Genomic DNA, 57,671 nt, shown 5'->3' on the forward strand with positions numbered 1-57,671 from the left:
GGGCAGATTTGACCCTGGAATGATGCATTATATGGCCCAGACTTGGACAAGCGATAATACAGATGCGTTATGCAGGACAAAAATTCAATATGGATATAGTTTGCTTTATCCTCCGATTATGATGGGAGCACATGTTTCTACCGTGCCTAACCATCAGGTGGGAAGGATCACTTCACTAGAAACAAGGGGAAGGGTTGCAATGAGTGGCAATCTTGGATACGAGTTAGATTTAACAGAAGCAGTGGAAGAGGAACTACGAGAAATAGAAAACCAAATATCTTTTTATAAACAACAGAGAAAGCTTTTTCAGTTCGGAAAATTTTATCGATTGAAAGCGCCAGGAGAATATTTCGAAAGTGCTTGGATGTTTAAAAATGAAAAAGAAGCGATGATTATTTATTTTAACGGGATAGCACGGCCTGCTGTGCCAGTTAACTATCTCCCTGTTTATTATCTGGAAAATCTTGCAATCTATAAGGATTTAGCAACCGGAAGACTATATTCAGGCAGTGAGCTTAACTATGCAGGAGTGACCATTCCACGCGTGAAGGAAGATTACAAAACATTGATTTATCACTTTGAGAAAGTAGAACCGCAAACTAATGAGACCTGAATAGAGAGGGGGATAAATAAGGATTAAAATATCAAATAACCACTAATTTTCTATTAATGATATTTCTATCTAGATTCCTAAGGAATTAGCGGGGCTGGTGAGATTCCAATGATGAGATTAATAAGAGGAATCTCACCACTCGTTCCTTGGAAAGCAAACGTATTCAAGCGAAAGCTAAAATACTTAACCTCATCAAACATCTAAAAACGCCAATATTAGTTCGTTTAATCCATATTGTTTAGTGCATGCAGTAATTGATTGACGAGAGGGGAAAGCTCTACGTTTTCATTGCGTCTACAAAGGAATATTGGCCGTTTAATTTCAACTCCTTTCACCTTAACCACACCTACTTCCTTACGAAGCACATGTTCCTTAACTGCAAGAGAAGGAGCTAACATGACTCCATAACCAGCAATAACTGAATGAATAGATTCGTTTAAGCCGTGAAATTGCAATCCAACAGGAGGGTGGTTCACACCATGAATTTTACACAAAGAATATAACATGTCTCTTGTTGAGCTTCCGTTTTCTCTTACTAAAAATGGCTCTTGAACCAACTGTGAAAATGAAATTTCTTTGCCAGCAAATTTATGCTTTCGCGGAACGATGAACCAAAAATCAACATCCATTATGTGTGTGAGATGCAATTCTGGTTGCTCCCACCGTTCTTTTACAACAAGAGCTAAATCTACTTTATAGCGGAGTAATTTCTCAATCGCTTCGTTTGAGTTACCACTATATAACTCTATATGGAGTAAAGGATTATCTATTTTCAATTTTGCTAATAGAGAAGGTAATAAAAAATTAGCCGGTAAATATGTGGATGCTATTTTGATATTATCTAGTATTCCAGCTTTCAGTTGGTTTATTTTCCCCTCAATATCTCTTTCTAAATCAAATAAACGTTCCCCTTGCTTATATAAAAATTCTCCTTCCTTTGTTAATTTAATTCCTCTTCCCGCAGACTCAATTAATGTCAATCCTGTTTCTTTTTCTAAATTTCGGATTTGCATAGTTACAGCAGGCTGACTAATAGAAAGAACTCTTGCTGCATCTGTAACACTTTTTGCAGAGGCAACAGTGATAAATATACGAAGAGCATGAAGGTTCACTAATCTTCACTCCTATAAATAATATTTATACATCCTTAAGAAATATATATTAGACTTATCTATTATAATTATATAACCTTTTTATTAGAAATGGTAAAAAGGAGCCTATAATCATGAACTTACCGATGATCAAAGAAGAAAGCAAACTACAACAGAAACAAATAACACGACAAAAAATCTTTTTCTGTATTATTCTAATCATGCTAGTATCAATCGGACTAGCAACAGCACTTTTAGGAAGAAGAGAGGGGAATTATCAACTATTCACATTAATGTTAATTGGTCTAGGAGCTTCCTTTATTGGAACATTAGCAGGAGGGGGTGGCTTAATTACCGTTCCTGGTATGATGTTAACAGGTATTCCCATTCAAACAAGTATTGCTACTAATAAGTTTTCCTCAGGAATTGCGGCACTTTCTAGTGTTTTCTATTTAATAAGAAACAAACAGCTAAGTGTCCACTTTCTATTAATTACTATCCTAATCGCTGTTTTAGGTGGAATAGGGGGAGCACTAGTAACTACAAATATACAGGAAGAAACGATGAATATCATTGCGTTTGCATTACTTTGTTTTGCCTTAATAGTAACAATAAAAAATAAACAATGGACTGCTACTATACAACAAGATAAAAAGCAAAAACAACAAAAAACAACAAAGAAAAGATTATACATCCCTTTCCTTATTGCAGCATATGATGGGGGATTTGGACCAGGATCCGCCACATTTAGTATTTTATTTTATTTAAAAAGTAATTTCACCTATATAAAAGCTGTGCAAATGACAAGAGTTATTATTCTTGGCAGCTGTACAGGAGGATTTATTATTTATTATCAGAACGGTTTTATTAATTGGTATTATGCCATTTGTATGGCAGTTGGTTCTATTATTGGATCACAGATTGGATTACTCGTATTGCCTAAAGTTTCTCAAAAAGCAGCAAAAACTCTTTTGGTGGTTATTATAAGTGCATTGATGCTGCAAATGATCGTTAAAATAATTTAGTTGTATTAGCATAATTGGTAATAGTTGAAAAGAAATAGTGGATTAAAAATTTCAGCAATTTTTTATAAAACTAAAGAATAGAATTGGAGGTTATAATGACTTTTTATTCTAGTTTACATAATATATATTATACACAGTAATTAAAAATTCAGCAAATCATATCTCATTACAAAGTATACTCTAGATAGTGAGACAAAATAAAAAAATTCCTTATCATTATCTATCACAATCTATTGTTAACTAACTGTATCGTATCTTTATGGACACTTGAATTTAATTGCTTAATAATTTTAAAATTATTATTAGTTTTTTATATGCTCAATATAATTTTTCATTGAAGAAAACTTCAAAAATTAAATTCAGCTTCCATCAAAAAACCAGAAAACACAAGGTTGAATGGTGTTTTCTGGTCTATAAAAAAATTAAATGGTTTCTTTCTCATTGTCAGCAATCAAATTCTGATAAAATGTGGCATTAGATGTATATATATATGGTGCCAACCATAGAAAACCGATTCCTAATGTGAATAAACATAAAATGCCCCATCCTATAAAGCTTAAATTTAATAAAAAGTACTTTCCTTTATAGCCTTTCATTCTTCGTCTGCTTTCCGTAATTGCTTCGAAAACTGAATACTCTGGATGATCTTTTAAAAGCATAAAAGTTTGTGAATATGCTAGTGCTTTAATAATACCAGGAATTAATAATAATAAGGACCATAAAAAAGTAAAAATACCAATCATAATAGACGTTCCAATTAGTTTAAGCATTGTTTTTACGTCTGTATATATGGTGAAAACTTGAGAAATCTCTGTGGTTTTTTCTCTTACAATGTCAAGATAAAACCATACAATCGATATAGATAAAGGAATTAATAGAAGGCTAATAATAGTATTTAGTATCGTCGCCTGCGGGGGTGCATAATCTTGATAAATCCAATTCATAAATCCGCCGCTCGCGTATATTTCAATCGACAGATTAACACCTGCACTTAAAATAAAATATAGGAATGTGAGTCCAACTGCCTTCCCCCATTCTCCTTTCAAATATTCTCTTGCTTCACGCTTAATTGCTGAAATTTTCAATATATATCCTCCTTTAATAGACTATCTTTCTAATTATAACTTTTTTTGTAATAGAAAGAATTAAGTGATAAATATGGTGAAATAAAATTTCTAAATTTCTTATTTCCCCCTATCTATACGAATATCCCATAGAAAAGTTTCTACTGTTTTCATATTTTAAAAAGAATTAAGTGCCTTGATGCTGCAGATTGAAATATACAGGCTAAATCATTCATAAAAAACCAAAGATGTCTATACAAAGACCCCTTTGGTTTTTTGGTCAGTTAATTCTTCCTATTTATCTATCAAAATAGGAAGAAATCTATTATCTCATTATTTTTTCAAATTCTTGCATCATTAATAGATCATTTGTAATTTCATCTGAATGATGTAAAGAGACTTTCGCCCCAAGGCTGTTAAAAGCCGCTACTGCCTCATCATATCCTCTTTCAATATGTTCAATTCCCGTAATTGTTGTCGTCCCTTCTGCAACTACTCCAGCTAACATTAGACAAATACCTGCACGGACATCTGAAGCATGAACTAATGCCCCGTGTAAAGCAGACTTTCCTTTAATATGGGCAATCCCATTTGATACTTCAATAGCTGCACCCATTTTGTTTAATTGGTATACATGATTAAATCGGTTCGGATAAACTGTTTCTCGAAGTATACTTTTCCCTTGTGCTTGTGTTAACAAAACGGTTAATGGCTGCTGCAAATCCGTTGGAAATCCAGGAAACATAGCAGTTCTTACCCTCGACGCTTTTAATCTACCATCTAGAAATGACGTAATATTATTTTCTTTTATTTCCAAACCGACACCGATTTCTTCCAGTTTCGTGAGACAAGATGTAAGATGTTCTGGGATAATATCGTTTACAGTGATCGTTCCACCTGTAATCCCGGATGAAATAAGAAAAGCTCCAGCAATTAGCCTGTCGGGAATTACGGTATAGCTGCATCCATTCAAGTTTTTAACACCTTTAATTTTGATTGTATCCGTACCAGCACCTATAATTCTCGCACCCATTTTATTTAAAAACAATGCAGTATCTGTTACTTCAGGATCTCTGGCAGCATTTAATAAAATCGTTTCTCCCTCAGCTAATACTGCTGCTATCATGCTATTAATAGTCGCACCAGATGTAATCGTATCAAAATAGATAGTTGCCCCTTTTAATTTTTGAGCCTCCACCACATAATAATCTTCATAAAATGTAAAAGTTGCCCCCATTTTCTCGAATGCCTTAATATGCTGATCAATGGGTCTGCTTACAAAATCATCCCCGCCTGGATAGCCAAGTGATACTTTTCCGAATTTAGCAAGTAATGCTCCAATGAAATAATAAGCTGTTCTAAACTTCCTTGACTTTTCAGGTTCAATTATCGGGTTATCTATTTTAGTAGGGTCAATATAAACATCCCCGCGGCTATCTCGCTCCATGATACATCCTATTTCTTCTCCGATTTGACGAAGTACTTTAAAATCAGCAATGTTTGGGATGTTCTTTAATGTTACAGGCTCACTAGCTAAGCATGCAGCAGCTAGAATTGCCAAAGAACTATTTTTCGAACCAGGTACTGATAAGGATCCTTCCAGTTTAGAAGGTCCTTCTATATTCATCCATCTCATTTTAATCTCCTATTCCAATCTATCTAATCAACGTAAATCAGCAAATTTTATTTTTAGTTGTTTCTTTTTCATTTCATCAATCGTTTTTTGTGGTGCACCAACATCTGTGAGAAGGATATCAATTCCTTCGATTGGTACGGATTGCATAAACATTTCATGACCAATTTTTTCATGCGGTGCTAAACAGACCACTTTTTGTGCAACGCTGGCAACTGTCTGAGCAAATGCAGCTGCTTCAGGAGTAGAGGTACTTATACCTTTAGCATTAATTCCTCCTCCAGTTAAAAAACAAATATCCAAGGAAAATTTGCGCATCATTTCCATTGCAATACAATCAATTATACTACTTGATGAAGATCCTCTTAATTTCCCTCCGATTAAATAAGAAGCTATATTTTCTTTCATTCTAACAAGATCGGCAATTTTCAATGAATTTGTAACGATTGTATAAGGGAAATCAGTTGGCAAATATTTTACCATTCCATAATGTATACCTGCTCCTCCAATAAAAACAGTATCATTTTCTTTAATATAAGAGGCTGCTAATTTGGAGATAGCATTTTCATGCGGGGCAGCCGTTCCATATCGAATAGCTGATGGCTGCGGCATTGTTCTTACTTTAGGTATTGCTTCAGAAAGAATGGCGCCACCATATGTTTTTTGCAGCACTCCTTGTTCTTCCATAATTGTTAAGTCTCTTCTAATGGAATCAAGAGACATCTCAAATTTACTTGCTAAATCTTTAGCAATAACTTTCCCATCTCTTGAAATTATCTCTAAAATTAATTTTCTTCTTTCCTCCGCTAGCATACTGTTCCCTTTCCCATCAAAATCTAAATTCATCTTATTCCGTTTCATTAACTTTTGTCAAATGTTTTTTTCATTTTTCTTCCGTTTTATTCCGTATTATGCCTTTTTCACCCTATCGAAACATATGTTCTATTATTAATCTTTTCCTAATTTCTTTATTTTTCGTTTCATAAAAAACTACAGTGTAAGCACAGCAGTTTTTATGAAAGCTCCACATCATATTCCATTCTTTTTGCTGTTTCTTTCGCTATTTTCACACCTGCTAAACGTTTGACAAGATGAAAGGACATATTAATGCCTGCCGAGATGCCACCTGATGTAATAATGCGCCCTTCATCGACAAACTTCACCTTCTTTACCACATTGACTTGTGGGTATTCCTCCTCAAGCCTAGTAAGGCTCGCCCAATGTGTTGTCGCGTTCAATCCATCAAGCAGCCCTGCTTCAGCAAGCAATAACGCTCCCGTACAGACAGAAGCCATCCATTGAACCTCTTCCATTTGTTCCTTAATCCAATTAATCACCGTTTTATTATGTACTTCTCGTTCTCTTGCACCTAGTCCCCCTGGGATGATTAAAAGATCGAACTTGGGCATCGTTTGGAAACTATAATCCGGATATACCTTTAATCCATTTCTCGCTCGAATCATTTGTCCCGTTTCCGAAATAGTCTGCACTATAAACGGTTTAGACCCATCCTCTCTTGTTGTAACAGAAAACACTTCAAACGGGCCAGCAAAATCTAATACCTCCACATCATTAAATAAAAATATCCCTATTTTCCATTGGTCGGTTTGCATTTTATCTCTCCTTCGTTAAAGCTATATTCTAGCTAGTTACTTATTATTATACTTAAGAATTTCATCATAGAGAGATAAATTATCTTAAACTTGATTAACTGACTGATTTTTGAAAAAATAAAAGGATAAAAAGGAGAGGCGGTTATTTAAAGTGAATGGACAAAAGAGGCTGCGAGATTATGGAATAATAATTGGAAAATTAGAAACAGGTAAAAGAAATGCCATTACAGATGTAGAAGGTGTCACAGTTGGCCATACTACATTAAATAATAAAGACACTCAGACTGGTGTTACCGCAATAATCCCCCACCAAGGCAATATATTTAAAGAAAAGGTAATCGCTGCAAGCCATGTAATTAATGGGTTTGGCAAAACAATGGGTTTAATGCAAATAACAGAATTAGGAACGATTGAAACACCTATTCTTTTAACCAATACATTAAGTATCGGTGTGACAGCTGATGCATTAATTGAATATATGCTAGAACATAACGAGGATATTGGTAGAACAACAGGTACTGTTAATCCCATTGTGTGTGAGTGTAACGATATGTTTCTTAATGATGTGAGAGCAAGAAAGATTACGAAAGACCATGTTTTCGGGGCAATCGCTAATGCTTCTGCGGAATTTGATGAAGGATCAGTTGGTGCTGGCCGCGGCATGCTATGCTATTCTTTAAAAGGTGGAATTGGAACCTCTTCCCGCATAATACATATGGAGCATGGTAGCTATACAATAGGAGTACTGGCACTGACCAACTTTGGTACTCTGAGTGATCTAGTGATAGCGGGGAATCCAATTGGACAACAGCTCAAAAAACAGCTTACACAGACAAATAAAGATAAGGACAAGGGCTCTGTTATCATCATCGTAGCTACTGATCTTCCCGTTTCGGAAAGACAATTAAATCGAATAATTAAGCGCGCAGTAACAGGATTATCACGAACAGGTTCGATTATCACAACTGGAAGTGGTGAAGTAGTCATTGGTTTTTCTACAGCAACAAAAATACCACACGAAAATCCTTATTCCAGCGTCCCCATCTCAGCCATTCATGAAGAGGATATCGATGTTGCATTTAGAGCTGTTGGAGAAGCTACAGAGGAAGCAGTGCTAAATTCCTTGATAACCGCAACCCATGTAATTGGTCGAGATGGGAATGAACGGCCAGCCCTTAAAGATTTATTAAGAGAATACAACATTCATTTACTTTAGAAAAAAACAGACGCCTGTATGATACAAAGCGTCTGTTTTCCTTATTTATATTTACCTTGCAAAATCGATTCCTCTAACGGACGGCGGCTAGACGGAATTTCTCTTGCTTGAAAATCTTCCGGCAACGCTTCTTTTTCCCCTTGATAACCAATGGCAATAGTTACTTGAATATCAAATTCTTCTGGGATGTTTAATACTTCACGAGCTTTTGCTTTATCAAATCCACCAATAGCATGTGTTTTTAAACCTTCTTTTATAGCCTGCAAGGATAAGAATCCCCATGCAGTTCCGCTGTCAAAGGCATTCATCCCATTTTGTTTATCCGAAATAAGCACTGCTAATACCGGTGCATTTTTACACCACTCTAAATTTCTTTCAAAAATAAAAGAATGGAATAATGATCGTTCCTCTGCTGTTCGAGCAACAATAAAACGCCATGGCTGCAAATTATTTGCAGAAGGCGCCCAGCGAGCCGCCTCAAATAGGCGCATTAAGACTTCTTCAGAAACTTCTTTATCTAAAAAAGAACGGGGTGACCAACGATTTAAAAAAATTGGATCAATCTCGTGGTCTGCTTGACGAAATGTATGTATTTCATTTTCCTTCATAAGTATCCACCCTCAAAAGTTATTTCATTTCTATTCCATTTTAATGATAAAAAATTGACAATTCAACTAATTGATTCTAAAGAATAGAAAGAATCAATCAAAATAAACAGGCTCCAACGGATTAGCCATATGTTTAAAGGCTAGTAATATTTGTGATTCAGTATTTCTTGGAATGGATAAAGGCGGAAGATCATCTTTTGCAAAGAAACCGACAGAGCTAGTTTCTACTCCTTCCTGCGCCTCTCCTCCTACAATCTCGCACTGAATGAACATTTTATATACATGGTATGGAGATGGAGGATGCGGGTGGCATTTCTTATCCATAACCGCAATTAATTTTACAGCTTTCACCTCAAAACCTGATTCTTCTTGTACTTCTTTTACTGCAACTTCAGCTGGAGTTAAGCCAATATCGCCCCAGCCTCCTGGCAAGGCCCAGGAGTTATCTGTCTTCTCTTTCACCATTAGTATTTTATTATCTTGAAAAACTACTGCCCTAATATCTACTTTTGGTGTAGCATACCCTGTTTCATTTGCAAAAAGATCACGAATACATGTTGTATCCACCTTGGTATATTCCGACATAATTTCTAAACTGATCTTCCTGATATCTTCAAATCTTTCCAAATCATAAGTATCCTTTGAATAGGTTAATCCGGCTTGGGCGATTGCTTGAAGTTGTTTTGCCCATTGTAACCATCTCGGTTCCATCTAATGACCTCCTTTTTTTAATAAACTGAAACACTTTACAAATTGCATAGACTTACCTTCCAATAACAAACCCAAATACACAAGTTAAAAAAAGTACCAGCACTAACGCAAGGCTTAGCATACCGCTTACAGCTTTTTTCCTTGCTGAATAATAAGCATCACTTTCCATATATTTTTTCATCAACGGATGGTAGTGGCACACTTTATTCCATAGGGTAGTAAGCCACCCATGCATGATAATAGAAAACCCTGCAAAAATAAGAATCTTAAGCCATAGCGGCGGTACTATAATCATGGCGCCTGTAGTACTATTAATTAACATCAAATACCCATATAAATAACTGGAATTACGTATAACAATCTTAATAAATAATTCGATAAAGCCATTAATTGGTGTGCGTTTTTGAAAGATCCGTTTAGAGTTTTTGAAAATACGCGGTTTCTTTCTTCTCATAATGACCGGTTTTTCTATTTCAGGAGCCGCTAAATAGATAGCCTGAACCATGCTAGTTTTACGCTCTTGCTCTAATTCAATATGGAGATCAATGGACGCAATCTTTCGTAAAGCTGTCAAACTAAAGAAGATCGACAACAAGAGAATAATTAGTGATAGTGCATATACTGGAATAGTCATTCCCATATCCACTATATGATAAATCCATTGACTAAACCAATTCAATACAAGAAACAAGAAAACCACCAGCAAGCTTTTTGCCCATATAGAACCTATTTTTCGGATATGGTACTTCCATAACATGAAGCAAGATTGTAAAGCAGTGAAATAGACAAATAAGACAAGAATTTCTGACCAATTTAACAAATAATAATGGAGTAAAAATGGTAGAAGGCATAAGAAGCCTGCTGCCAGCACCATTGTTTGAAAGAACAGAGAATAGAAATAGCTCAGTGCTTTTAACCTTCCATTCAAATGAAGCTGTTTGACTAAAAATACTTTATCAGCTTCCACAATAAGGGTTCGAATATTGCCAATCCATGCCAGAAAGTAAAGGCAGAAAAAAGGAACAATAAAAGGGATCTTATGTATCCAAACAGGTATCTCCAGCCACCAAGAACGATAGATAACACCGCAGAAAACACCTAGAGGGACTAAGATATATACAATTACCGTCCAATCAGCAATTGATCGAAGTACTTTCCATTGATAGTGCCAATTGCTAATTAAACGTGAAAAAAACAACTTTCTACTATTCATTACCATGATCCTCTGCTAACAAATGAAAACAATCATACAAAGAGCCATCAGGTAACTGACATTGCTCCCTTATCTCCTCTAATGTTCCTTTTGCCACTAGCTGACCATTATGGATCATAAGAAATCGATCACAAATCTTTTCTGCTGTATCTAATACATGGGTAGACATTAATATGCCAGCACCGCGTTTTTGCTCTATTTCCATCGATCCGAGAAAAAGCTTCATGGCATTGGGGTCAAGTCCCATAAACGGTTCATCAATAATATATAAGGATGGATTTGTAATCATCGCAAGTATAAGCATCGCTTTCTGCTGCATTCCCTTTGAATATTTAGTTGGGTTTTCATGCGCGTGTTCCGCTAACTTGTACATATTTAGTAACTCATTAGCCTTTTGCTTATATTCCTTTTCTTCTAGCCCCTCTACTGCTGCAACAAAATCTAGGTGTTCCCATAATGTTAATTCATCATAGAAAATCGGTCGTTCTGGTAAATAGGAATAAGTTATCCCATCTATGTAGGAAACCGTTCCTTCTAAATGTTCGATTAAACCTAATAAACTTTTGATTGTCGTACTTTTGCCAGCACCATTTGGCCCAATTAAACCAACTAATTCTCCTTTTTCAATAGTAAAATTAATTTCTCTAATAATTTCTTTCTTTTGCTCGTATCCAGCTGATTGAATCTCTACCTCTAAAAGAGACATTTACACACCCTCCCCATCTCATTCTTCTTTCATACGGACAAATCTGTAAGAAAGTTTCTAAATTAGAAAAAATTTTTGGAGATTAAAAAAATCGCACTACTGGTAGAGAAGCATCATGAAGAAGGAAACAAAAAAATAGATGCAGTCAGATAATAATTACCTTCCTGCATCTATGCCATCGATTAACTATCTTTTACACAGCATGACTATCCATTTTCACACGCAGTTTGCTTCCAACAAGCTTTACCAAATCAACCACTCGATTAGAATAGCCCCATTCATTATCATACCAAGCTAGTATTTTCACTTTATTTTGCCCGATGACCATTGTAGATAAAGCATCAATAGTTGCAGACTCGGTTGTTGTATTAAAATCAACAGATACTAAAGGTTCCTCTGTAATGCTTAGAATCCCTTTCAGTTTTCCGTTTGAAGCCTCTTCAAAAGCTTGATTAACAGCTTCACTCGTCACATTTTTTTCTAAATCGACGACTAAATCGACTAAAGAAACATTTTGTGTTGGCACTCTTAACGCCATTCCATGAAGTTTTCCTTCTAAATGTGGAAGGATCTGTTTTAAGGCCTTAGCTGCTCCAGTCGAAGTGGGAATAATATTTTGCCCACATGACCTTGCCCGCCGTAAATCATGATGGGGATTATCTATATTGTTTTGATCATTGGTATAGGAGTGAATCGTTGTCATTAATCCATTCTTTATCGTAAAATGTTCGTCTATAACCTTAGCAACCGGTCCTAAGCAATTGGTCGTACATGATGCATTCGAAATAACATGATGTTTATCAATATTTAATATACTATCATTCACACCCATGACGATGGTTGCATCAGCATTTACACCAGGAGCGGTAAGCACTACTTTATGCGCACCAGCTTTTAAATGCATTGCTGCTTTGTCTCTCGTGTTAAATTTCCCAGTAGCTTCTACTACGATATCGATTCCCAATTCACGCCACGGAAGTTTTTCTGGATTACGGTTATTCACTAATAGAATCTCTTGGTCATTTATAAGAATCGAATGTTCTTTAGCCACAACCTTACCTGGAAACTTCCCGTGAATTGTGTCATACTTTATTAAATGTGCTATCGTTTCAGAAGGATAACTGGCATTAATAGCAGTAATATGTATACTTTGATCATTAATAGCATTTCTAAGCACCATTCTTCCAATTCTCCCAAAGCCATTAATTGCAACTGATATTGTCATAGACTTCGCTCCTTTTTAAATATGTTATACTATTAAATTAATACTCTATAATAAGTATAACATATTTAAAATAAAATACATCTTATTTGATTAAAAATAAGATGTATTCTTATAGTGCCTTGAACTTTATCTCACTCCTTTTACAAAATCACTTGGCATCGTAGCTTCTTTGTTATTATGAACAATCCAAGATATTATCGTTGTACTGTCACGGACATTTTTCTTTTTTATTTCCTTTAATAAATAATAGACGCTCTCTTGATTGGAAAATGAATCAAAAGCTTGAAAAATGGATTCCATCCTATGATAATCCGTGTTGGGACATTCAATCAGTCCGTCAGTAGTGAGAAAGATATGTGTTTTTCCCTTTCTTAATTCTTTCACACCCTGATTATAGGAAGGTACTTCTTGATGAAAACTACTGTTTAGCCCAATCCATTCATAAAAGCTACGGTGATTTTGCTGGTATTCTCCTAATCTTGAAAGTTCTGGATGATTGAGTGCAAGTATACAGTCGCCAATTGATAACCACCATAAATAGTTTTCTTTTCGTACAACGATTAAGAACGCAGTTTCTCCTTGAATCATCATGCTTTGCTCCAGAAACTCCTTGCTTGCGAAATGGTTTAAGAAAAAGGAAGTAATTTCTTGGAATACTCTCTTTAACGGTAATTGTAGAATTGTTTTGATCTCCTCTTTCTTTGTCGCTATACTTTTTATTACTAATTCTGCACTTTGTGCTGAATCATGTGCATCCAAGAGGATGACAAGCTCCCATTCGCGTTCTATCCAAATGAAACAGCCGTCTTCATTTTTATATTGACCTGCAGAGGAGTTTCCTCCAAAGCGTCCAAGTACTAAATTATTTCTTAGATGGAGGATATTAATTTCATCTACATAATTCTTATCAGAACCTACCCATTTATATTCCATTACGCTTCCTCAAAAACTTCATTTGCTAAGTAATTTTTTATTCTTTTACATAAAGAGCTCATTTCCTCTTCGTTTGCAATCGGAGCCTCGGTCCAATCATATAACTCCGTTGGTCCCCAATATCTTTCAGGAGTATTGGGATATCTTGCAATTAGATGAAGGTGAAGATGAGGAACCGAATTTCCTGAGACGAGAGCGTAAATATGTTCCGCGTTTTCTGTTTCCTTTAATGCCTTGCTGACTCTTGAAATAATAAGTCCAAACGCCTTTGCTTCATCATTTGTCATCTCAGCAAGTGTAGGAATATGTCTTTTTAAATCGATCATAAGATGTCCTAGGTAACTGCCCTTGCCTTTTCTGTCAATATGACCATCATAAACATATTCATTTTCATAGATTGGTATTCCTGCTGTTTTAATAATCCCTTTATGTTTATCGCATATGAAACAATTGGTTTCCATTTCCCTTTCCCCCTAAAATAGTATAAAAAAATCCTATTGTCTCTTAAAAGAGACGATAGGATTTATCGTGGTACCACTCTTCTTCATTCGTTAGAATAACGAACCTTCTTAAGCTCAATGACGTGAGCCAACCGTCTAGATATACCTTTCTACCTAACCACTCCTAGGCGAGTTGGGAAGTGATATGCGCTATCTTTCACCAAACGACAGCTCTCTCTAGCATACTTACTTCTTAATACTCCTAATCATCGTGTTTATCTTATTTAACTAATTTAAACTTTCTGTTATTTTAGGAAAAACTTCAAAAAATGTCAATCGTTATTTTCTAAATAGGTCTGACAATTCATTTTCATTTTTTATCACAAAAATTTTGTTCTGATACTGTTTGTATGTATGAAAGAAAAAAGGTTTACCTACTTGCTCGAAATGCTTATTCCATTTAAACATTTTAAAGAAAATTGTTAAGTTTGGCTGATAATGGGCCATTTCTTGACCAAGCTTCTGTTTAACGTATCGTTTTACGATACGATAGGTGCGCTTAGAATAATTGGTGTCCAAAAAAACAATGACGTCTGCTTGTTGAAAGCTGCCACTTACCCATTCCTCACTATGAACACCTTCTACAATCCATCTATCTGTTTGGGTGATGGACAGTAAATGTGCTTTCCTCTCTTCTTCCGATCTTCTAATATCTCCACTATCTGATCGTTTCCAAACAACATTATCTAATTCATAATAGGGAATTTGTAATTTCATTGATAAATCTTTTGCTAATGTTGTTTTTCCACTAGCTACAGAACCAATGATATGTATCTTATTAGGAGTAGCTTTCACTATTTCCCCACCTCCTTTATACAAGATTTTCATGAGTGTCGGGGAAGCATCTATTCAATATTTAAAGATAAAGACATCTTTCCATTATCACGGAAAGAGGGATCTGCTACTTTTTCGACCATTATTTGACTATCTTTTACGTGAATTACAGAAACGCAGCAATTATCATGGTGTGGGTAATCAGCCATATTTAGCAGAGATTTAATGAAAAATCCAATCGTAACACCATGAGAGAAAACCAAAATATTGCCGCCTGTATCTTTATGCTTAGCAATAATATCGTCAACAGCCGCTCTTGTCCGCGCTAATAATTCAGTAAAGGATTCTCCATCTTGGACTTTGCTTTCCATATCTGTAAAGGAGAAGAGTCTTTCCACTATATCTCCATGCTGTGCGATAATGTCTGTCTGCAGCATTGCTTCTAACATTCCGAAATTCATTTCTTTTAATCTTGCATCTTTTGTTAATTGAATATTTCTATTACCAATAGCAAATTTTGCCGTATCTAACACTCTCTGACTATCACTGGCATAAGCAGCCTCAAAAGGTATATCTGATAAACCAGCACCAACCGATCTTGCTTGTAAAATCCCATTTTCTGTTAAAGGAGAATCACAAAACCCTTGCATTCTCTTTTCGATATTATATTGAGTCTCTCCATGTCTGATAAAATACAGTCTCAATTCCTTCTTCATTTGAAACTCCCTTCCTTTGCTTTATTTTTCACAGGATACTATCAAGAAAAGCGGAATCCTCATTCGCCTTTCATATTCTTCTTTTTGCAGAAAATTTTCTCGTTTTGGCATTCCTTCCCGTAAGTCGGTTATTTTAAAGCCTGCTTCTTTTAACAGTCGAAAATACTCCTCTATCGTGCGATGATATTTTACTACTTCCTCGTCTATCCATCGCTCAATTCTTTCTCCCATGGAAAAGTAATCATCGACAATCCAATTCGTTCTTTTTTTCGAGGAAACGGAACTTTCAAATGTAGAAAGACATAGAGGATGCTGCACACTAAAGATAAACTTACCATTATCATTTAACTGATCATATACACCCTGAAAAATTGGCTGTAAGTCTTTAATATAGTGAAATAATAAGCGTGAGACAACGATATCCACTTTGCTATTGGTAAATTTCCAATCCTCTAGTGTAGAATGGTAAACAGAAGCAGTTGTGCCATTTAAAAGATGGGAAGCTTCATCAAACATTCTCTTTGAACCTTCTATTCCTGTATAGCATGCTGCACCTTTTTCTAACAGTTCTATACCAAAACGAGCATCTCCACAACCTAAATCAAGGACAGATTTACCGTCTACTTCCCCTAATAGCTCATACAAAATAGGGCTTTCTATACTATTGTTGGGGCTTGTTTCTCGATTTCTTCTAGCCCGATAACTTTCAAAAAATTGTTCCTTATCGTATAAAGATGAACCTGTATATGCCATATCTCCACCTACTAAATTTCATGTAATTTTTTTACAAGCAAATCTACTAAAATAGCATAACCTTCTTCCCCAAAATGAAGACCATCATTATGTATACCTTTTAGTTTCTTCTGATAATCTTCTAAAGAGAGCATTTCAGTATAAAAATCAATAAAGTATGCTCCTGTTTCATTGGCAACTTCCTTAACTGCATTTGCATACCTTGCTAAAACCTCATTTGCCCTCGCAAACTGCAACGTTTCATCGACGGGAGCTGGCGTAATCAGAATAGCTTTGTCTGGATCAATTAATTGGACGATTCTCCTCCTATTTTTTCGATAGGTGGTAAGTCAATCATCTTATGAAAGGCTGCATCATTTGCACCAAATAAAATTGTTACTAAATCAGGCTGCTTCTGGATAACATCTGCTTCAATTCTATTTAATGCATCAACCGTGTTATTCCCATTTATTCCTGCATTGATTATTTCATAATGATCGATTGTATCTGCCAGCATGGCTGTCAAAACAGGTTCGTTTCTAGTTTCTCTCCCTGCGGTAATACTATCTCCAAAGCATATTAAAACAGGTATTTTTTCTCCCTCCTTCCTATAAGAATATTCAAACCACTTGCTTCTATCCTATTTTATACTAATTATAATGATTCGTCTTTTTCTTTTCATTGATTAGGGGAAATAAAAAATTACAAGTAGCAATTAGATTATTGCACAAATTACTTCTGCTGAAATTAACCTTTTCGCTCTGCTAATCTTTTTTCTACACGCTGAAATCCCCATTTCATAATCATTGGGACACAGAATAAGATAAACAACAATCGAAATAGCTGATACGTTGTGATAATCGGCAAGTTAGCATGAACAGATTGGCCAAGTACGGCCATTTCTGCCATTCCTCCTGGAGCTAACCCAATAAAAGCAGTCAATAATGAGATATCCTGATCTACACTTACTAAAATATAGCCAAGTACTAAAGAAAAAAGGACTAGTAAGGCAGAAGTTACTGTTACCACGCTTAAAAACTTTGCTTTGTTTTCGATATTACCAAATTTAATTTGTAAACCTAGATCAATACCTATCAATGTTTGCGCCACACATGCAAGAGTTGTCGGAATTGCAGGTACATCCATCCCAGCAATCGATATAGTTGCAACAAGAAGCATCGGACCAATCATAAACGGCGCTGGAAACTTCCACTTTTTTACTATGCTTGCAATTAAATAGCAAAAGAATAAGATCAAGAAAATGATCCAATGATAGCCCGGGCTTCCATTAGTGGATGTTACCGCTGCCACTCCTTGATTGCCATACAAAATCGGACTATATACGAGGAGTGGAACGAGAATCATGACAGATAAAATTCTACTTATTTGAATAACTGTAACGACAGTGAGATCAATTCCTTTTATTTCTGAACTAATCGCCACCATTTGAGATAGTCCCCCTGGGATACTGCCGGCAACAGTTGATTTTAAATTACTATGCGTTAATCTTGAGGTTATAAAGGCGAGAAGTATACTAAAGGCAAGCATAACAACCGTCATGAAAAGCATAGAGGGGAGATGGATCCCCATTTCAATAAGTGTCTGGCTGGTAAATTGTCTTCCAATGAGGTAGCCAATAACAAGGAGTCCGATATCTCGAAATGAGAAAGGTAATTTCGGAGAGATTTTGGCAAGCCGCACATAAAGGATCGTACTGAACATGGGGCCAAGCAGCCAAGACAGGGGAAGCTGGCATACTTGAAACACCCATCCTCCAAGTACAGCGCTTAAACATAAGAAAAGTAATAACATAATTTCGATCCCTTCATAAAGAAATAAGTACTTTCATTATACTACTTATTTCTCCTTAAAATGAAGAATCTCTTGTTTATTGGTGATTCGTTCCTTTATAACTAATTTCCTTCACTTTTACTTTTTCTAATACCCATTCTTCCTTTTTCCATATCCACCAAGTTTCTAAGTAACCAATCGTATCAACTGTCGCCAGTCCACTAATTCTTTGTTTCCCTTTCATCGCCGTTTGATTGTTAAATCGTGTTACTTTTAATTCAGAGAAAGGGGATAGAATTAATTCAGTTGGTTCATTTAATCTTCCTTTATGGTAAAGACCTAGTTTCTCATAATGGTTTCTCCGATCATACAAATCGAAAATATATGTTTTTTCTTTGTTTATTTTTATTTCAGCTTTATAGGCATCTTTAAACTGACTTTCAACCGATGCCAACTCTGGTTTTTCCAATTCTATTAAATGATTGCCTTGCAGTTGAAAGAAATAAAAGTTTTTTTCTGTCCCTCTTTCATTCGCAGAAACAGTAAGTAATATTTCTTTCTGATGATCATCATTTATATCGATTATATGTAATGTAGGATCAAATCCGCCTTCAACTGTTAGAGTGGCGCCCTTATCTTTTCCTTTCGTTACCTTCAGGGAAAATTCCTTAAAGAAATTACTATTTTCAGGCTGATCGGATGCATCTCCTTTTAATTGCACAATTTCTTCCTGCTCATCATTAGTTATATCAATTTTTTCTTCCAAAATTAATTTGTTTGTTTTATCTTCTTTTTCCATTGCATATACACCAGTAATAGCAGTTAAAGTCATCAAAAAGAAAGCACATAAAGCAACAAGCATTTCCCTTCTCATGCTAAAACCTCCCTCTGTCTTCTTACTTTTAGAGTGTCCTTTTTTGGTAAAATCATGTAAGAAAGGAAAAGAAAATTTAATAGAAGATTTTTGCATAAAGTAAAGCGCTATTATTAGAAGGTAAATGAGCTCTATCGTTCTTGATTTTCGTATTAAAAAAGCGGGGGTTGCTCGGATAAAGGCTGCTATTTTCAGTGGTATTATAAAAAGTAGTATTCATTTGTTTGATGAACGCTATTTTCACCGGCATTCTTCCCAAAAGTGGTTTTCTTTCATTCGATGAACGCTTTTTCCCCTTCGTTCTCTTCAATAGAGGTTTTCATCGCTTTTTCCTATATCCAAAACTTATTCATTTATAAAAAGAAGTTCCCGATTCGCAGGTTAACCTTGCGAATCAGAAACCTCTTATTCTAATATTATTTATACTTGCTCATCGCTAACTTTTTCTTCCCATAATTCAACAATTTTACCTGCTTCAGTTTCATCGATAATAAAGGATCCATTTGAATAGCGATCATTAAAACGAAGATCTGCTGTTTTCACCGATTCAATTTCGCCTTTTTCGGTTTGAATATAAATGGTATCTTGTGCCCCAGCTATTGTCATCCCAACAATTCGGTGTGGATTTGCTTTTAATTCTCGAAGCATAATCAAGCCTCGTTTTGCTCTTCCAGAAAACTCAAATTCAGTGAGTTTCATTTTTTTTATGGAACCGCGTTGCGTAATAATAACGACGCTTTCCTGCTGAGGATTTGTTATAACTTTACCAGCAACAACATAATCATTGTCTTTAAGATTAATACCTTTTACACCAGCTGCTCTTGCGCCAACGATATTGATTTCTTCTTCATGGAATCGTAAGGCATAGCCGATATGAGTTGCTATTAAAACTTCTTGTTTACCGTTTGTTAGGAAAACATCTACTACTTCGTCGTCTCCTTTTAGGTTAATAGCAACTAATGGTTTAGAGTAACGCTGTGCTTTATAGTTAATCAACTCTGTTTTCTTTGCCATACCATTTTTCGTAAAGAAAAGCAGATATTGAGTTTGTTCAAAATCTTTTATAGGCATCGCCTTAATAATCGATTCATCTCGGTCAATTGGTATAATATTGGAAATATGCTGACCGAGATCCTTCCAGCGTATATCTGGCAATTCGTGTACCGGTAAATAGAGATAATTGCCTTTGTCTGTAAACAATAACAAGACTTCAGTTGTGTTTACATCTATCTTAGCAAGTATTCTATCTGTATCTTTCATGCCAAAATCTTGGCCATTGCTCGCTGCATAAGAACGCTGGCTTGTGCGCTTAATATATCCATCTTTCGTTACAGTGACAATTACATCTTCACTCGCTATTAAGACTTCAAGATTGATTTTAATTTCTTCAATTTCATCTTGTATTAATGTACGTCTTTCACTAACAAAGCGTTTTTTTACGTCTTTTAGTTCTTTTTTAATAACCGAAAGCAATTTCTTTTCACTTGCTAGGATTGCCGTCCACTCTTCAATTTTTTTAGCCAACTCTGCCGCCTCTGCTTCTAATGCCGTTATATCTGTATTGGTTAAGCGGTATAACTGTAAAGACACAATTGCTTCTGCTTGAGGCTCAGTAAATTGAAAAGCAGCCATTAAGTTATTTTTCGCATCTCGTTTATCTTTTGATGCGCGGATCGTTGCTATAACCTCATCAAGAATAGATAATGCTTTAATTAATCCATCCACAATATGCTCTCGATCTTTAGCTTTTTGCAAGTCGAATTCAGTACGTCGTTTAATCGTTTCTTTTTGATGCTCGATATAAGCATCAAGTAAAGCGATAATTCCCATTAACTTTGGACGTTTATTATGAATGGCAACCATATTAAAGCTGTAGGTAATCTGTAGATCGGTATTTTTAAATAAGAAATTTAGAATTCCGTTTGCATCTACTTCTTTTTTTAACTCAATTACAATTCGCAATCCTGTACGATCCGTTTCATCTCTTACTTCTGCAATTCCTTCAACTTTACGATCCAAACGCAATTCATCAATCTTTTTCACAAGATTGCTTTTATTTAGCTCATAAGGAACCTCGGTAATGACAATTTGCTGCTTGCCGCCTCTTAATGTTTCAATTTCTGTTTTCCCGCGAACAATGATTTTCCCTTTACCAGTCTCATATGCCTTTTTAATGCCTTCTACTCCTTGGATAATACCACCAGTCGGAAAATCTGGACCTTTTATATGTTTCATAACGTCTTCCACTGTACAATTTGGTGAATCCATGCGCTCAATCACACCATCGATAACTTCTCCCAAATGATGTGGTGGTATATCTGTTGCATATCCTGCCGAGATACCTGTAGAACCATTCACTAACAAATTCGGAAATTTCGCTGGTAACACCGTTGGTTCATTGGATGTATCATCAAAGTTTGGAATGAAATCAACTGTTCTTTTTTCAATATCACGGAGTAACTCTGCAGAAATAGCCGATAATCTAGCCTCTGTATAACGCATAGCTGCCGGCGGATCCCCGTCAATACTACCGTTATTTCCGTGCATTTCAATTAGGACATTACGAACCTTCCATTCTTGACTCATTCTTACCATCGCATCATATACAGAAGAATCGCCGTGGGGATGGTAATTACCAATAACATTCCCGACTGTTTTTGCTGATTTACGGAAATGTTTATCATGTGTATTTCCTTCTTCATGCATCGCATAAAGAATACGACGCTGAACAGGCTTTAATCCATCTCTCGCATCCGGTAACGCCCGTTCTTGAATAATGTATTTACTATACCGTCCAAAACGATCACCGAGAACATCCTCTAAAGGTAAATCACGGTATTGCTCTAATGAACTCATGATGGACTCTCCTCCTCAGTGACCATAATATTTTCATTTTCGAGAATATTGCCTTCTTCTTCTAATCCAAATGCAACATTCGATTCAATCCATTTTCTACGTGGCTCAACCTTATCACCCATTAATGTTGTGACACGACGCTCTGCACGGGCCAGATCATCTATCTTAACTCGTATTAATGTTCTTGTTTCAGGATTCATCGTTGTTTCCCAAAGTTGATCGGCATTCATCTCGCCAAGACCTTTATACCTTTGCAAAATATAGCCTTTTCCCACTTTTTTAATGGTATCTTGCAAGTCATCATCACTCCATGAGTATTCAATGACTTCTTTTTTTCCAGAACCTTTACTAACCTTATACAATGGAGGTAAAGCGATATATACCTTACCTGCTTCTACTAGAGGTTTCATATAGCGATAGAAAAACGTTAATAGAAGAACTTGAATATGTGCACCGTCTGTATCAGCATCTGTCATGATGATGACTTTATCATAGTTTGAATCCTCTACTTTAAAGTCGGCTCCCACTCCAGCTCCAATCGCATGAATAATTGTGTTTATCTCTTCGTTTTTAAAGATATCTGCAAGCTTTGCTTTTTCTGTATTAATTACTTTTCCGCGCAATGGAAGAACAGCTTGAAAGCGGCGATCTCGCCCTTGTTTTGCGGAACCACCAGCAGAATCTCCTTCCACTAAATATAATTCATTTCTTTGTGGGTTTTTCGATTGGGCAGGAGTTAGCTTACCAGAAAGAACAGCCTCTCCACGTTTACGTTTTTTCCCGCTTCTTGCTTCTTCTCTTGCTTTTCGAGCAGCTTCTCTAGCTTGTGCCGCTTTAATCGATTTTTTAATTAAAAGGGAGCTGACTTCAGGATTTTCCTCAAAGAAATAAGCTAAGTGTTCAGAAACAACAGCATCCACAGCTGATCTTGCCTCACTTGTCCCTAATTTTCCTTTTGTCTGCCCTTCAAATTGTAATAAATCTTCCGGTACACGTACAGAAACGATAGCAGATAAACCTTCACGGATATCGGAACCATCCAAGTTTTTATCCTTTTCTTTCAGAAGATTAACTTTACGCGCATATTCGTTAAACATACGAGTCATGGCTGTTTTGGCCCCAGCTTCATGTGTCCCGCCATCCTTTGTGCGGACATTATTAACAAAGGACAAAACATTTTCTGAATAGCCATCGTTGAATTGAAAAGCATATTCCACTTCAATCCCGTTACTTTCGCCTTCAAGACTTACGACTGGATGCAAGGTATCTTTCTCTTCATTTAAATATTCAACAAATGCTTCTATTCCATTTTCATAATGGAAAACACCGTGCTCATTATTTCTTTCATCGATAATTTCAATTCTTAGCCCTTTTAATAAAAAGGCAGATTCTCTTAATCGTTCACAAAGCGTTTCATAATTATAAGTGGTTGTTGAAAATATCGCTGGATCTGGCTTAAAGTGAATCGTTGTTCCAGTTTGATTTGTTTTCCCGACTTTTTCTAGTGTGGTGACAGGTTTTCCGCCGTTTTCAAAACGTTGTTCATAAATAAAGCCATCGCGCTTGATCTTTACAACAACCCATTCTGATAATGCGTTCACAACAGAAGCACCTACACCATGTAAGCCGCCACTTGTTTTGTAACCGCCTTGTCCAAATTTTCCTCCAGCATGAAGAATGGTAAAGATAACTTCAGGAGTTGGCTTTCCAATCTTATGCATTCCAGTCGGCATTCCACGTCCTCTATCTTTGACACTAATGGAATTGTCGCGATGAATTTTTACAATAATTGCATCTCCATATCCAGCCAGTGCTTCATCGACTGCGTTATCTACAATTTCATATACAAGATGATGCAAACCTCTAGAATCTGTACTCCCGATATACATACCTGGACGTTTTCTGACAGCTTCTAAACCTTCTAACACCTGAATGGCATCATCATTATATTCGAATGCTTGCTGATTTTTTGCCACTGACATACCCCTTTCACTTCTACAAATCCGACATAGTATCTTTCTATGTATCATGTCGAACAATTGTTTATGTATTCGTCTAAAAAACGAATTATCCTCTAAGATTCAAAACATTTATCGGAAAATTGTTTATTAGGCAGTTAAGAATTTTTGTCACTTTCTTATATAAAGCTAATTTCTATCGTTAACAATAATTCTAAAACAGCCCTGCTTTTTATTAGACGAGTTTAAAAGAAGGCTTTTTCTACTAACCTTCTTTTTTCAAATTATCGAATTTTAATAAACAGTTGTTGATACCTGTCTGATTAAGAACATTTGTTCTCATTTCGTATTGTAGCACATATTCTCATTTTTCACGTTCAATTTCCATTTTATCTTTCGATTTTTTCCCGACAAAACCAATATTATACCAATAATGGCAAAAGCAAAAGATTTTTTTAAAGAGGATTTCCTCTTTTTATCTATATTATGTTAACACAGATTCTATGGAAAAACGAATAAGATTATAAATACTGTCTTCTTTTTTTTAAAATTGATAACGTTTTAACCACTCAAACAAACAGTCTTTATAGGATAAATGCTATTCTATTACAAACGACAAAGCAGAATGATTAGTGACAACCATTCTGCTTTGTCGTTTCCTATTTTGTCATCGCATGTTCTACTTTAATGCAGCGATCCATGATTACCGTATAGCCTTTTTCTGTTAGATCATGAAATGTTTCTTCATGTACAAGCCCCAATTGAGCCCAAAATACATCTGCATCTATTTTTTCAAAGTCAGCTGCAACCTCTGGTAAGAATTCCGATCTTCTAAATACATTAACAATATCAACATGTCCCTCGATATCTGTTAATTGCTTAACTGCTTTTACACCTAGCACTTCGTCCACCGTTGGATTTACGGGGATAATTTCATATCCTGCCTTTTGCATTGCCTCTGAAACCATATAGGATGTTCTGGAAGGATTATCGCTTAAGCCAACTACCGCAATTTTTTTCGCTTTTTTTAAAATTTTTCCAATTTCTTCTCGACTTGGATTTTCAATTGTCATTAAAATCGCTCCTTTTCCAATTCATTTCTAGTATATTTCCCCAAAGAGGGAAGAAAAAACGATGGAAAGCATAATAGAATACACTATAACAATAGCAAATTTTTCCACACTTCAAAAGAAAATTGCATTATTTACAAAGATTTATTCCTACCTAAAGTTTTTAGCAATATCTAAACATCTGCAGGGATCATTTTCAAATAATACCTTAAATCTCCCCACTTATCATTCTAATAAATGCTCGCAAGACTTATATCGGTTCCCAGAAAGCACGCTTTTCCATTGTTTTATATTGAACACTGAAGCAATATTATTCATTATAATTCCCTCTATCCCTTCCAAAATAGTTACTCTAAAAACAATGTGCTTCCATTTTTTAATTCATTATCGCTTCTTTTTAAAACAAAATTGGTATTTATTACTAGCCTTTTTCCTTTGTTTTTTTAGAAAAAAAAAGTAGAAACATCCAGCGAAAAAAATATTTTCAAAAGTTACTTATATACTGCTTATCCCTGCCGATATAGTAGTGTAAATATTATTTTAACTTAAAGGAGAAATCTGCTTGAAACTACTAAAAATCTAAATATTACCAAGAAACTTTTTATCATTATTTTAGTAAGTGCCCTTTCTCTGGGAACTATTGGATACACGGGATTGCACTACATTAAAGATATGGCAAAAGATTCACAAGAAATGTATGAGAAAAGTTTAATACCGATATCCAATCTTATGCAGATGAGAATTAACACAAGAGCTAGTAATGGCTACACTTTAGAGCTCTTACTTACTACTGATTCAGCCAAAAACAAACAATTAAATGATCAGTTAACAGCTACATCTCAAGAAACGGATCAGCTGTTGTCTGAATTTTTAAAAGAAAACTTAACAAGCGAGGAAAAAGAGCTTGTTACCGTATATAACGAAGAAATGCAAAAGTTAAATGATGCAAGAAAAGATGTTATCTCACTTGCCTTACAAAATAAAAATGAAGAAGCCTACCGTATTTTTACAACTGATGTTGAGGAATATAGAATCAAAGTAAATGACACTCTTACAGCGCTTCAAAACTTAAAAGCTTCTTCTGCAGAAGCTACTTATAAAGAAAACTTAGATAGTGTACAAAAAATTACTATTTTTGTCTTTATCATTAGTATTGTTGCTCTCATTCTCTTATTATTTATTAGTCTTATTATCAGTCGTATGATTGTAAGACCAGTAAAACAAATAAAAGATTTGTTATTTAAAGCAGAACAAGGAGACTTTACAGTAAAAGGAACCTATCAATCAAAAGATGAAATAGGTGAACTAACTACCTCTTTCAACCGAATGACGGAGAAACTCCGAAATGTATTTAGCACTGTTCAGGAATCCTCACAGCATGTAGCGTCTGCATCGGAAGAACTTAGTGCAAGTGCAGAACAAAATAGCAGTGCAAGTGAGCATATAAGCCTGACTATTCAAGAATTAGCAACTGGCTCTGAAACACAAGTAATGAAGGTAAAAGAAAGCAATCAAGTCATCACAACAATCTCGGAACATACAAATTCAATTGCTGCACATACGGAAAAAATGTCTGAAAACGTTAAGCATGCATCTGAAGTGTCGACAGAAGGCAACGAAGCTATTCAACAAGTAAATAAGCAAATGAATTCGATATACTTAAACGTTAATAGTCTTTCAGATGCAATAAGCATTTTAAATGAACGTTCAACCGAAATTGGCCAAATCACGGATGTTATTACCGGAATCTCAGCCCAAACAAACCTGTTAGCTTTAAATGCAGCTATCGAAGCTGCTAGAGCTGGTGAGCACGGAAAAGGATTTGCGGTTGTTGCCGACGAAGTAAGAAAACTTGCAGAAGAATCAACGGCCTCTACCGAAAATATTGCGAAGCTAATCCACATGATCCAAAAGGATACTGAGCAAACCATTGAAACAATGAAAAAAGCTTCCAACGAAGTTCAATCTGGATTAGATATTGTGCAGATTGCCGGAAACTCTTTTCAAAAAATTGAAATAGCTGTAAAGAATGTAGTTGGTCAAATCGAAGAAATATCGAAAGCCTTAGTGAAATTTACAGAAGGTACAGACATTATTAACCATACAATTTACGAAGTAAGTGATGTTGCGATTGAATCCGCAAATAGGACACAAAATATATCTGCAGCAACCCAACAACAGCTTGCTTCTATGGAGGAAATTTCCTCTTCTTCCTTATCTCTTGCAAAATTAGCTGAAGAGTTACAAACAATAGTTAATTTATTTAAGATATAAAATGCTATCAAAAACCACTTTCCTTTGTATGGGAAAGTGGTTTTTAAGCATTACTTATTGTTCTTTTTTCTCTAAAGATAAAGCAGACCATGCTGCTTCATTAGCAAAGGTACGCGACCAACTCGCAAGTCCAGCTAAGTTATACTTTTCGACTAATTCTGCTCTCTTCGTTAAAGATAATTCATCTTCCAGCCAAATTTTAAAGGTTGATTTCGTTTTTTTATCATAATATTCCCCATAATTTTGACCGCTCGCTTCATCATAGGTAGGAGTAACTTTATGTTCTTTTAACCACTCCTCCACACTTTCCATCGAAAGTGATTTAGAGGATAATTCTCCATTTTCTTTTTCTTCCCATAGTCGCGCATATAATGGTACTCCGAGGACAAGCTTATCATTTGGAACAATGTCAAGTAATGTTTCTAAATTTGCTTCAACCCATGGAAAACTTGCCACACTTCCAGGATTCGGGCTTGTTGCCCAATGCTCATCATATGCCATTACAACAAGATAATCGACAATCTCAGCTAAATGGTCTCGCTGTAAGAATGCTGAATAATTTCCGCCAGCTATAAACGTTATATCCATTGACACAGTCAGACCCGCATCATGTAAATAAGGTGTAGCTTCTCTCACAAATTGGGTGATATATTTGCCATCTTCTTCCCGAACATTTTCAATATCAATGTTAATTCCATCTAAATCGTACATTTCACTATAGACTAAGAGTTGTCTAATCACCGTTTGCCTTTTCTGATAGTCTTTGAATACTTCGTGTGTTTTATCAGGATCAAAATCATTAGAAAACAATCCCCACACTTGATAGTCTTGTTTATGCGCCCAATTAACATAAGCTTTTGAGCCTAAATTACTAACATTACCATCATTCCCCTTCAGTTTAAACCAAGTTGGGGATACAACATTTACACCGTGCATTTTTGAAATCTTTGAAGTATCTGGATTTCTTGAATAAACAGCTTCCCATGTTAATTGGATTGGTCCATTGACCTTCTTCAATTTAGGTTCTTTCTGTTCTAATTCAACTTCAACAACCTCTGATTTCCCTTTATCTACATATTGCTTTTTTACAAACCCAGCAATTCCATTCGCTTTTCTTACAAAATAAAAATCATCTACATCTTTTTCAATTGTTACATGCTCACCAGGTGCTAATTCCCCTGTGTAAGGAGATCGTAATGCAGCCTCTGAACGCAATCTGGTGAAATCCTTTCTAACTTTTTTCGTAGTAAATATTCCACTTGCTCTTTCTTGTCCATTTTCCTCTAAAAGCACCACATGGTCATCCTCTACTAAAGTGTATTGGATTGGATAAAAGCTTGCTAATGGATCTAAGGCCAAGTAAACTGTTCCATTCTCATCTCTTAATGGATGAAAGGAAAGTTTAGTGTTTTTATTATTTACATAATAGGAAACAGAATCGGACGGAAATTGGATCACTTTATCTTTAGTCGTTACAATAACGGAATTACTATTCTCATCAAAAGTGATACTTTCATCTATTTTTTCCTGCCAAATATTTAGCGGCAAATAAACCGTCCCCTTGTCTATAATGGCATTGCCGACTTGTTCTCCATTTAATAATACAGGATTTTCCCCTTTGAAATAATCCACCTTATCCTTATTGCCAAATGGGTAAAACATTAGCATAATGAAAGATATAGCGACTATTAATGCCGCTATGATAATACCGCCAATTAATTTTCTCTTTGTTGGCTTTTTTTGAAATGAATAATTTATTTCTGTCATTTTTACCTCCTTGAAGTAGTCCCTGCAAACGGATTCTATCAAAATCTAGACGATTTTCGAATGATAATAGTTTCATATTAACACAGAATTCGACAAAAAATAGAACCATCCAAACGGAAGGATGGCTCCCTTACTTAAGTTCTATAAAGTTATTACTAGTTCAGGAATACGGTATACATCCATTCTTTTTTCGATTCTCTACTCCTATGTCTTTTTCTATTCTAAATCTTTTAAATTTATCTTTTTAACAGAAAAAGAAAAGAAAACACTGATAATCACATAGTAAATACCTAAAATAGCAAAACAGTCTGTTGCAACTACGATTAGTTCTTTCTGCAGCATGATATATCTCCAACCGAAAGAACTAAGCAAAAATATTAATGGAAAAAATAAGAATAAAAGGATGAATATAAAATTTCTCTTATTATTCATTACCAATTCTCACCTCACTTCTGGAAGTACCTCTTAATATGCTTATCAATACCTTATTTATTGTACTCAAGGAAGGTTTTCCTATATCCATAAAATGACCGGAAGCCTTTGCTTTCATAATAAGTATTAGAAGTACTGCTAGCAAGCATTTCCACTCTGGTTAAGGGGTATTTACTATGTACATAGTATAAGAGTGCTTTCCCAAGACCAATCCCTCTATAGTTCGGATCAACGAGTAATTCGCAAATAAACAAAGTAATCGAACGATCGGTAATACCTCTAATATAGCCTATTAATTGATCATTAAGAGTAGCGACATAGGCAGCATTCGAATGATTCCAGGCAGACTTAGTATCTTCTTTATTCTCTACTAAGTTAGTCCAGTGTTCGAGTTTGTTTAATTCATGAATCGATTGGAAATCATCTTCTTTATATGGACGAATTTGAATAGCTAACCCATTTTTTAAATTAATCACTTTCACACACCTACTTTTCTAATTTTTAAATATTATAGTGGTCATTGGCGTATTGCAATCTTTCATTATTAAAAATCTGATTTTCCCTTTTGGAATATTGTACCATATGATAAGAAAAGACGCTCCTAAAGGAACGTCTCAGACCGTCGACAAACTCCTAATTCAGTAATTAGGAGTTTGTCTTAGTTTATAAATATGCATCTTTTAAATAAGAGTTGATTTCCGCTGCAGGGGTTCGCTTTCCGCGGGGCTCGCGCTGAGCCGCTTCGGCCTAAGGCCTGCAGGGTCTCAGACTGTCTCGCAGATCCCACAGGAGTCTCACCCCTTCCACTCCAATCAATGCATAATAATTCCATTTGCATTTCCTAAATTCCTTTTGTCAACAAGCTGAGACGCTCCTAAAGGAACGTCTTCTTTTGTACTCTTTAATTTTTAGAAACACCATTTACAGGTCGATCAAGTACAATACGCGGAGCAGAAACTACTAAAAGAACAAGAATAATCGAACATAAAATAGTTGCTCCTAAGTAGGAACCACCGTTTACAATCAAGGAATTGATAAATGGTGACATACCTTCTGGTGCAAATTTTGCCCATACAGTTACACCTGCAATGAAATGCCAAATATAGCGAGTAAACCCACCAACAACCACTGCCAAAATAATTAAGCCAGTCGCTAATCCTTTTTGTTCCGTTTTTAAAGCATTTTGAATTGAGGAAGCAAATAGTCCAGCAAAGCCAATACAAGCAAATGCAACTAAATATTCTAAAATTACTTGCCAGAATGTTAAAGCTTGTAAATCAAAAACTATTTGCAGTAGTCCCCATAAAAATCCTGCACTTGCACTAGCTTTAAAGCCCCAGCGAAATGCGACGATAAAAATAGGTACCATGGCAAAAGAAATCGAAGTATTAAATATTGGGATAGATGGCAATAAATCAAGGATAAGTGCAATTGCCGCCATGATTGCCACTTCTATCATGACAACTAATTTCATATTTTTCATAAAAAAATCTCCTTTTTCTGCAGACCAAAAGGAGAACTAACGCGCGAAATGAATAATATAGCAATACTATATAAACTCTTCCCACATTCCTACGTTAGAATTAACTAACAGGTTCGAAGGGTCAGATCGATTGATCACTCTCAGCATTACGCTCCCCTTGTGGTTTGCTTTTTATCAAATTACATTTATTATAACATAGATTCTCCTTATAAATAGACGTTTTCCTTAAATAAAATTCAGACGTTAATATTTATAGCATCAATAATGAGATTTTTAAACTGTTTGGGTTATGTTCATTTGTTTTTTAGAATTTGTTTCCTTTTTAACAACATAACCCATTAATAACAAGCCTAATATCCCAAATGAGAATAATCCTAAAGACATCGTTAAGGCAGAAATTTGGGTGCTTATAGTAATTGCTAAGCCAGCTACTATCATCTGTCCTTGACCAATCAATCCATTCAGAGCTAAATAAGAGCTACGGTAATTTTCATTCACTAAATCTGCAAGGATGCTTTGATTAATCGGAACATACATCAATTCGCCTATTGAAATAAACAGCATCATCATAATAAGCCATAATGGTGACGAGATATAGGTTAGGATACAATAACTAACCACAAATAAACACATTCCTATAAAATATTGCTTATTGTCCGATATTTTTTTCATCATCCATGTAACAATACCTACACAAAAAACTACCAGTATAGTATTTTCCGCATGAAGAATTCCCACCATATTGATACCATTTACAGGAAGGATTCCAAAAAGGTTAGTATCTTGCATTGTATCTCTTAAATGAATGGCAATATAATTTGTTAAGTGGCTCTCAAGAGAGAAGATAAGGAAGCAGGAAAGTAAATAAATCATAAAAGTCCGGTCTTTCCAGACATGAAGATAATTAGACCAAATAGTAAATTTAGATTTATTGTCGCTCCTTAAAAATTTATTTTTCATAAGAGATTCTTTAATAAATACATAGGTAACTAAGCTTGATCCAAGTGACACAATACCAACTAATAGGAAGAAATAGAAATGATAGTCAATAAAGAAAAATGCTCCTGTGATAGTACCAAGTGCGGTTGCTAAATTTGCTAGCCAATACATCGCTGTAAAAACAAATTTCCGTTGCTCTGCCAATACTAAATCATGAATCATTGCTGTAGATGCAGGGAAAAACATGCCATTAAAAAATAAATTAATCATAAATAAACCAGCGCTTATATATGGTAGATTAATCCATGGTGAATTAAAGACTGCAATAAAAAGATAGGTTATTCCTATGCCCGCTTCTGCTATTATCATCATTTTTCTTCTCCCGATTCTGTCTGCCAAGTAGCCGCCGATTAATGCGCCAACTATACCAGAGAGAATGACTATGATGACAATTACTCCTGTTAGCGTTGATCCGATTAGTGAGCTAAAATAAACAGATATATAAGGGATGATTGCACTTGATGTTAAAGAAGTAACAAACTGTAAATACATGCGGATACGAAGGGAAATATGTAATTGCTAAATGTTTTCATCGGCATATTCCCCTTCCATACCAAATAAACGGTAAGCTTGATTTGTAAATGTGCTTGTAAACATAGCATGCGCATGATCTGAATAGGTTAACCGAGCTCCCATTAGGAAAGCCAGATATCCATACCCCACCTCTTTGGAGTTACTTTTTGGCAAGAAGCCTTTTTCCATTCCTATATGAACAATTTCTTGAATATAAACTAAAAATAGTTCAACAAATTCATCTAATGCATGAATTTCAGCGAATCTATCTGGCTGCCCAATCACATATTGCACAATACGAAGTTCTTTTTCGGACTCCATGAATAAATTCAGATGTTTTTGAATGATATATTTAAGTTTTTCTTCAGTTAAATCAGTAAGTTCATTTTTGGTTTCATTTATTATCTCCTTAAATAATTGGAGAGGTCTATTTACACATTCTGTAAACAAAGTTTCTTTATTTTCATAATAAGTAAATACCGTTCCAAAACTAACACCTGCTTCTGCAGCAATATCCTTAATGGTTGTTTTACTAAAACCGTTATGTGAAAACAACTTTAAAGCAGCTTGGTAAATATCTTCTTTTTTTGTTCAGATCTTGGTTTAGCCATTTGAATTCCCCACTTCTTAAATGATTGATTAATCAATCATATTATATAAAAGAAAATATTGGTAGTCAAACTCTTTTTGTGAAATTTTCAAACTATTTATCCCCTTACTAAAAACTCCCTTATTAAGGGAGTGAAGTAAATGTATGCCGCTCGTTGCTGCCGCTTATATCGTAAACAAATCTTTCACCTGTAATTTATTTCTTCTTAATGATTGATATTCACAAGAGAAAGGCTTTGTTACATAGTCCCTTACCCATTCATCTTGGTATTTTAGAATCTTTTTAATAGCCTCCACTATATAGTATACTTCTGCGTTGCTCATTGTAGGATGTAAGGATATTCGCACCCACCCTGGTTTATGGGAAAAATCTCCTTCTTGTATTTCTTTGCTTATTGCTTTGGAATATTCCTTTGTAATTGGTAGTAAATAATGTCCGTATGGACCAGCACACGAACAGCCGCCCCTTACTTGTATACCAAAGCGATCATTCAATAATTGTACGACTAAATCATAATGAATATCTTCACAAATAAACGAGATAATGCCTAACCTATCTTCATTTTCTCCTTCTAGTATGCGAACTCTATTGATTTTCTTCAGTTCTGACATAGCTAATTGAATTAACTCCTTCTCTCTAGCCGCTATTCTTTCTATTCCCATTTCTTCTTTTAGTTGTATACATAACGCTATTTTAATCGCTTGTAAAAATCCTGGCGTTCCCCCATCTTCCCGTTCTTCATCCTCTTTTTTGTAGAGGATATCTCCCCACTCATTCGTAAAATCAACGGTTCCCCCTCCTGGCTGATCCGGTATACTGGAATAAATAAGCTTCTTTGACATCACTAGCACTCCGCTTGTTCCCGGTCCACCTAGAAATTTATGAGGTGAAAAATAAATAGCATCTAATCGTTCCTCTTTATTATCAGGATGCATATTCATTTCTACATAAGGAGCTGATGCCGCAAAGTCAACAAAGCAATAGCCTTTATACTTATGCATTATTTTTGCCAGCTCGTGGTAATTTGTTTTCCTTCCAGTAACATTAGAGCATGCTGTAAATGCCCCTATTTTTAATGGGATGTCCTTATATTGCTCTAGCAAAGATTCTAAATGTTCCTTGTTGACATCCCCATTGTCATTTGGCTTAATCATTATGACATCTGCATTTGTCTCCAGCCATGATAAATAATTAGAATGATGTTCCATATGAGTGACAAATACTACAGCAATTTTCTCCTTTTTCGCACATGCACAGCTATTCTTTAAACCTATTATTCTTTGTAATTTATTAACAACCCCTGTCATACCAAATCCATCGAATAAAATAATGTCATTTTCGTCTGCATGAACATGCTTTTTGATAATTCGCTTTGCTTCCTTATATGCCTTAGTCATATAAGTACCTGTAATATTTGATTCCGTATGTGTATTAGCAACATAAGGACCTAATTTATTGATAATCTTCTCTTCAATAGTCTTATATAATCTGCCGCTTGCCGTCCAATCCGCATATAGCAGCTGCTGCGTTCCATAAGGTGTAGAAAAGGTTACATTATTGCCAATGATATTATGCTTAATTTTTGAAAAATAATGTTCTAATTTAGTATGATATTGGTAGACAGACTCACCAACTTTAATTCTAATCAATTTAAATATCCCCTTTCTCTCTCCTTCTTTAACCTATGTCAAAATAAGAAGAGAGGTTATTGCATTTCGGATAGTTTGAAAAAAATTCATAAGAAGGATGGAACATATATGATGATTACCTTGCCTGATTATGCACTTGACTATATGGAGAACTTAAATCAATCTGGACGAAGCAAACTTACATTAAAACAGTACGAATCTGATTTAAAGAAATTTTTCAGCTGGCTTTCTACATACAAGGAAAATACTAAATTTGAAACAATAAAGGCATTAGGAGCTGATGACATTCGCGCTTACTTTCATTATTTAAAGGAAAAGCAACTGTCACAGGCAACAATACGCCGTCTGGCATCTGTCCTTAGCAGACTAATGATGTACCATCAATGTGTTTGTGCCCATGAAATTCATAAACTAGCTGAAGCTGCCCCATTGCGTTCCCTGACTACAAAAGATTTTATTACAAGTGAAGAATATAATAAATTATTGCAAAATCTGCTGACAAAGGATTTTGAAGGAACCAAAAAATCGGCTCGAAACTATCTGCTGACAAGAAATTGGACAATTGTGGCTTTATTAAAAACTTTTGGCCTGACACCTCTCGATATACATAGTATTGAAATGAAAGATGTAAACTTAGCACAAGGAGAACTAACTCTGCATAGAGAGGATAATGCGTTCCTTCTCGCCATTCCAAGTGATATTCTGACAAAATTACGAGCATACTACTTTTCCATTCCGGAAGTCCTTCGACCAAAATATTATTCTAATGATCCTGTGTTTGTCGCCTTTAACAATATTTCTTATTCTTTTCAATATGATTATGATCGACAAAAACCAAAAGCTCTGTCTGTCCGCGCTATTCAAGAAATGATTAAAGATGAAGTAAGTAGAGCAGGTTTACGTAAAATTTCTGCAGTCAATTTTCGCAATGCTGCTATATTAAAAGAACTAGCATTAGGAGTGAGCGATGAGAAGGTAATGCACCAATTTCATTTAACAAGTGAAGCTGCACTTAGAAGGTATAAACAATATTTGCAAAATAAAATCAATAGTTAAATAGAAAAAAGCTGGACCTCCAATATAAAAGGTGGTCCAGCTTTTTCTTCGTTATTGCTGTGTCGCATCATTTTCTTCCCAATACACCTTTGAGAATACGTCAGCAAATGCTGCAATGCTGCGGTTCAATTCTCCTTGCGTATTGTCTATCCCACCTACTTCAAGTAGGATAGCACGGTCAGAAAAGTTCTGATTGTATACTCCGTTTCCTAGATCCTTTCCTTTTAAAAATACGCCTCTAGATATACCTGGATATTTCTTTTTTAATTCTGCATGAAGTTTTTCTGCAAATTCCTGATTCTTTTCATAACCTTTATTAGCAGCGCCAATAATAAATAATAATTTTGCATAGTTCTTGCCATCTATAGTAGCAGTCGTTGTCTCCCTTCTTGCGGAGTCACGATGAATATCGATTAAATAATTTAAATGTTTATTTTCACTGACTGCAGCTGCAACCACATCTTTTGCCATCACATATGAAGATGCATAGCCCCATCCTCTATCTAATAGCTTTTGGTTAATATTTGTTTTATCTAATTGCACGCCAATCCCTTCATCTTGCAATAGACTACTTAATTTATTACTTAATCCAACTACATTAGCCCGTTCATCTGAGCTGACTGCTTCATTTTCATTTGCATTCTTTAAAAGTGGTAGATAGGCTTCTAGATTATGAGTATTGTAGACCAACACTGTTTTATTTTTTGGAGTAGTAACTGGTGCTTTGTTATCTGAAGGCTTTTCTTCCTTCTCCACTTTTTCTTCATCTACTTCTTTAGGATTTTTCATAAGCTCTTCGGATGGTGTTGACTCAAACGGAAGATTAGCAAGACTTGTCCCTTCTTCTGCGACAACTATTTCAGTATGAAAAAAAGTCAAAGCAGGTAGTTCTCTTCCTAAAAGTGTGCGCGTGTCATCTAAACGAATATTAGTGGCAATTTGAAAAAGAATATTTCCGATTGAAAGTCCCTTTCCATCTGATTTTGGAAAAAGATGATTTTCACTATGAAATATTTCTGTATAAATTTCCGTTGTATTTACAGATTTTAAGATATTGGCAACATTATCAGAAGTTAATTTAAAGGAAAAAATAGAGGTCGTGATTCCCGCAATAAGGATAAACATTAGGATGATTCCTAATATTGTTGTGTTCAAATATTGGATTAATGTACGTGTTTTGGAGGTTTGCATATAGGTACATCCCCTTTCTCCTTATAGATATATGTCTATTTACTAGAAAATAGTCTTGTAATCTATGAAATATTTGATAGGGAATTGTAATTATTTTAAGGAGGATTTATAAATTTTTTTATTATTTTGGATGCGTAAAATTTATGATAGAAACTGTTGAAAACTGCTATAATTAGCTATCTAATCTTCCATAAAAATTAAAAATCACCTTCTAGAAAAATTGTCCATTTCTAGAAAGTGACCAAGTATTGGCATTGCTTATTGAAAGGAAAAAAGAAACTCTGCTTCACAAATCAATTCACCAGCTACTGTTGCTTTACCTCTTGCTTTAGCAAAGCTATTTTTCACCTTTTCAACCATTACTTCCATACAAAGCTCATCCCCAGGAAATACAGGCTTACGAATTTTGGAATGATTTATGCCTGCTAATAAGGCAAATTTATTCCTATGTTTTTCTTCACTATGAATAGCTACTGCAGTAACTTGAGCAATCGCTTCAATTATAAGGACGCCTGGCATAATCGGATTATTTGGATTTTGTCCCGTTGCAAATGTATCTTCCTTGTTAATTTGCTTTACTCCAACTGCCATTTTGCCTTCTTTTAACTCTAATATTTCATCTACTAAAGGCAGAGGATACCGACTTAGTATATCCTTCACTTTCTGTAGATTCATCATTGCTTACCGCCTCTTTTATCTAATTCATTTTGTAATTGTGCCATTACATCACTTAATTCCCTTGTAATATCAGCTGGATCTTTTTTTGTACCATCTTCCTTTTTCAAGGAAATTGGATCACCGAATATAACATGTATTTTCCTGCCCCTTAAAAGACCCTTTAAATCTGTTGGACCACTATAAGCTGCTGGAACGATAGGCACTCTCGCCAAGTTTGCAATGGTAGCAGCTCCCTTTTTTAATGGCACATCCTCAGAAGTTCTTGTTCCACTAGGAAAAATTCCTACTATCTTCTTGTCCTTTAATAGTTTTACTGGCGTTTTTATACTGCTTGGGCCTGGATTTTCTCGATCCACTGGAAAAGCATTAATACTATGCAAAAATTTAGCTGCTTTTGGTTTATTAAATAACTCTTTCTTTGCCATAAAGTGAATTTCATTTGGTAATAAAGAAGTACCAAGCGCAACCACATCCACCCAGCCAATATGAGAACATGCAACCACATAACCAGTATCTTGCGGTAATTTATCTTTATTGATTACCTTTGTTCTTCCAAAAATTTTTAAGACAACATTTGCAAATCTGCTCGTAAATGCATACATTTTTTCTTTCTCCTTTATGTAAAAATTACTAATATTTATGTGTAGCATTACTATATATATAAGATTTTTAAAATGGCCAAATATTCCGCTGATAAAAACCGCTATCAAAAATAATATCATCTGCTATTAGTACTAGATACTATTTTTTTACTACCTACTTATTATATCTCATTCTCGTTAAAAAAAATAGTATCAAACCATTACAAAATAGGCATCTCCCAGTTGAAGGATCTATTGTAATTAAAGCAGTAATTAAAAAATATGGATAAATTAAAATAGATTCGCTATAAAAATTCAATGTATCGAACTAATTTTCAAACAAGTTTCTTAAACCCTTCTTGCTGATATGCATAGGACACAGCAAAACGCCTAAGACCTTGCAGACAAATGGCAGAAAGCAATTTTTGCGCTATTCCCTTGGAAAGGGCCGTGTAATCAAGCTGCAAATAATGACATAAGCTTTCTTTATCCAAATTAAAAAACCTAAACAATCATAAGAGATTATAAATGACTTCTCCGTATAATTGTTTAGGTTTTATTTAATTCTAAGACTTATATCCATGCGGCTTTCCTATTATATAGTAATCGAGGACAATACTATCCGCTTAATCGTATTTGCGACTCCATCCTGGTCATTCGTTTCAGCGACCTCTTGTGAAGCATCTTTTACATCCTGCCTTGCATTTCCCATCGCTACAGGATATCCGACCTTGATTAACATCGATAGATCATTCATACTGTCACCCATTGCTAACACATCTTTTAAGTGAATTCCTAAGTGATTCGCTAGTTTTGTCAATGCGTTTCCTTTGGAGGCATCCTTATGCTCAAATTCAAAATTATAGGTTCCAGATGAAACAAGAGTGATGGCGGAATCATCTTCGAATGTTTTCCATCCAGCGTCTAGCTTCTCTTTATCAAAGGAAAATGCCAAAATATTATAGACATCAATTGCAGGATTTTCTATTTCTTTATAGCTATCAATATAAGAAAATCCAGTTTGCGAAAATTGAATAGTCGCATGCTTTTCAAGCTCTTCTCTGCTAATTTGAGGATTTGCCGTACATAAACGATCAAGTTCAATTGCAATTAATTGTCTACCACGCTGTGGCGAGTAAAGATAATCGCTGCTAAAAACTTCATAATAGTAATCTCTCTCATCTAACCATTGTAATAGACTCATTGCTTTTGGCTTATCCATCGGAAGATGATCAAATAGGTTTCCTTCTGGATCATGAATGGTCGCACCATTTGCGCCAATAACCCAAGTTTTTAATCCAGTTTCTTTGAAAATCTCCATAACATCTGGATAGTTTCGACCTGTTGCTACAATTACTTCTATTCCTTTTTCTTGTGCACTTTTCAAACTGGCTGCATTTTCTGGACTAATCTTACTTTCATGATTTAAAAGAGTGCCATCTAAATCGGTTACAATACATGTAATCATCCTTCTCCATCCTTCCTGTCTGCCACTAATAACTCCACACCATTTTCCTTTAATAACTGAATAAACCATTCTTCCGGTTCTTTATCTGTGATAAAGAGATCAATATCGGAAAGATTCGCGAATTGGTAAAAGTCAGTAATGCCTATCTTGCTATTATCACCAACTACAATAACCTGCTTTGCTTGCTGCATCATCTTTTTTTTAACATCACCGTCTTCTTCGTCGACAATTGTTAGTCCTTTTTCAGATATACCGACAATACCAATAAACACTTTATCTACATAATATTTATCTAATCGTTGAATAACAGAATTCCCGTATAAATAGCGATGTTCTTTTTGCATCACTCCACCTAATAAATGAATTTTCGGCAATTGCTTATCTGATAAAATATCCGCCAAATTGATAGAATTTGTTATCACTGTACATTCTTGATTAATAAAACTTCCGATTGCCTGCACAGTGGTGGAGGCGTCTAAAATAATATGATCATTTTCTCGAACAAAGGATGCAGCTAATTTTCCAATTGCTTTCTTTTCTTCTGATACAGCTTTCAATCGATTATGATAATTATCTACTTTACGATGAATTTTTGGTAAAAGTGCACCACCCCTTGTTCGAATAATTACTTGTTCCTCTTCTAGTTTTACTAAATCTCTTCTAGCTGTATCTCTGGAAACATGAAAGAGGGAACAAATTTCTTCCACTGTTATTTTTTCATGCACATTTAAATACTGAATAATGTCCATTAATCTTTGCTCTTGTGCCATATTATCCCCTCAAATTCATTTCATCTATTTACATTTTAAGTTATTCACTTATAAATTTCCATTAAAATAAGCAAAATAATTATTTTCACTTAAAAAAAACGCAAACGGATATCTACTTCATCCATTTGCGTTTTTAATTATTTCCTTTCTAACCAGTCAACCGTTCCATTAATCAGCTTCATAAATTGGCTGCCAGATGAGAAAGTATGTATTCCCTCTTCAATAAATACGGATTCAACAGTTCCTGTATTTCTAGTTAAATATTCATTTTTATATTTATTCAAATAGTGATAAGGAATATCCTCATCAGCAGTACCGTGCACAAGAAGAACATCTCCTGAAAACTTATGACAACTCTTTAATGGATTATAATCTATTAAAGAATCGAAATAAGTTTGATAAAAAGAATAGCCGTAAAAATCAACGACTTCTCTTTCTGCTAATTCAGACAATCTCTCTTCTCCAAATATTCGTTTAATATCAACCGCTGGATCCCCGACAGCAGCCCACTGAATTAACCGTCTGACTCGTGCATCTTTGATAGCTGTCAATACAGCGACAGCTCCACCCAAACTATGGCCAAGTAAAATAAGTTCCATTATCGAGAATTTTTCATAAGCAAATTGAATAATGGCTTCTGTCTGATCGATTAAATCAGACAATTTTGTGCTGCCATACTCACCACTAGATTCGCCACATCCCCTATAATCAAAACGAATCACTAAATAACCCAATTCTGTCAGTACATTACTTGCCTTAACAAACAAGCGATCAACGCCAATTCTACTGCCAATTAACCCATGGCACATTATCACTACTTTATATTCATTCTGTATTTTCTTTGGATAATCAACAGACAAAACAATGGTATCGTCTTTCCAGTTGATTGATCTTACCTCGGTCATCATTTCCTCCCCCTAAACCTTCATACATCTATTATACATTATTCCTACCTGTTTAGTAAGTTTAAAACAGGAATTATCTGAAATCTTTTTTATCATATAATAATAGAACCTCTTTCCAACTTCAAGTTTGTTATTAAAATATGATAAAATAAACAGGATTATCGACTGACAAATTAAAGGAGATTCTTATGTATTATATTGATTATCATCACCATTCCAATCATTCATTTGATTCTAAAGCAATAATGATGGATATTTGTGAAAATGCTATAAGAAAAGGGATAAATGAAATTTGTTTTACCGAACACTTTTCTGTCAATCCGAATGCCCCGACTTACGGTCATATGAATTGGCCAACATATTTAGAAGACATCAACAAATGTAGAATTAGTTATCAGGATCAATTAATAATTAAATTAGGAATTGAACTATGTGAACCCCATTTATTACGTGAACAATATAAAACAGTGTTAGCACCAATTCCTTTTGATTATATTCTTGGTTCTGTTCACAATTTACACGGGCTAACACTTCGTAAATATATGAATGCTCACCCTGATGAGGATATTTATCTTACTTATTTTAAAGAGGTTCTTGAATTAGTTACATACGCAGATATTGATGTCCTCGCTCATTTTGATTTAATGAAGCGATATGCCCATCCAACACGAGGTATCTATCACTTCCCTGACTATCAGGAGATTATCACTACTATCTTAACAACAGCAATTAAAAGAAACATCGGTTTAGAAATTAACACTTCTGGCTGGCGAACAAGCTTAAATGAATCATTACCTTCTTTAGAAGTGTTGGCATTATATAAAAAGTTAGGTGGAGAAATACTTACAATTGGTTCTGATTCCCATAGAAAAGACGATGTTGGCGCAGATTTCATGCAAGCTCTTAATCTAGCAAAGAAAGCAGGTTTTACAGCATATTACAAATATGAAAAAAGAAAACCTATTCGAATAGATATGTAGAAATCTTAACAGCTTCTTATAAGCATTAGAGCTAAACTAGCAGAGACTCTTCTATGGGTAATATTTTCGATCATTCGGTTAGGAACGGCTGATAAAAAAATAATTAAAAGGACAATACAGCACCATTACTCCATATTATCCGAAAATAAATAAAAAAGAGTGCAAAGGTAGTTACCGATAAAAGTTAGTATTGTTATTCTAACTTTTGGAGATCAGTACCCAAATGACACTCTTTTTTATTTTTGGAAATTCGCTTTAGATATAGGAAACAATCAGTTCTGCTTTCCCAGTCAATTCAAATTCACCAAATTTATATGGCAGTAAGAAATGATCCCCTTTTTGGAAAGTGAATTCTTTGCCATCCTTTTGCAGAGATCCATCGCCTTCAATTACGCTACATAGTAAAAAATCTTGGTCTTGTTTTCTAGTAGACTGTCCGTCCAACACCCATTTTTCTACTGTAAAATAATCACATGTAACAAATTTAGTAATCTCCATGTTTCCTTGTTGTTCAACAACTGGAGTAGTTGCCGCTAATTGATGTGGAACAGTTGTAACGTTAATTGACTGTTCAATATGCAGCTCTCGCTTATTGCCGTCGCTATCTGTACGATCATAATCATATACACGGTATGTTGTGTCAGAATTTTGTTGTGTTTCAAGGATGATAATTCCTTCACCGATAGCGTGAATTGTTCCGCTAGGTACAAAGAAGAAATCACCTTTTTTCACTGGTACCTTGTTTAATAATTCATCCCATTTATTTTCAGCTATCATCGTTGTTAATTCATCTTTTGTGTTCGCGTGATGCCCAAAAATGATTTCTGCTCCTTCTTGACAGTCAATAATATACCAACATTCCGTTTTACCAAGTTCTCCATTTTCATGAACTTTTGCATAGTCATCATTTGGATGCACTTGTACAGATAAATCTTGATTAGCATCTAATATTTTTGTTAATAACGGAAAACGGTCACCTTCTATATTACCAAAAAGCTCATGATGATTCTCCCATAACTCTTCTAAGTTTTTACCCGCTAATGATCCGTTCTTTACTATACTTTGACCATGTGGATGTGCAGAAAACGCCCAGCACTCCCCTGTTATTTCACTCGGAATATCATATCCAAAGCTACGCAGTGCAGTACCGCCCCAAATTCTTTCTTTAAATACTGGTTTAAAAAATAATGGCTCGTTCATATGATTTGGAACTCCTTCTTTACAATATTTACTAGACTATTCTATCATACTCCCATATAAATTGGGTTTGATTTTCATAAAACGAAAATATCGATCTGCTGCCGATTTTATTAAATGAAAAAGGGATAACATACAATTTTTTCTAAAAATACAAAAAATATGAGGACAAATAGGAAGAAAGGTGATTTAATAGATTTGTAATATACCACTTATAGGGGGGAAATTATGAAAAAGTGTAAATGGAAAACAATTTTTGCTTTGTTATTAACGGTGACATTAGTATTAAGCGCAATGCCATCAAAAGAGATCCTAGCATCAGAAGGAGAAATTTCAGCTGCTACTCTTTCGATCGGAAAAGAGTTATCCTCGAGCTTTCAGCCAGATGAACATGTTAAATGGTTTAAGATTGATCCAAAATCTGTCGTGACTAAAGCAACTCACCTAGAGGTTGAATTAAATTCAACGGAAGAAATGAATATTAGCGTATATTCAAGTAAAGATAATGCTATGTCAGACAACACCTTCGATCAATATAACGCCGTTAGCTTTATGGATAATAAGGGCGTCATTTACTTCCCGATTGCTTGGGAAGGTCCGTACTATATTAAGGTTGAGTATTATTCCAACGTAGATGATGAGGAATACATAGAAGAAGAGGAAGTACTTGAACCGAATAGTCAATTTTCCTTAAAAGTAACGGATACAAAGCAAGCTCCTACTGTTGAAGCAGAAGAAGCTTGTCCAGTTGAATTAAGTACCAAGGAGTCAAAGGACAACCAAACAATCCTTACACAATTACGTACTATTAGAGATACCATTTTGTCTTCAACGGCAAATGGGAAAAAACTATCTTCTTTATACTATCAAGTATCGCCATTTTTATCGGCGAAGATGATATTTAATAAGCAGCTAAGACAAGATGTATTAACAAATTTAAAAGCGCTAAAACCGATTTTCACTAACCTGCTAGATAATGGTACAAGCAGCACCTATAAAATTGGAAAAAACGAAGCAAAAGCAATAAATAATTTATATGAAATCACCTTAGAAGCTTCTCCTACCGCTTTACAAACCAAGATTTCAACCCTCGCTAACAAAGTAGAGTTATCTAATATAGAAGGAAAAACGCTTGATGACATTTTTACTTTATTAGGAGCTTCCAGCTCAAGTATAACGAACAAAGAGATAAATAATAAATATATTATAAAAATGAAATCTGGTAAAACAGTTTCTTCTTTGAAAAACAGTTTGGGTAAAACTTCTGCTCAATCTATTAAAGGGTTAGAAGGAAGCGAAAAAATTGCTGACGGGATGTTTACCCTTGAATTGAATGAAGGAAAATACACAACGAAGAGTGCTAATACCCTTATTAACAAGATTCAAAACGCAAATGAAGTAGAGTATATAGAGCCTGTACAGCAATATACCTTACTATCCTTGCCAAGTGATGTATCTGCACCTTACCAATGGTCATTAAAAAACACAGCCCAAACAAATGGGAAAAATGGTGCTGATATTCAATTTGAAAAGCTTTATCAACTTCAACAATCTACTGATGTTAAACAAATGAAAATTGCTGTCTTAGATACTGGTGTGGATGCTTCCTTAGCCGATTTAAAAAATAAAATCACAGCGGGTTATAATTTTATCAACGAATCAGACAATGTATATGATGACAATAATCATGGTACACATGTAAGCGGCATTATCGCAGCAGGTATAAATAATGGCTATTCTATGTCTGGCATCCATTCAAACGCAAAAATTATGCCAGTCAAAATATTAGATGCATCTGGCTCTGGTGATACGGAACAAATTGCAAAAGGAATTAAATATGCGGTAGATCATGGCGCAAAAGTCATCAACATGAGTTTGGGTGGTGGTTATAGTAGAGTAATAGAGTCCATGCTTCAATATGCCAACAGCAAAAATGTTACTATTATTGCAGCAAGTGGAAATAATGGTTATGAAGGACTTGATTATCCGGGCTCTTCCAAATATGTAACGGCCGTTGGAGCTTCGAACGATTTAGATATCGTTGCTGATTATTCAAGTTATGGGAAAGAGCTTAAGCTTGTTGCACCAGGTTCCAACATTCCAAGTCTTGTTCCCAATGGAAATCTTTTATTATACAGTGGTACTTCGATGGCTACGCCACATGTATCTGCTGTGGCTGGATTATTGCTTTCTTTAAATGGGAAGCTAAAGCCTAAAGAGGTAGAAAAATATTTAATTGAAACAACAACATCTATTGTTTTTAAGGAAAATGACAATCCTGAAAATGAATTTTCGGAAGAATATCCAGATGATTTACCCGCTAGTAGTAATCCCATCGGTTTTGATAAAGTATCTGGCTGGGGGCGATTAAACGCATTTTCTGCTTTTAGTGCTCTAAAATTAAAAGCAAAAATTAATCCTGTTTATAATAGTACTCGATTACTTACCGGAACAGCTGAACAAGGAAGCAAAGTAAGTGTAAAACTTGGCAGTAAAACCTATTCTTCGTCAGCAGACAAAAATGGCAAGTTTACAGTAGAAATACCTTTACAAAAAGCGGATAAGCTTATGTATGTCCAGCTTTCAAGCAAAAATGGAACGGCAAGTACATCCCTCAGAACAACTGTTCAAAGAGACACGAAAGCTCCAAATGCACCAACCGTTCAAAAGGTTGGCGATAATGATAGTTTGCTGAAAGGAACAAGTGAACCTTTTGCTAATATTAATGCAAAGGTTAAGGGGAAATTGATCGGTAAAGGAACGGCCGATAAAAGTGGGAAATTCGCTATTAAAATCAAAAAACAGAAAGCTAATACAATTGTATCTGTTACAGCTGCAGATGGTGCAAAAAATACAAGTAAACCAGCAACCGTGAAAGTTGTGGATAACACACCACCTCCTATCCCAACGATAACTGGAACAATCAGTAATAAATCAGATAAAATCACTGGTAACGCGGAAGCTAATTCTACTGTTACTGCCAAAGCAGGCAAAAAGAAGCTCGGTTCTGCAGTTGCTGATAAAAAAGGAAAGTATACGATTAAAATTAAAAAGCAAAAAGAAAATACTAAAATCAGTGTTACAGCTACAGATAAGGCGAAAAATATAAGTAAAGCGAAGACTATTACAGTAGCAGATAAAATAGCTCCTGCTAAGCCAAAAGTAAATACGATCACGACGAAAACAACAAAAGTAACAGGAACTGCTGAAAAAAATGCAACCATTATCATTAAAAGAAACAACAAAGTATTAGCAGAAGGAAAAACAAATAAAAAAGGAGCTTTTTCTATCAAAATTAAAAAGCAAAAAGAAAAAACCTCTTTAACTATTACGGCAAAAGATACATCTGGTAATGTCAGCAAATCTGTTATAAAAGTGGTCACAAAGGCAAAATAATAACAAAGACTCTCCTTTTAGAAAAATTTCATTTCTAAAGGAGAGTCTTTTTTTAAGCACCTCTATTTAATTGTTCTTTCTTCGTTACTGTCTTTTCATTTCTAATCGTTTTACCATGCAAATAGTAATAAACAGCAATGCCGATTAAAATATAAATGCTGCTTAATGAATAGAAAGAATTTAATCCAATAGCATCACCAATAATTCCAACAATATAGGAGCCAAACCCTATTCCTATATCAAATATGGATAAAAAAGTAGCTGTTGCGAGACCTCTTCGATGTGGTGCTGCTTTCTGAATCGCAATGGTTTGTAGACACGGGAACATTGATCCATATCCTAAGCCAATTAATGCAGCAGATAATAAGAACATCCATTCAGATTGTGCAGTCCCCAAGACAAGCATCCCGATGGAAAATAGTACGATACATGGATAAACAATTTTATTTGCACCATAGCGGTCAAACCATTTACCAGCAAAAGGTCTTGCTATTAGCATAAAGATAGCGTAAACCACAAAGAAATATCCTGAAACACTTATAAATCCTTTGTTTTCAGCATAAACCGAAACAAAAGAAAGAATCGATGAATAAACAAGACCGAATATGGCTGCTACGATACTAATTTTTACTGCCGTACTCTCTATAATTCGATCAAATTGAATTCCTTTTTTCTCTTTCACTTTCGCTTCTTGTTCTACTCTCTCTGTTTCCATATCTGAGTCCAGTTTCATAAATCCACCTGTTAATATCGCAAAGAATGCAAATATTAGCGCCAATATAAACAAGGTAGAAGTTCCCCATGAGTTAATTGCCTGGAGTCCGATAAATGGACCGACTACCATCGCTAAATTCATACTCATTGAATAATACCCCATACCTTCTCCTCTTCTGGAGCTTGGTAAAATGTCTGCAACAATTGTCCCGGTAGCGGTTGTAGCCATACCAAATCCAATGCCGTGTAATGCGCGAACGATGAGCAAACTAGTGATAGAATCAGTAAATAAATAAAAAACCGCTGCCACTAAGAAAATAAGTAATGATGTAACAAATATGGCTTTTTTGCCAAACTTCTGCATCAAGTTACCAGCTACAGGCCGGATAAGAATAGCTGTTATAATGAATACCGTAACAACTAAACCTGCTGTAGACTGCTTTCCATTTAATTCTCGAATCGCATAGATTGGTAATGAAACTAGTAAAAAATAAAACGTCATAAATAAAAAAAAGTTACTTACCCATATTTGGATAAATCCCTTTGTCCATAATGGTTCTTTATTCACTTCTTTTCCTCCTTGATTGCTAATGAATGAATCCATTCAAAAATTATATGTTGTAAAGTCTTTTGAGATTCGATTGGCAATTGTTTAAGTAACCCCTGATTTGCCAGCAGAACAGCTGCTTCCCATTTCGCATACTGCTGTATAGCAAAATCTGTTAGAAATACTCTATTTGTCCTCTTGTCTTCTCCCTTTATTTGCAGAACATATTTTTTCTCCACGAGCTTCTTTATGGTACGTGTTACTGGAGGGGGTTCTATGGATAGATAATCGGCGATTTCCTTTTGAGTAAGGGGACCATTCTTTTTTAATACATACAAAATTGCCCATTCAGAGCTATAAATATCAAATGGCTCAAGTGCTGTATTTAATTGTTTGGTTAATTGTCGTGCGAGCTGCTGGATAGAATGGAATAAATCATGAGTCGTGTTCATTGCTTTCTCCGATCTAAAATTAATTACCTAGGTAACTATATCATAACTTTATTGGAACGGCAAGATACTATTTCATTTAATCAAACGTTTGATTAAATGAAAATATTACTATGTATAAAAAAGCACCCTTAGGTAGACTTTTTAATGTCTACCTAAGGGTGCTTTTTTATTCTTCTGCTGCTTTATTTGTTAGTTTTTCGCCAGTCTTCTACAAAACTGAAATGGAAGCAATGTTGTCTGGATGACAAGCTCCTATAGCCTTTTTAATTTGTAACTAATTGAAAAAACAGGCAATTCACTAATTAACCATTTTACCAAATGCTACTAATTAGGCGAAATGCCATCCTTGGTATAAATAGTAAAATGTTCCAGACTACTTCCCCAACTATCTCAAATAATACTTCTTTTAAAAAACTGTTACTTTTTCTTGTTTTAATTTTCATCTTCTAACTTCCCGTTATAAAATTTGGGTACCTATTCTGGGTTAATAACTATAACTTGACTGCCTGAATAGATTCTTCTATTCAATTCCATCTTCCACTATCCTACTGCTTCTCTATAAGCAAGCCTTTGATCTAGCAGCAGAGTTAAATATGGACATCAGGTATTGCTGTTGGTTATCCCACTTGCATACATATCTATTATTACAGCTTAATCAGCAATGGTATTTATTATTTACTGCGAGTAAAAACCTTTACTATCGCACTAATTATTCCAGGCACAAGAAAAAAGACGCCAAAAAAGACAGTGAGTAGATTATACTGTGGCGTTTTATAGAAATTAAACCATTCAGTGATAATAAAACTGTCAAGAAGCTTCCCGAATATTGTTCCATCCATATCTCTGTATTTAAGTATCCATCCTGTTGCTTCTGATGAAAAAAAGAATATTTGTGACAATACAAATACACCAATAGAAGATACCCAATATTTTTCCAGAAATGATGAAGCTTTTTGTTTCCTAACCAATGTAAATCCCATCCTTTACAAACACTCTTGTCTATATATTCATAAATTCATACGTATGGTTAGGAATTAAGTTTCAAAATTTTCCCTGTTTTATTAGAAAAATTGAATTGAATATTAATACCATTTCTACTAACTTGTTAATCCAATTATCAATAGAACCTTAAAACAGAAGGAAACGGCGGGAGGAATACTCTGTTCCTGAAGTAACAGAAAGGCTTGCTCACGATGGATTAATTGGAAGCATGATGAAAACAAATAGTTTTTATATTTGCACTGTAATAACAGAATGTTCAACTATACAAAATTAAGTATTGTGTTCGCACCATCTTTATAAAATAGCTATCTTATCACCAATATGAATAATTCCAGTCTTAATCACACTTGCATATAAACCAAAATGGTTATTTCGCTCTTTAACAATCTGTTTTAATAGCTTCGGCTGTCGGGTGCCTGTTTCTGGATCTACTGTTATGATCATACATCTTTCACAAAACTTATTAATCTCCAGAATTACATCTGAACCGATTTTAATTTGTTTCCCTAGTAAATCTTGTTCGTTTAGGTCACTTTCTTGGAGATCATAGACAATATTTCCTCTGAATCTTCTCTCATCAATCGATTCACCAAATGATGTAGATAATTCTGATAGAGCTTTTGTGGAAATTAATAACAGATTATCTTCTTCAATTGCTGGAAAGGGAACAAAGGTTGGAGCATAGGCGATTGAATCTAATGTCCGATTCGTTTCTTGTTCTAATCTTTCTAATAATGCCGTTTCGCCCCAAATATATTTCGAGCCATCATTGGCAGTTATAGTTAAATTAGGATATTTTTCTATTGACTCTTCTCCTGAAAAGCCCGCTTTATATGTAACCATTTTAGGGTATTGCGTAATGGTTAAATGCTTATTATTCGCTCTATCGATAAAAGCATGACTTCGATCGCCATATATTCCATACGACATAATCCGTGCCTTTTCCAAGCTTTCTCCAGTAAATGATTTTATTGGATAGCGCATGATCTTTTGTATATTGCCTATCATCTTTTCTCCCCCTTTACTCTCTTTCTTCTATTAAAACAAAAAAACTCTCTAAAACCAATTATTTTAGAGAGTTTTTCGAAAATTAAGGCTTTGTTTCCTTCATATCTACCGATAATAGTCGTTCTGTGCGCGTATCAAAAGTTAAATGAACAAATACACCAATTTCCTTTTGATCTTTGTTTACAATTAGCTTAAACTTTTCCACAGAAGTTCCTTTCTTATCTTCCTTGCCTACATGCAGATAATCAGTAACTTCACTATTAGGATATTTTTCTTGTGTTTTTGTTATGGCAATTCTCCCCCATTTTACATAGGAAGGCAGCTCTTCCGCACCACCATGTAAAGGACTGCTAAGCTGCATTAGGAATAAGCTTACCAAAAAGATGCTTATGAATGGATATTTTAATTTTTTCATGCAAACATCTCCTTTCTTGTTATTTCTAGTATGAACAGAGAAACAAAATATATGTATTTTTATATGTTAACTAAATTATATTATAGGTTGACACAAATCAATTAGAAAAGTATAGTTAATTACAGAAATTAAACAAAAGGGAGTGGCCATTTTGAAACAGTGGAAGCCAATAGATATAACAATGATTGCGTTATTTGTTGCTTTTATGGCGGTGGGAGCAAATGTTACAAGTTTTCTTATCATTGGAGGTGTTCCCGTAACTCTTCAGACTTTCTTCTCTATTCTTGCAGGGCTGATTCTTGGTAAAAGATTGGGAAGCGTGGCAATGTTTGTTTATATGCTTGTTGGTCTTATCGGAATACCCATCTTTGCAGGGATATCGGGCGGCCTTATGGTAATCACCAGACCATCATTTGGCTTTATTTTAGCATTTATTATGACAGCATTTTTTGTCGGTTTCTTCATCGAAAAAAAACAAACCATTCCATTCTATATTTTTAGCGGCTTCATTGGATTATTTATTAATTACATAATTGGGACTAGTTGGATGTATTTGGCTTATAAAGTTTGGTATGCTGCACCAGAAGGATTTACTTACCAGCTAATGTGGAGTTGGATGGCTCTACCTTTAATAAAAGACATCATCCTAACTTTTATCGCTGGTATTTTAGGACATCGTTTATATTATTCCGTCATCAAAAAAAGTTCCCTTCGCGTGCATTGGCATGAAAATTCATCGCGATAAGAAAACTGCCACATAATAAGGAACAGCTGAGAAAAAAGACTATAGACAAACCTCATAATTACTTAAGGTAATTGCCTATAGTCTGAAAGTCCTCAATAATGGAGGACTTGTTTGTTACCAAATCCGATTGCTTTTTATATTATTCGCTATAATACGACTTTTTTTCCTAAAAATCCTGTCTGATTATGCGCTTTCCCAAGAAATATTTATCCTATTCCCATTTCCCTCTTCATGAAACTTTATCTTATGTCGATGGAGTAAGAATAATCCAGTGATTCTAATTTATCGGTTAATACATGTATTTCTACATCCCATTTACCCGGCTGATTTAACTGAAGATTTTCTGCAAAATAATGTCCTTCCTTTTCCTTCGTTAATGGAAAAGACATTTCTTTCTCTCCTTGTCTTAAACTAATTGTAATTTGTTCCACAGGATCGATTGGCTTGCGGTTATTATCAAATACAAATACTTCATACTGATTTTGTACACCTGTTTTCTTAGGTGTGATCGATAAACTGATATTTTCATTATAACCAAGTTCTGCTTCTTCATAGAACGGCAGGTCGATAGGCAAGGTTGGTGTCTGTATTTGAGTAAACGCCGTAGTTACAAGCAATATTAATATGCCAAGTGTAATTTCCATTTTTATTGATTTTTTATAAAAGTCTTTCTTTCTTAATAGAAGTCTGCTGACAAGGTGATATGCACCAAAAATTAACATTAAAACAAGTAAACCAATTTTAATAAGCAAAACCTTTCCATATGCCGTACTTACTAATGACTGAAAATCAGGAATTAATAAGGAGGCATTTATTGCGCCAGAAATGGCTAAAACCGCAACAGTAATAAGGGCCCATAATGAATACCTCTCCATAGTTGCCCAATATAAATCATGTCCTTCCCCTTCTTTAGCAAATATTCCTTCTCGTAAAAAGAGAATAATGACAATCATTCCGCCAAGCCAAATAGATGCTGCTATTAAGTGAAAGAAATCAAGCACGATAGCTACTGTCTCATAAGGCGAACTGGAAGGATGACCAAGAAATGCTTTTGAAAGCATGATGCCTATAAATGCTAATCCGGGAATTATCCAATGCTTTCTTTCTAAATAAGCTTCTTTTGTCCAAATAAATCGTTGTGCAAGGAATAAAATAGCCAAAAGGATCATTTGTACAATCCAAATAATTCCTTCCTTCGTACTTGTCAATGTTTCCATTAAATTACTTGGCTTTATACTAGCTAATAGACTCACACCAGCATAGCTTTGTGTTTGAATAACTAATGAGCTAATAATACTAATGGCAAGGAATAAGACAGCAATAATGGATATTTTTTTCGTTCTTTTTACTAGCTTTGCAGATAATTTTTCATTTCTATACCAAATTGTATAGAATAACAATAATCCCATATAGATAGAAAAACCTATATAAAGAAAGCCTTTATTGATCATCGTACTTATAAAGCTCACTAGATTACCATTGTCCTGTTGAGTTGGAAAAGCTGCACCATCAGGTAATTCTCCAATGCTGAAAGGAATCATCCCAGAAACGGAATGGCCATCAGCAGATACAACCCTCCATTCTACCGTATATATATCATTCGGTAAATCTGACTTTAGATCAACTTCCATTGATTTTTCTGTATCAGGATTAATGACTACATTTTTCTTGTCTACTCTTTCACCCGATGAATTTAAAACATTTAAGATTTTAAAGCCAGTTTGAATCTTTTCATTAAACTCTATGTATACCTTCTCTGGCGCTGTCTTTAATATTTCATTCTCACTAGGGTTTGAATTTGTAATATAAGCATGTGCAGAAACTTTATTAATCCCTAAAAAACTAAACATTAGTACAACGATAGGAAGAATCATAAACAGCCTTTTGCTATCCACTTTTAAAATCACGTCCTTCTATTTTCTCATTCCCCTCCCAATTATAGCGAAAGAATAGTCATTCGTACAATGAAGTGTTACCCTTCCTTAACGGGTTCGACATTATCCAAGGAGAAAAGTCAACTTTTGTCTTTATAGCGCACTTTTTGCGCTTTCCCAAGAAATATTTACGGAAAAATCGAATAAATCCTGTTGATCTGGTAAATAATATGAATAAATTTAAAAGGAGGTAGGTCCATGGATATTAGCATGACTGCCGATGAAGTAATGTTGGCTATTCAACAATTGCGCTCAAATGGCATGAATATGAATAAAAAGAAGATAAAACAAAGCCACCCGGATTTAATGCGCCATGCGCTCCATTATTTTCCTGATTGGAACAGTGCGGTTGAAAAAAGCGCATCTGCTTAATAATACCAGATTAACTACTTCTTAGTCATACATATTCAACAAGTGTCTGATAACACCATAGACTTACGAAAAAAATGAGTGAACAAGGTTTTTCAACAGTATCAAATAGAAGTTAATAGAGGCTTCCCTTACAATATAACCACTTAGATTTTGGCTGGTTAGAAACGGGAAGTTCTCTTTTTATTTGTACACGACCTTTACTAAGGAAGAAGGGTATAAGATAGAATGAAGGAATTCTTAATATTATTAAAGAATGGAAACCGTTCGGCTCTGCTTGCTGCTTTAGTAAATACCGTTATCTCCTTATTAAAAGGAGTTGCTTACTTTCTCACCGGTAATGTGGCGATGTTTGCAGAAACCATGCACTCCCTTGGTGATGCAGCCAATCAATTTTTTGTGTTTATTGGATCTGCATTAAGTAAAAAAGCTCCAACAAAACGCTTTCCAGGAGGATTTGGCAGACTTGTCAATATTGTTTTATTATTTGCTGTTTTAATCGTTGGAATTATGGCTTATGAAACAATTCGCGAAGGACTTGATCATGTTCTTAAGCCACAAGAATCAACAGGCTTTTTACTCATTATCATTATCCTCTCCATATCTGTAGGCTTAGAATTTACCGTTTTAATTAAAGCAATGAAAGAAATTGTAGCAACAGCGGGTTTAAAAACAAGAGGTTTACAATTATTTTCTGCCAGCATTGCCTATTTAAAATCTGCCAAGCCTGCAACAAAGTTAGTATTTTTAGAAGATTCCGTAGCAACAGCAGGAGGAATATTAGCAATTGCGGCAGTAATAGTAAGTGAATATACAAACTTTAAACAAGCAGAAGGCATTGTATCCATTATCATCGGCATTTTTATGTTTATTGTTGTTGGGAGAGTTTTTTTAGATAACGCTGCAGGTGCTATAGGGGAAGCAGATTTAGAAATGCAAGATACAATTGGCAATATTGCGATTAAAGATCCTGATGTACGTGATATCCAAGATCTAGCAGTTTACAAAGAAGGGGAAGATTTCCACGTAGAACTAAGTATCGAAATCGATAGTAAATTAACCGTTGAGCAAGTCGATAAAATAAGACAACGAATTGAAAAGCAAATTTTATCAGAAAAAGGCGTATCTGATGTGATTATCGAATTTGATAAAGATGATGGTATTTTAAAATGGCCCCATTTTATTTCTGAATTGGATAAACATAAAAAGGTGGCTGAAAAGCATACAAATTAATAAATCTAGGCTTATAAGATTCATTCTTGAATAAGTAGTGAATTAAAAATCACCAATACTTCCATCATAAAGGCCAGGAATTCTAAAAAAATCCCTGGCCTTCCATTTATAATGAATCTATTTAATTACCGCGTCTTCAAACGGGGCATAAAATACTCCCTTAGGTGCTAGAACACTGGTTTCTGACTCCTCTTCTCTCCCATCGACTTTATAAGTACCTGCTGGAAAATAATCATAATAACCAGACTTTACATGTAAATCCACATAGTATTCATCGAGTTCTCTCATTAATATGTGATATGCTTCTCTATCCATAATTTCACCTAAATCATCTAGTTCAAAATTTTCTTTCACTGCCTCCATAAATGGTTCACAAGACTCTGCCGCAACATATAAATCTACGTCACAACATTCCATACAAAGTAAAACCTCTTCCCCTTTTATATTAGCATAAGCATCATCGACCATTTGTTTTAAAATCTGTTTGATCTTTTCTTGATTAACCAAATTCATGGTTGTTTTCACAACAGTTCCCTCCAAGTATTTACAACTGACAAAAATATCTATAGCTTTATCATACACAAAAACAAGTACAAAATGAAATAATATCATTTTGTACTTGCTTCAGCCTTTTATTTTAAAATATTTTTTACAATTTCATATGAACGAAGACGTTCAGATTGAGAATACACTTGTGTGTTGATTATTATTTCGTCCGCTTGGGTTTCCGCTAAAAATGTTTGTAGTTTCTGAGTAACTGTATCTTTGGAGCCGATAATAGATGCTTTCAATTGCTTGTGAACAATAGCTTTCTCATAAGTACTCCACATTTCCTCCATATTGGAAACCGGGGGCTGCAGTTGTGCCGGCTTGTTCCGAATAAGACTTAAAAACTGCTGTTGTGAAGACGTAGCAAGATATGCCGCTCTTTCATCCGTATCTGCTGCAATAATATTCACTCCAACCATTACATACGGCTTCTTTAAAGTTTCTGATGGACGGAATGAATGAAAATAAGTATTAAGTGCAGGAATCGTATAGTCTGGTGAAAAATGGCTAGCAAATGCAAATGGCAGGCCAAGTTGAGCAGCCAATCTAGCACTAAAGTCACTGGAGCCTAACAGCCAAATCGGTATTGTTTCCCCTTCCCCTGGTATAGCCCTTACTGGTAAATTTGTCTCTTCGTATGGTTTAAAATACGTTCTTAATTCCTCTAGCAATTCTGGAAAATCACTTCCATCACTTTGATGGTAACGTCTTAATGCTCTTGCTGTCAGTTGATCACTGCCAGGAGCCCTTCCAAGACCTAAATCAATACGATTGGGGTACATAGATTCTAATGTACCAAATTGCTCAGCAATAACTAAAGGCGAATGATTCGGTAACATAATTCCGCCTGCCCCCACTCTAATCTTGCTTGTACCCCCAGCTAAGTAGCCAATTAATACGGAAGTAGCACTACTAGCAATCCCAGGCATACTATGATGTTCAGCTACCCAATAGCGGTTATATCCCCACTTTTCAGATTGTTGAATAAGTTCTAAACTATTTTTAAAACTTTCAGCAGCATTGCTTCCTTCTCTAATCGGTGCTAAATCAAGAACGGAATATTTTATTTCCTGTAATGTTTTTCCCATATATCCAACCCCTTCTCTCTACACTATAAAACTGTTCCATTCTTCCCTTCAACTTTATTGCCTGTACATTGAAACATCCGTGAATATATTAATCAAAATGATTTAATAGTTGCTTACTGTTTACATACTCTAATGTATCTTGATGATATCGTGAAAGAATATATTCCATTTGCGGCATTGGGGAAACAATCGGTATTTTCTTGTTTTTTATAATCCTAATAATTGGTTTTGCAGTTGATTTTGAATCCACTATTGCCCATTTTCCTTTTTTCTTCTGAAGCGTTAAATCAATGATCCCAAGGTGATTTCCCCAGTTTCCTGCTTGGACTGTCGGTTTTCCATTAATCAATCCTTTTTCATGGTTAACACCTTTTGGCCCTTTTTCTCCTTTAACTGGAAAGATACCATGCGAGTGACCATAAAGAATAACATCTATTCCTTTGACTTTGCTAATATCTCTGACATTATTCCCTTGTTTTGGCCAATATTGATCAGAATATAAACCGGCATGTACTAAAGCAATGATTAAATCTGCGCCTGCTTTTTTCATTTGAGGGACAATTTCTTCCGCTGTTTTTCGCATATTTTTTATGATAAGTTTATCTTCCAAATGCTCCTTGTCCCATACCTGGGTTATTGGAGTAATTAATCCTATGACACCCACCTTAATATTTTCCGTTTTTCCTTGATCATTTACTAACTTTTTATCTAATAGTAGATAAGGTTGAAAAAAATGAATATCAT

At 34.9% G+C, this 57,671-nt stretch carries 55 protein-coding genes, 1 riboswitch and 1 other annotated feature (2 of these 57 running past the window's edge); of the genes, 10 read left to right on the plus strand and 45 right to left on the minus strand.

The window, feature by feature from the left end; genetic code table 11:
- Positions 1 to 613 carry the 3' portion of an alpha-galactosidase gene (locus MHH96_RS18005; protein WP_341117803.1) on the plus strand. The gene continues 1,586 nt to the left of window position 1, outside the view, so 613 of the gene's 2,199 nt are visible here — the last part of the coding sequence; the start codon falls outside the window, past its left edge; its stop codon occupies positions 611 to 613.
- Positions 614 to 837: 224 nt separating this feature from the next.
- On the opposite strand, the gene MHH96_RS18010 is transcribed toward MHH96_RS18005, so the two are convergent.
- Positions 838 to 1,725, minus strand: coding sequence for a LysR family transcriptional regulator (locus MHH96_RS18010; protein ID WP_341117806.1), 888 nt, complete (start codon positions 1,723 to 1,725; stop codon positions 838 to 840).
- Positions 1,726 to 1,838: 113 nt separating this feature from the next.
- Between MHH96_RS18010 and MHH96_RS18015 the strand changes: the two genes are divergently transcribed.
- Positions 1,839 to 2,729, plus strand: coding sequence for a sulfite exporter TauE/SafE family protein (locus tag MHH96_RS18015; RefSeq protein WP_341117807.1), 891 nt, complete (start codon positions 1,839 to 1,841; stop codon positions 2,727 to 2,729).
- Between the two features lie 422 nt (positions 2,730 to 3,151).
- Here the strand turns inward: MHH96_RS18015 and MHH96_RS18020 are convergent, their stop codons facing one another.
- The 4 genes from MHH96_RS18020 to MHH96_RS18035 all read right to left on the minus strand — a co-directional run bounded on the left by MHH96_RS18020 (position 3,152) and on the right by MHH96_RS18035 (position 7,039).
- A complete protein-coding gene (locus MHH96_RS18020; RefSeq protein ID WP_095257263.1) occupies positions 3,152 to 3,814 on the minus strand; it encodes a DUF975 family protein in 663 nt (220 codons plus the stop codon).
- 304 nt (positions 3,815 to 4,118) lie between these two features.
- Complete coding sequence (gene murA / locus MHH96_RS18025) at positions 4,119 to 5,429, minus strand: UDP-N-acetylglucosamine 1-carboxyvinyltransferase (protein WP_047940657.1); 1,311 nt, start codon at positions 5,427 to 5,429, stop codon at positions 4,119 to 4,121.
- Between the two features lie 27 nt (positions 5,430 to 5,456).
- Positions 5,457 to 6,272, minus strand: coding sequence for a DeoR/GlpR family DNA-binding transcription regulator (locus MHH96_RS18030; RefSeq protein WP_235844416.1), 816 nt, complete (start codon positions 6,270 to 6,272; stop codon positions 5,457 to 5,459).
- Between the two features lie 167 nt (positions 6,273 to 6,439).
- Positions 6,440 to 7,039, minus strand: a complete 600-nt coding sequence (locus MHH96_RS18035) for a DJ-1/PfpI family protein (protein WP_047940656.1) — start codon at positions 7,037 to 7,039, stop codon at positions 6,440 to 6,442.
- Positions 7,040 to 7,190: 151 nt separating this feature from the next.
- On the opposite strand from MHH96_RS18035, the gene MHH96_RS18040 reads away from it, so the two are divergent.
- Complete coding sequence (locus MHH96_RS18040) at positions 7,191 to 8,255, plus strand: DmpA family aminopeptidase (protein WP_047940655.1); 1,065 nt, start codon at positions 7,191 to 7,193, stop codon at positions 8,253 to 8,255.
- Positions 8,256 to 8,296: 41 nt separating this feature from the next.
- On the opposite strand, the gene MHH96_RS18045 is transcribed toward MHH96_RS18040, so the two are convergent.
- The 17 genes from MHH96_RS18045 to MHH96_RS18125 all read right to left on the minus strand — a co-directional run bounded on the left by MHH96_RS18045 (position 8,297) and on the right by MHH96_RS18125 (position 24,925).
- Positions 8,297 to 8,863, minus strand: coding sequence for a nitroreductase family protein (locus MHH96_RS18045; protein ID WP_047940654.1), 567 nt, complete (start codon positions 8,861 to 8,863; stop codon positions 8,297 to 8,299).
- 93 nt (positions 8,864 to 8,956) lie between these two features.
- Complete coding sequence (locus MHH96_RS18050; RefSeq protein WP_047940653.1) at positions 8,957 to 9,574, minus strand: NUDIX hydrolase; 618 nt, start codon at positions 9,572 to 9,574, stop codon at positions 8,957 to 8,959.
- Between the two features lie 52 nt (positions 9,575 to 9,626).
- A complete protein-coding gene (locus MHH96_RS18055) occupies positions 9,627 to 10,787 on the minus strand; it encodes an ABC transporter permease (protein WP_047940652.1) in 1,161 nt (386 codons plus the stop codon).
- Positions 10,780 to 11,493, minus strand: coding sequence for an ABC transporter ATP-binding protein (locus MHH96_RS18060; protein ID WP_047940651.1), 714 nt, complete (start codon positions 11,491 to 11,493; stop codon positions 10,780 to 10,782). The genes MHH96_RS18055 and MHH96_RS18060 overlap by 8 nt, the downstream gene beginning before the upstream one ends.
- Before the next feature lie 193 nt (positions 11,494 to 11,686).
- Positions 11,687 to 12,718: a glyceraldehyde-3-phosphate dehydrogenase gene (locus MHH96_RS18065; protein ID WP_144546128.1), complete on the minus strand. Its 1,032-nt coding sequence runs from the start codon at positions 12,716 to 12,718 to the stop codon at positions 11,687 to 11,689.
- 126 nt (positions 12,719 to 12,844) lie between these two features.
- A complete protein-coding gene (locus tag MHH96_RS18070) occupies positions 12,845 to 13,651 on the minus strand; it encodes a protein phosphatase 2C domain-containing protein (protein ID WP_047940649.1) in 807 nt (268 codons plus the stop codon).
- Complete coding sequence (locus MHH96_RS18075) at positions 13,651 to 14,112, minus strand: HIT family protein (RefSeq protein WP_341117808.1); 462 nt, start codon at positions 14,110 to 14,112, stop codon at positions 13,651 to 13,653. The genes MHH96_RS18070 and MHH96_RS18075 overlap by 1 nt, the downstream gene beginning before the upstream one ends.
- A gap of 45 nt (positions 14,113 to 14,157) precedes the next feature.
- Positions 14,158 to 14,370: a binding site (T-box leader), on the minus strand.
- 60 nt (positions 14,371 to 14,430) lie between these two features.
- Positions 14,431 to 14,949, minus strand: a complete 519-nt coding sequence (locus tag MHH96_RS18080) for a DNA topology modulation protein FlaR (protein ID WP_061796535.1) — start codon at positions 14,947 to 14,949, stop codon at positions 14,431 to 14,433.
- A 47-nt stretch (positions 14,950 to 14,996) separates the two neighbouring features.
- Positions 14,997 to 15,641, minus strand: a complete 645-nt coding sequence (locus tag MHH96_RS18085; protein WP_053215577.1) for a histidine phosphatase family protein — start codon at positions 15,639 to 15,641, stop codon at positions 14,997 to 14,999.
- A gap of 21 nt (positions 15,642 to 15,662) precedes the next feature.
- The gene (locus tag MHH96_RS18090; protein ID WP_061796196.1) at positions 15,663 to 16,394 is read right to left on the minus strand and encodes a class I SAM-dependent DNA methyltransferase; all 732 of its coding nucleotides are present in this window, start codon (positions 16,392 to 16,394) and stop codon (positions 15,663 to 15,665) included.
- A gap of 11 nt (positions 16,395 to 16,405) precedes the next feature.
- Positions 16,406 to 16,693 carry a GDSL-type esterase/lipase family protein gene (locus MHH96_RS18095; RefSeq protein ID WP_328004410.1) on the minus strand — a complete coding sequence of 96 codons (288 nt, stop codon included), beginning with the start codon at positions 16,691 to 16,693 and terminating at the stop codon, positions 16,406 to 16,408.
- Positions 16,681 to 16,899 carry an SGNH/GDSL hydrolase family protein gene (locus MHH96_RS18100; protein WP_268874775.1) on the minus strand — a complete coding sequence of 73 codons (219 nt, stop codon included), beginning with the start codon at positions 16,897 to 16,899 and terminating at the stop codon, positions 16,681 to 16,683. Before MHH96_RS18100 ends, MHH96_RS18095 begins: the two co-directional genes overlap by 13 nt.
- A 221-nt stretch (positions 16,900 to 17,120) precedes the next feature.
- On the minus strand, positions 17,121 to 18,185 hold the full coding sequence (locus MHH96_RS18105) for an AbrB family transcriptional regulator (RefSeq protein WP_341117809.1): 1,065 nt from the start codon (positions 18,183 to 18,185) through the stop codon (positions 17,121 to 17,123).
- A gap of 76 nt (positions 18,186 to 18,261) precedes the next feature.
- Positions 18,262 to 19,038: a hypothetical protein gene (locus MHH96_RS18110; protein WP_047940644.1), complete on the minus strand. Its 777-nt coding sequence runs from the start codon at positions 19,036 to 19,038 to the stop codon at positions 18,262 to 18,264.
- 420 nt (positions 19,039 to 19,458) lie between these two features.
- The gene (gene parC / locus MHH96_RS18115; protein ID WP_095321566.1) at positions 19,459 to 21,894 is read right to left on the minus strand and encodes a DNA topoisomerase IV subunit A; all 2,436 of its coding nucleotides are present in this window, start codon (positions 21,892 to 21,894) and stop codon (positions 19,459 to 19,461) included.
- The gene (parE, locus tag MHH96_RS18120; protein ID WP_047940642.1) at positions 21,891 to 23,870 is read right to left on the minus strand and encodes a DNA topoisomerase IV subunit B; all 1,980 of its coding nucleotides are present in this window, start codon (positions 23,868 to 23,870) and stop codon (positions 21,891 to 21,893) included. Before parE ends, parC begins: the two co-directional genes overlap by 4 nt.
- Positions 23,871 to 24,511: 641 nt before the next feature.
- Positions 24,512 to 24,925 (minus strand): CoA-binding protein, encoded by a 414-nt coding sequence (locus MHH96_RS18125; RefSeq protein ID WP_061796204.1) that lies wholly within the window; start codon positions 24,923 to 24,925, stop codon positions 24,512 to 24,514.
- A 582-nt stretch (positions 24,926 to 25,507) separates the two neighbouring features.
- On the opposite strand from MHH96_RS18125, the gene MHH96_RS18130 reads away from it, so the two are divergent.
- Entirely contained in the window at positions 25,508 to 27,196 is a 1,689-nt protein-coding gene (locus tag MHH96_RS18130) for a methyl-accepting chemotaxis protein (RefSeq protein WP_268874787.1), read from the plus strand.
- Positions 27,197 to 27,250: 54 nt separating this feature from the next.
- On the opposite strand, the gene MHH96_RS18135 is transcribed toward MHH96_RS18130, so the two are convergent.
- From MHH96_RS18135 to MHH96_RS18165, 7 genes are all read right to left on the minus strand, one after another.
- On the minus strand, positions 27,251 to 28,963 hold the full coding sequence (locus MHH96_RS18135) for a glycosyl hydrolase family 18 protein (protein ID WP_047940639.1): 1,713 nt from the start codon (positions 28,961 to 28,963) through the stop codon (positions 27,251 to 27,253).
- Positions 28,964 to 29,179: 216 nt separating this feature from the next.
- Positions 29,180 to 29,305, minus strand: coding sequence for a hypothetical protein (locus MHH96_RS18140; protein ID WP_268874776.1), 126 nt, complete (start codon positions 29,303 to 29,305; stop codon positions 29,180 to 29,182).
- A 143-nt stretch (positions 29,306 to 29,448) separates the two neighbouring features.
- Positions 29,449 to 29,871 carry a GNAT family N-acetyltransferase gene (locus MHH96_RS18145; RefSeq protein WP_047940638.1) on the minus strand — a complete coding sequence of 141 codons (423 nt, stop codon included), beginning with the start codon at positions 29,869 to 29,871 and terminating at the stop codon, positions 29,449 to 29,451.
- A gap of 425 nt (positions 29,872 to 30,296) precedes the next feature.
- Entirely contained in the window at positions 30,297 to 30,878 is a 582-nt protein-coding gene (gene thiT / locus MHH96_RS18150) for an energy-coupled thiamine transporter ThiT (RefSeq protein WP_047940637.1), read from the minus strand.
- A 69-nt stretch (positions 30,879 to 30,947) separates the two neighbouring features.
- Positions 30,948 to 31,046: riboswitch (TPP riboswitch) on the minus strand.
- 105 nt (positions 31,047 to 31,151) lie between these two features.
- Complete coding sequence (locus MHH96_RS18155; RefSeq protein WP_341117813.1) at positions 31,152 to 32,369, minus strand: MFS transporter; 1,218 nt, start codon at positions 32,367 to 32,369, stop codon at positions 31,152 to 31,154.
- Between the two features lie 27 nt (positions 32,370 to 32,396).
- Entirely contained in the window at positions 32,397 to 32,966 is a 570-nt protein-coding gene (locus MHH96_RS18160; RefSeq protein WP_341118132.1) for a TetR/AcrR family transcriptional regulator, read from the minus strand.
- Between the two features lie 198 nt (positions 32,967 to 33,164).
- On the minus strand, positions 33,165 to 34,649 hold the full coding sequence (locus MHH96_RS18165) for an aminotransferase class V-fold PLP-dependent enzyme (RefSeq protein WP_047940634.1): 1,485 nt from the start codon (positions 34,647 to 34,649) through the stop codon (positions 33,165 to 33,167).
- A 108-nt stretch (positions 34,650 to 34,757) separates the two neighbouring features.
- Here MHH96_RS18165 and MHH96_RS18170 point away from each other — a divergent pair, with 108 nt between their 5' ends.
- Complete coding sequence (locus MHH96_RS18170) at positions 34,758 to 35,705, plus strand: tyrosine-type recombinase/integrase (protein WP_341117815.1); 948 nt, start codon at positions 34,758 to 34,760, stop codon at positions 35,703 to 35,705.
- A 51-nt stretch (positions 35,706 to 35,756) separates the two neighbouring features.
- Here MHH96_RS18170 and spoIIP read toward each other — a convergent pair whose 3' ends face one another.
- The 6 genes from spoIIP to MHH96_RS18200 form a co-directional block, all read right to left on the minus strand.
- Positions 35,757 to 36,896 carry a stage II sporulation protein P gene (gene spoIIP / locus MHH96_RS18175; RefSeq protein ID WP_144546391.1) on the minus strand — a complete coding sequence of 380 codons (1,140 nt, stop codon included), beginning with the start codon at positions 36,894 to 36,896 and terminating at the stop codon, positions 35,757 to 35,759.
- Positions 36,897 to 37,154: 258 nt separating this feature from the next.
- Positions 37,155 to 37,574, minus strand: a complete 420-nt coding sequence (fabZ, locus tag MHH96_RS18180; RefSeq protein ID WP_047940631.1) for a 3-hydroxyacyl-ACP dehydratase FabZ — start codon at positions 37,572 to 37,574, stop codon at positions 37,155 to 37,157.
- A complete protein-coding gene (locus tag MHH96_RS18185; RefSeq protein ID WP_047940630.1) occupies positions 37,571 to 38,176 on the minus strand; it encodes a lysophospholipid acyltransferase family protein in 606 nt (201 codons plus the stop codon). Before MHH96_RS18185 ends, fabZ begins: the two co-directional genes overlap by 4 nt.
- Positions 38,177 to 38,750: 574 nt before the next feature.
- Positions 38,751 to 39,623: a Cof-type HAD-IIB family hydrolase gene (locus MHH96_RS18190; RefSeq protein WP_047940629.1), complete on the minus strand. Its 873-nt coding sequence runs from the start codon at positions 39,621 to 39,623 to the stop codon at positions 38,751 to 38,753.
- Complete coding sequence (locus MHH96_RS18195) at positions 39,620 to 40,393, minus strand: DeoR/GlpR family DNA-binding transcription regulator (protein ID WP_047940628.1); 774 nt, start codon at positions 40,391 to 40,393, stop codon at positions 39,620 to 39,622. The genes MHH96_RS18190 and MHH96_RS18195 overlap by 4 nt, the downstream gene beginning before the upstream one ends.
- A 137-nt stretch (positions 40,394 to 40,530) precedes the next feature.
- The gene (locus MHH96_RS18200; RefSeq protein ID WP_235844417.1) at positions 40,531 to 41,301 is read right to left on the minus strand and encodes an alpha/beta hydrolase family protein; all 771 of its coding nucleotides are present in this window, start codon (positions 41,299 to 41,301) and stop codon (positions 40,531 to 40,533) included.
- 185 nt (positions 41,302 to 41,486) lie between these two features.
- On the opposite strand from MHH96_RS18200, the gene MHH96_RS18205 reads away from it, so the two are divergent.
- Positions 41,487 to 42,278, plus strand: coding sequence for a histidinol-phosphatase HisJ family protein (locus MHH96_RS18205; RefSeq protein WP_047940626.1), 792 nt, complete (start codon positions 41,487 to 41,489; stop codon positions 42,276 to 42,278).
- 255 nt (positions 42,279 to 42,533) lie between these two features.
- Here MHH96_RS18205 and manA read toward each other — a convergent pair whose 3' ends face one another.
- A complete protein-coding gene (gene manA, locus MHH96_RS18210) occupies positions 42,534 to 43,478 on the minus strand; it encodes a mannose-6-phosphate isomerase, class I (RefSeq protein WP_047940625.1) in 945 nt (314 codons plus the stop codon).
- 225 nt (positions 43,479 to 43,703) lie between these two features.
- On the opposite strand from manA, the gene MHH96_RS18215 reads away from it, so the two are divergent.
- Positions 43,704 to 46,871, plus strand: coding sequence for a S8 family peptidase (locus tag MHH96_RS18215; RefSeq protein WP_341117820.1), 3,168 nt, complete (start codon positions 43,704 to 43,706; stop codon positions 46,869 to 46,871).
- A 52-nt stretch (positions 46,872 to 46,923) separates the two neighbouring features.
- Here MHH96_RS18215 and MHH96_RS18220 read toward each other — a convergent pair whose 3' ends face one another.
- The 5 genes from MHH96_RS18220 to MHH96_RS18240 all read right to left on the minus strand — a co-directional run bounded on the left by MHH96_RS18220 (position 46,924) and on the right by MHH96_RS18240 (position 51,009).
- Positions 46,924 to 48,153 (minus strand): MFS transporter, encoded by a 1,230-nt coding sequence (locus MHH96_RS18220; RefSeq protein WP_095257241.1) that lies wholly within the window; start codon positions 48,151 to 48,153, stop codon positions 46,924 to 46,926.
- The gene (locus tag MHH96_RS18225) at positions 48,150 to 48,584 is read right to left on the minus strand and encodes a MarR family winged helix-turn-helix transcriptional regulator (RefSeq protein WP_095257240.1); all 435 of its coding nucleotides are present in this window, start codon (positions 48,582 to 48,584) and stop codon (positions 48,150 to 48,152) included. Before MHH96_RS18225 ends, MHH96_RS18220 begins: the two co-directional genes overlap by 4 nt.
- 671 nt (positions 48,585 to 49,255) lie before the next feature.
- Positions 49,256 to 49,552 carry a YfzA family protein gene (locus MHH96_RS18230; protein WP_095257239.1) on the minus strand — a complete coding sequence of 99 codons (297 nt, stop codon included), beginning with the start codon at positions 49,550 to 49,552 and terminating at the stop codon, positions 49,256 to 49,258.
- A 328-nt stretch (positions 49,553 to 49,880) separates the two neighbouring features.
- Positions 49,881 to 50,594: an MOSC domain-containing protein gene (locus tag MHH96_RS18235; protein WP_172865783.1), complete on the minus strand. Its 714-nt coding sequence runs from the start codon at positions 50,592 to 50,594 to the stop codon at positions 49,881 to 49,883.
- An 82-nt stretch (positions 50,595 to 50,676) separates the two neighbouring features.
- Complete coding sequence (locus tag MHH96_RS18240; protein ID WP_061796231.1) at positions 50,677 to 51,009, minus strand: DUF3889 domain-containing protein; 333 nt, start codon at positions 51,007 to 51,009, stop codon at positions 50,677 to 50,679.
- Between the two features lie 151 nt (positions 51,010 to 51,160).
- Between MHH96_RS18240 and MHH96_RS18245 the strand changes: the two genes are divergently transcribed.
- Complete coding sequence (locus MHH96_RS18245) at positions 51,161 to 51,754, plus strand: biotin transporter BioY (protein WP_235844418.1); 594 nt, start codon at positions 51,161 to 51,163, stop codon at positions 51,752 to 51,754.
- Between the two features lie 239 nt (positions 51,755 to 51,993).
- Here the strand turns inward: MHH96_RS18245 and MHH96_RS18250 are convergent, their stop codons facing one another.
- The gene (locus MHH96_RS18250) at positions 51,994 to 53,661 is read right to left on the minus strand and encodes a copper resistance CopC/CopD family protein (RefSeq protein ID WP_341117828.1); all 1,668 of its coding nucleotides are present in this window, start codon (positions 53,659 to 53,661) and stop codon (positions 51,994 to 51,996) included.
- Between the two features lie 225 nt (positions 53,662 to 53,886).
- On the opposite strand from MHH96_RS18250, the gene MHH96_RS18255 reads away from it, so the two are divergent.
- A complete protein-coding gene (locus MHH96_RS18255; RefSeq protein ID WP_162837569.1) occupies positions 53,887 to 54,060 on the plus strand; it encodes a hypothetical protein in 174 nt (57 codons plus the stop codon).
- A gap of 225 nt (positions 54,061 to 54,285) precedes the next feature.
- Positions 54,286 to 55,290 carry a cation diffusion facilitator family transporter gene (locus tag MHH96_RS18260; RefSeq protein ID WP_047940617.1) on the plus strand — a complete coding sequence of 335 codons (1,005 nt, stop codon included), beginning with the start codon at positions 54,286 to 54,288 and terminating at the stop codon, positions 55,288 to 55,290.
- Positions 55,291 to 55,407: 117 nt separating this feature from the next.
- Here MHH96_RS18260 and MHH96_RS18265 read toward each other — a convergent pair whose 3' ends face one another.
- The 3 genes from MHH96_RS18265 to MHH96_RS18275 form a co-directional block, all read right to left on the minus strand.
- Positions 55,408 to 55,815 carry a hypothetical protein gene (locus MHH96_RS18265; RefSeq protein WP_047940616.1) on the minus strand — a complete coding sequence of 136 codons (408 nt, stop codon included), beginning with the start codon at positions 55,813 to 55,815 and terminating at the stop codon, positions 55,408 to 55,410.
- A 107-nt stretch (positions 55,816 to 55,922) separates the two neighbouring features.
- Entirely contained in the window at positions 55,923 to 56,927 is a 1,005-nt protein-coding gene (locus tag MHH96_RS18270; RefSeq protein ID WP_047940615.1) for an LLM class flavin-dependent oxidoreductase, read from the minus strand.
- 88 nt (positions 56,928 to 57,015) lie between these two features.
- Positions 57,016 to 57,671, minus strand: the 3' portion of a protein-coding gene (locus MHH96_RS18275; protein ID WP_053215576.1) for a metallophosphoesterase. It continues 502 nt past the right edge of the window; the window shows 656 of its 1,158 coding nt (coding positions 503-1,158); its start codon lies beyond the right edge, outside the window; it ends in the stop codon at positions 57,016 to 57,018.

Origin of the sequence: Niallia sp. FSL K6-0212 (genome assembly GCF_038007605.1) — a bacterium.
Classification (GTDB): Bacteria; Bacillota; Bacilli; order Bacillales; family Cytobacillaceae; genus Niallia; species Niallia circulans.

Coding starts and splice junctions, on each gene's coding strand:
- MHH96_RS18015 (WP_341117807.1), top strand. CDS start 1,839: ATGAACTTACCGATGATCAAAGAAGAAAGCAAACTACAACAGAAACAA.
- murA (WP_047940657.1), bottom strand. CDS start 5,429: ATGAGATGGATGAATATAGAAGGACCTTCTAAACTGGAAGGATCCTTA.
- MHH96_RS18030 (WP_235844416.1), bottom strand. CDS start 6,272: ATGAATTTAGATTTTGATGGGAAAGGGAACAGTATGCTAGCGGAGGAA.
- MHH96_RS18035 (WP_047940656.1), bottom strand. CDS start 7,039: ATGCAAACCGACCAATGGAAAATAGGGATATTTTTATTTAATGATGTG.
- MHH96_RS18045 (WP_047940654.1), bottom strand. CDS start 8,863: ATGAAGGAAAATGAAATACATACATTTCGTCAAGCAGACCACGAGATT.
- MHH96_RS18050 (WP_047940653.1), bottom strand. CDS start 9,574: ATGGAACCGAGATGGTTACAATGGGCAAAACAACTTCAAGCAATCGCC.
- MHH96_RS18055 (WP_047940652.1), bottom strand. CDS start 10,787: ATGAATAGTAGAAAGTTGTTTTTTTCACGTTTAATTAGCAATTGGCAC.
- MHH96_RS18060 (WP_047940651.1), bottom strand. CDS start 11,493: ATGTCTCTTTTAGAGGTAGAGATTCAATCAGCTGGATACGAGCAAAAG.
- MHH96_RS18065 (WP_144546128.1), bottom strand. CDS start 12,718: ATGACAATATCAGTTGCAATTAATGGCTTTGGGAGAATTGGAAGAATG.
- MHH96_RS18070 (WP_047940649.1), bottom strand. CDS start 13,651: ATGGAATATAAATGGGTAGGTTCTGATAAGAATTATGTAGATGAAATT.
- MHH96_RS18075 (WP_341117808.1), bottom strand. CDS start 14,112: ATGGAAACCAATTGTTTCATATGCGATAAACATAAAGGGATTATTAAA.
- MHH96_RS18085 (WP_053215577.1), bottom strand. CDS start 15,641: ATGAAGAAGGAATTGAGACTGTATTTTATCAGACATGGAGAGACTCAA.
- MHH96_RS18090 (WP_061796196.1), bottom strand. CDS start 16,394: ATGGCATATACAGGTTCATCTTTATACGATAAGGAACAATTTTTTGAA.
- MHH96_RS18105 (WP_341117809.1), bottom strand. CDS start 18,185: ATGTTATTACTTTTCTTATGTTTAAGCGCTGTACTTGGAGGATGGGTG.
- MHH96_RS18110 (WP_047940644.1), bottom strand. CDS start 19,038: ATGAGAAGGGAAATGCTTGTTGCTTTATGTGCTTTCTTTTTGATGACT.
- parC (WP_095321566.1), bottom strand. CDS start 21,894: ATGAGTTCATTAGAGCAATACCGTGATTTACCTTTAGAGGATGTTCTC.
- MHH96_RS18125 (WP_061796204.1), bottom strand. CDS start 24,925: ATGACAATTGAAAATCCAAGTCGAGAAGAAATTGGAAAAATTTTAAAA.
- MHH96_RS18135 (WP_047940639.1), bottom strand. CDS start 28,963: ATGACAGAAATAAATTATTCATTTCAAAAAAAGCCAACAAAGAGAAAA.
- MHH96_RS18140 (WP_268874776.1), bottom strand. CDS start 29,305: ATGCTGCAGAAAGAACTAATCGTAGTTGCAACAGACTGTTTTGCTATT.
- thiT (WP_047940637.1), bottom strand. CDS start 30,878: ATGAAAAATATGAAATTAGTTGTCATGATAGAAGTGGCAATCATGGCG.
- MHH96_RS18155 (WP_341117813.1), bottom strand. CDS start 32,369: ATGTATTTACAGTTTGTTACTTCTTTAACATCAAGTGCAATCATCCCT.
- MHH96_RS18170 (WP_341117815.1), top strand. CDS start 34,758: ATGATGATTACCTTGCCTGATTATGCACTTGACTATATGGAGAACTTA.
- spoIIP (WP_144546391.1), bottom strand. CDS start 36,896: ATGCAAACCTCCAAAACACGTACATTAATCCAATATTTGAACACAACA.
- fabZ (WP_047940631.1), bottom strand. CDS start 37,574: ATGATGAATCTACAGAAAGTGAAGGATATACTAAGTCGGTATCCTCTG.
- MHH96_RS18185 (WP_047940630.1), bottom strand. CDS start 38,176: ATGTATGCATTTACGAGCAGATTTGCAAATGTTGTCTTAAAAATTTTT.
- MHH96_RS18190 (WP_047940629.1), bottom strand. CDS start 39,623: ATGATTACATGTATTGTAACCGATTTAGATGGCACTCTTTTAAATCAT.
- MHH96_RS18195 (WP_047940628.1), bottom strand. CDS start 40,393: ATGGCACAAGAGCAAAGATTAATGGACATTATTCAGTATTTAAATGTG.
- MHH96_RS18200 (WP_235844417.1), bottom strand. CDS start 41,301: ATGATGACCGAGGTAAGATCAATCAACTGGAAAGACGATACCATTGTT.
- MHH96_RS18205 (WP_047940626.1), top strand. CDS start 41,487: ATGTATTATATTGATTATCATCACCATTCCAATCATTCATTTGATTCT.
- manA (WP_047940625.1), bottom strand. CDS start 43,478: ATGAACGAGCCATTATTTTTTAAACCAGTATTTAAAGAAAGAATTTGG.
- MHH96_RS18215 (WP_341117820.1), top strand. CDS start 43,704: ATGAAAAAGTGTAAATGGAAAACAATTTTTGCTTTGTTATTAACGGTG.
- MHH96_RS18225 (WP_095257240.1), bottom strand. CDS start 48,584: ATGAACACGACTCATGATTTATTCCATTCTATCCAGCAGCTCGCACGA.
- MHH96_RS18235 (WP_172865783.1), bottom strand. CDS start 50,594: ATGATAGGCAATATACAAAAGATCATGCGCTATCCAATAAAATCATTT.
- MHH96_RS18240 (WP_061796231.1), bottom strand. CDS start 51,009: ATGAAAAAATTAAAATATCCATTCATAAGCATCTTTTTGGTAAGCTTA.
- MHH96_RS18255 (WP_162837569.1), top strand. CDS start 53,887: ATGGATATTAGCATGACTGCCGATGAAGTAATGTTGGCTATTCAACAA.
- MHH96_RS18260 (WP_047940617.1), top strand. CDS start 54,286: ATGAAGGAATTCTTAATATTATTAAAGAATGGAAACCGTTCGGCTCTG.
- MHH96_RS18270 (WP_047940615.1), bottom strand. CDS start 56,927: ATGGGAAAAACATTACAGGAAATAAAATATTCCGTTCTTGATTTAGCA.